Genomic DNA, 40,514 nt, shown 5'->3' with positions numbered 1-40,514 from the left:
GAGTTCCAGGACGCCCGCCAGTACGCCAAGTGGGGCGTGGACTACCTGAAGTACGACTGGTGCTACACCGGCCCGCGCAACCCCGAGGCGGCCTACACCATCATGGCCAAGGCGCTGCGCGAGTCGGGCCGCGACATCGTGCTGTCCATCTGCGAATGGGGCAACAGCCAGCCGGGCCGCTGGGCACCGGCCATCGGCCACCTGTGGCGCACCACCGGCGACATCTGGGACGGCTGGAAGGGCAAGAAAGAATGGTCCCACGGCCTGCTGGACATCATCGACATGAACGCCGAGCTGTGGAGCGAGTCCGCCCCCAACGGCTGGAACGACCCCGACATGCTGGAGGTCGGTAACGGCGGCATGACGGCGACCGAGTACGAGAGCCACTTCTCCATCTGGGCCATGCTTGCCGCGCCGCTGATCGCCGGCAACGACCTGTCCAAGATGGACGCCGACACGAAGCGCATCCTGACCAATGCCGAGGTCATCAAGGTCGACCAGGACCCGCTGGGCCGCCAGGGCCGCCGCGTCTGGCGCGAGGGCGACCTCGAGATCTGGGTGCGCCCGCTGCAGGGCGGTGACCGTGCCGCCGTGCTGTTCAACCGCGGCGACAAGCCCGCCGAAATGGCCGTGAGCTGGGAGCAGCTCCAGCTGCCGCCCAAGCTCAAGGCCGATGTGCTGGACCTCTGGTCGGGCAAGAAGGCCAAGGCCGTCGCCGGCCGCCATGGCGGCACCGTGGCCCCTCACGGCGTGCTGATGTTCCGGGTTTCGCCGGGCGTCCAGTAAGCCGCAGCTCGGGCTTCACAATGCGCCGACAAGCCGGCGCCCGCCGTGCAGCCCGTTCAGAAGACTTCATGCCCGACCAGCCCAAACGCATCGCCCTCCTGGCCCATTTGACGAAGGCGCGATGAGCGGCCAAGGCACGCTCACCCAGTGGGACGACGCCAAGGGCTATGGCTTCATCACGCCCGACGGCGGCGGCCCCAAGCTCTTCGTTCACGTCAAGGCCTTCGGCCTCAGGCCGCAGCGACCCTTCGTGGGCGAGCGAGTCAGCTACCGCGAAGGCCGGGACGCGCAGGGCAAGCGCCGGGCGCTGGGCGTGCGCAGCCTGACGCCGCGCGCCGCGCCGCCGGCTGCGGCGCGTGACGACGGCCGGGTGCTGCTGATCATTCCGGCCTTCGCCGCCTTCGTGCTGGCCTGCCACCTGGCCTGGGGCGTGCCGAACTGGTTCTGGGGCGCGTACTCGGCGATGAGCACGGCGACCTTCATCGTCTTTTGGCTGGACAAGCGTGCCGCCCAAAAGCAAGGCGACGGCGGCGACTGGCGCGTCGCCGAGAACACGCTGCATGCGCTGTCGCTGGCCTGCGGCTGGCCGGGCGCGCTGCTGGCCCGACACCTGCTGCGCCACAAGAGCGTCAAGCAGAAGTTCCGGCGCATCTACTGGTTGACGGTGGTCGTCAACATCGCGGCGTTCATCGTCTTTTTCACGCCGCTGCTGAAAAGCTGAAGTCGCCGAGGCCCTGGATGGACAGTGTCCCGCGGGCCGGTCCGGCAAGGGGATGCAACCCGCCCCAGGCCCCGGTCGTCACGACGGTGCCGGCCGGCAGCGTGCGGTCGTTGCGCGTCGCATGGCGCACCCAGGCTGGCAACACGCCCGCCGGGTCTGCCAGCGAATGCCCGCCGCGCCGCACGACATCCGGCTGGCCGGCCAGGGTCAGGCGCCATTCGAGGCGGCCCCAGTCCAGCGCCCGGTAAGGCTGCCAGGCGCCCAGCAGCAACCCGGCGTTGGACTGGTGGTCGGCCATGCGCAGCAACGCCGGCGCGTCCAGGCCTTCGGCCCAGCGCGAGGCGACCAGCTCGACGCCGATGCACATCGCCTCGGGCGAACCGTCGGCGCCGACGCGCAGCGCCACCTCGGCCTCGACACCCAGCAGCGCGGTGCCCGCGACCGGGTTCACCGGTGAATGGCTGAACGGCCCCTGCGCGCCGGCAGCGCCGGATTTCCATCGGTCGAATTGCCAGCCCAGCGCGGCGGCCACGCCCTCCTGCACGGCGTAGGCATCGGCCTCGTCGCGCACCGCGCCGGCCCAGTCGGCGGCTTGCAGCCGCGTGCCGTTCCGGTGGCAGTTCGCAAGGGCCTGGATCAGAGCTTCGGTCATGGGTGTGAGTGCTGCGGCTCGGGTCGCGGTGTGACCGGACCTTAAGATGAAAGTGCGTCGGGCCGTCGGCCCGCGAGCACTGTAAACACGGCGGCGCGGAGCGCGCGCGACATCATTCTTTCTGGAAGCAGCATGGCACTGAAGTTGGGCTTGGTAGGTATCGGCAAGATCGCTCGCGATCAACACATTCCGGCGCTCGTCGCCGACCCGCGTTTCGAACTCGTGGCCTGCGCCAGCCGTAACGCTCGCGTGGAGGGCGTGGCCAGCTTCGCGAGTGTGGAAGCCATGCTTGCGGAGATGCCGGCGCTGGATGCCATCTCCATCTGCACGCCGCCGAATGCGCACTTCGAGGCGGCCCTTGCCGCGCTGCGCGCCGGCAAGCACGTGATGCTGGAAAAGCCGCCCGCCGCGACGACCCGGCAGATCGCCCTGCTGCAGGCCGAGGCCGCGCGGCACGGCCGCACGCTGTTCCAGACCTGGCATTCGCGCTTCGGCGCGGGCGTGGACGCGGCGCGCGACTGGCTGCGCGGGCGCACGCTCACTGGCGGCACCATCACCTGGAAGGAAGATGTGTATGAATGGCACCCCGGCCAGCAATGGATCTGGGATGCCGGCGGCCTGGGCGTCTTCGACCCGGGCATCAATGCGCTGTCCGTGCTGACCGAGGTGCTCGCCGAGGAGGCCTTCGTGCACAAGGCCGTGCTGGAGTTCCCCGAGAACCAGCAGGCGCCCATCGCCGCCCACCTGGACCTGCGCACCGAGGCCGGCGTCACGGTGAAGGCGGAGTTCGACTTCCGCCAGAAGGGGGAGCAGATCTGGGACGTCGAACTGGTCACGACAACCGGCCGCCTGCGCCTGTCCCAGGGCGGCGGCGTGCTGGAGATCGACGGCCGGCCGGTGGCGGCCGATGCGGCGCTGGCGGGCGAGTACCCGCGCCTGTACGCGCGCTTCGCCGAGTTGTGCGCGGCGGGTCAATCGGAGGTCGACTGGCGGCCGTTCCAGCTCGTGGCGGACGCCTTCCTGATCGGCGAGCGCCGCACCGTGGCGCCGCATCAGGTCTGAGCCCGATCTGGACCGGGCTGAACGAGCGCGTTCAGCCCTGCTTCGCTCTCCGCCTCACGGCTGCTTGACGTAGCCGGGTTGGTCGTCCTTGCCGGCGGCCCACAGGATGCCGCGCGTGACGAGGTCGAGGTAGCGTGCGTCGGCGACGGTGGCCGTGTGGTGGCCGAGGGAGGTGCTGAACACGCGCGTCTTCTTTGGGCCGAACTCGTGGGTCCATACGACGGCCGCCTCGACGGTTTGCGCCTCTTCGGTCATCGTGCCGTCGGGCTGCCGCTTGCTCTGCTTGACGACCTGCTTGCCCGTGGCGAGTACCTTGCCGTCGAGGATCTGGACGTTGTTGTAGAGCTCCTCGTTGACGGTGGTCCAGTCGCCGAGCGTGCGCGTGATCGGGTGGTCCCGGTTCACGAAGCTGATCGCGATGGGCTCATGCGGCCCGTGGCCGGTCGACTGCAGGCCGATGTACTCGTACCAGTGGGCGTTCTCGGCGCCGCGGGCCACCGGCTGCCCGTAGTCGCCGAAGCGGTAGCTGTGCATCGCGCAGTGCAGGTTGACACCGGGGATGCCGTCCAGGTGGGGCTTCAGGACGCCTTGGAACACGGCGGGGTCGCGCAGGTCGCCCACGCATTCGTCGTGGATGACCACGTCGTAGCCCCGCGCGTAGCCAGGGTTGCGGAAGATGGCCAGCGGCGGGCTGCCGGTGGTGTTGGCGGAATGGACCTGGTCCACGACGATGTGTGCCCGCGCCTCGATGCCTGATTTCAGGACGTCCTTCTGCACGCCGTACTCGTGGCAGCACCCGCCGGTGATGAGCAGGGCACGCAGGGGCTTGGGCGTGTCGGCGGCGAACGCGGGGAGGGCGACGAGCGCAACGGTCAATGCAAGCGAGCGACAGGCGTTCATGGGCGATGCGGGGATGAGGAATCGATGCATCGGCCTCATGTCGCAAGTGGGGATCGCTGTTGAGCCGCGCAGGCCGAATCTAGCACCCTGCGGTCAGCCGAACCGGAAGCTCGACGCCGTCACGCCGCCCATGAAATCGGTCTCGTGGTAGTTGCAGCTCGCCGCATCGCCTTCGGCCGCGCCGGCGGCCACCATCAGCGGCAGCAGGTGCTCCTCGCGCGGGTGGGCGATGCGCGCGGCCGGTGCCAGCGCCCAGGCCAGCAGCCGCTCGGCGCGGCCGGCCGGTGAGGGCAGGGCGGACTGCAGCCAGCCGTCGAAGGCCGCCGAGGGCTCGCGCCCCGACAGGCCGTACAGGCGCAGGTTGTGGAAGCTGAAGCCGCTGCCCAGGATCAGCACGCCCTCGTCGCGCAGCGGCGCCAGCGCGCGGCCCAGCGCCAGGTGCTCCGCCGGCTCCAGCCCGCGCTTGAGCGACAGCTGCACGACCGGCACGTCCGCCTGCGGGAACATCGGCGCCAGCGTGCAGAAGGCGCCGTGGTCGAAGCCGCGCTGGCTGTCGCGCGCGGCGGGCAGGCCGGCGGCCTCGATGAGCGCGACGACGCGCTCGGCCAGCGCCGGGTCGCCCGGCGCCGGGTAGACGACTTCATACGTGTGCGGCGGGAAGCCGCCGTAGTCGTAGAGCATGCCCGGCGCGGGCGCGTCCATCACCGTGAAGGCGGTTTCCTCCCAATGCGCGGAGATCATCAGGATGGCCTTGGGCTTCTCCGGCAGCGTGGCCGGCAACGCCCGCAGCGACGCTTCGAGCTTGGCATGCGCCCGGCGGTAGTCGCCGTCCATGAAGGGCCAGGGCCCGCCGCCGTGGGAGAGGAAGAAGGTGGGCAGGCGTGTAGTCATGCCCACAAGACTACGCCCGCAGGCTGCGGGCGCGTTTCAGTCGGCTTGAGCCCGGCATTCGCAAAAGTCGAACGCCGGTGCCAGGCCGGTGCTCAGCTGCGCCGGCGGCGGCCGGCGGCCAGTGCGGCGCCGCCCGCCACGGTCAGCAGCGCCAGGCTGGCCGGCTCGGGCAGGCGGCCCGGGTCGGTGCCGATGGACGTGTCGTTGGCCAGGCGCCAGTTCAGGATGTCGTGGTTCTGCAGGCCTGCGCCCGTCGCCGCGGTGAAGCCCACGTAGGCCTCGTTGACGGTCAGGTTGCTGGCGATGTCGAGGCTGTAGTCGGTGATCAGCTGCAGCAGCGCCAGCCCCTCCTGCTGCACGCTCACGTTGAGCTTCTGTGACGTGCCGTCGTAGTTGATGAAGGCCGTCCAGACCTTGCCGTTGCTCATGCAACCGTCGTTCAGGTAGGAGTTGTCGAACAGATGGCAGTACGACACGCCGTAGGGGCTGCTCACCGGTGAGCTGGCCAGCGAGCCGTTGATGTCCAGCCCGACATGGTTGCTGGCGCCTGTTTCACCGTTGTCGAAAGTGTCGAACTCGATCGCCACGCTGTTGGCCACGCCGTAGTAGCCCATGCCGCCGCCCGAGCCGCCGAGGCCGGTGTTCGTCTTGGCCAGCACAAAGGTGAAGCCGTCGGCGGGGTCGATGCCTGCCGCCTGGCTCATGCGGAACTGGAACGTGGTGCTGAAGGTGGCCCCGGCACCCAGTGCGATGGCCGCGGTGCTGTAGCCGGCACCGGCGCCGCCGCTGGCGGGCGTCACCCGCAGTTCGCCAGCCGCGGTGTCAGCGGCCGAGCCGACGCAGGTCAGCGTCGAGCCGCAGGCGCCGGTGAAGCTGCTGTAGTCGATGACCAGTGCAGCGTGGGCCTGGGGCGCAGCTGCAGCGAGTGCCAGGGCAGCGGCGGCGAGCAAGGAACGGCGTGCCATGTCTTCTCCTCAAGTTGTGGACAACGGCAACGCAACTTCGATGCCACGGCGGCGCCGTATGGGGGCGGCGCGGTGCCGGCCGCGACAAAGGCAAGCTTTTTGTCAAAGCCGTCGACACCCTAGTTCGTCACCCGGCCGGGCGATCCGGGCGGCCGTCGATAATCCGCGCCCCATGTCCGACCCCCGCGCCACCCCCACCTCCAGCCTGGACGACTCGCCACGCTCCCCCGACGAGTTCTTCCGCGACGGCGGCGGGCCGGTGGACTCGCTGCTGTGGTGGCAGCTGGAGCGCCACGAGGCGCTGCTGGCCGCGCAGCGCGCGCTGTTCGGCGGCGAGGCGGCGTGGGTCAGGCTGCGCGTCTGGGTGTTCCTGGAGCTGATGGGGCTGCCGGCCGCCCGCCTGGCCCGCGACGACCTGAACCGGCATTTCCACCATGTGCGCGAGGACGCGCTCGAAACCGCGCTCAAGCGCCTGCGCGACGCCGGCCTGCTGCACTGGGACGCGTCCACGCAGACCTACGCCATCACGCCGCTGGCGCAGTCGGTGGTGGCCATGCTGCAGCCGCTGACGGCCGACGCCGCGGGCCCCGACGACGACCTCGCCGCGCTGCTGGCCGGCGTGGCCGGCGCGCACCAGCTGGGCCTGCTGGAGCCGCAGCAGCTCAACATGCTGCAGGCGCAGCTGCAGCGGCTGCGTGCGGAGTTCGCCGATGCGATGGCCAGCGGCAGCGAGTTCGAGCTGCGCCGCGCCAACGCGCGCTTCGAGCGCTCGATGATGCTGGTGGACAAGGCCAGCGACGCCGTCAAGGCCATCATCGAGCAGGCCCAGGCCAGCGGCCATGCGCGGCTGGAGCGGCTGGCCCGGGAGCTGGCCAGCGCCCAGGCCGGCCTGCTGGTCATGGCCAGCCAGTTCAACCGCGCGCTGCAGCAGGCCGACCGCCAGCGCGTGACGCTGGGCTCCACCGGCGTGACGACGACCGACCTGCGCCAGTGGCTGCAGCGCGTGCCCCAGCTGGAAGCCCTGTTGGGCGACGCGCTGTCCACCGGCGTGCAGCCCGTGGTGGTGGCCGCGCAGGAGCTGGTGGACGGCGCGGAGGCCGAGTTCGAGCGCGATCGCCCCAAGCCCGCCGACGCCGCCGGCCTGCCCGCGGCCCAGACCGCGCCCGACGGCCGCCTGGAGGTGCTGAGCCTGCCGCCCGAACTGGGCGCGCTGCAGGTGCTGCTGGACGGCTGGACGGCCGAGGGCCGCGGCAGCCAGCCCGTGGCGCCGGCCGTGCTGGGCGGCAGCTATGCCTCCGCCGCCTACCGCGCGCAGCTGCTGCCGCTGCTGGGCGACCCGCAGGCGCGCCACCTCAAGGGCGCCACCGGCGACATGGCCCGCCAGCCCTGGCGCGTGCGCTGGAGCGCCGAGCAGGGCGAGATCGATGACCGCTTCGTGGCCTGGATGAGCCGCGGTGACCTTTTGAGCGAACCTGAATGAACGCACTCGACGACGCTGCAAGCCTCTCGGCCCAGCTGCTGGCGCGCCGCTGGCTGCCGCGCACCCATCCCCTGGTCAAGCGCGCGCTGATCGATGCCGACCTGTGGGCCGCCGTCGGCACGCGCCTGGCCGGCGTGGGCCTGCGCCTGGTGGACAACGTCTACGCCGAGCATGTCAGCGTCGCGTTGTTGCGGCCGGCCGAGAGCGCCGTGTTCGGCGAGTCGGGCCTGGCCGCCAACAACAACCTGGAGCTGCCGCGCGACGGCGTGTCGCTGCTCGTGGTGCTGTGGAGCCTGATCATCCTGCCCAAGCGCCAGCGCCAGCTGAACCGCGCCGATGCCGACGGCGACAAGCAGGGCGAGATGTTCGCCGCCGACAAGCCGCTGCCCGCCGCCGCCAGCGTGTCGCCCGCGCTGAGCTACCGCAGCCTGCTGGCCGACTTCGGCGACCAGCTCGGCAAGAAGGTGCGGCTGGACGGCAACCTCAAGCTGCTGGAGCGCCACGGCTTCATCACGCGCCGCGGCGAGGACATCGCCGAAGGCCCGCTGCTGGACCTGCTGCTGGACTACGACCAGCTCGCGCCGCGCATCCTGGACGGCGCGCTGGCCGACGTGCTGGCCCGGGCGACCGATGCCGTGGCCGCGCCGGCGCTGGCCGCCATCCAGGCCGCCCGCCAAGAACAAGACGAACCGCCGAGCGAGGACTGATGTTCCACCTGCAAACCCTGGAACTGCTGCACTGGGACTACTGCCAGCGCGTCACGCTGCCGCTGGACGGCAACATCATCACCATCGCCGGCCCCAACGGCTCGGGCAAGACCACGCTGCTGGACGCGCTGCGCACGCTGCTGGGCCTGGAGTGCTCGGGCGGCCGCACCTTCCGCACCTACGCGCGGCATGCCAACGCCGAGACGGCCTGGCTGCGTGCGCTGGTGGACAACCGCCCGCGCGGCCGGCAGAACAGCAGCCGGCCGTTCGCGTCGTCGCTGATCTACACCGACCAGGTCACGCTGGCCTGCCGCATCGAGCGCCAGGGCGGCGACTGGGTGCGCCGCTACCTCATCGTCGAAGGCGCCGTCGAGATCGAGAAGCTGGCCGAGAAGGGCGAGCGCGAGTGGCTGGGCATCGAGGCCTGGCGAAGGCGGCTTGAGGCGGCTGGCCTGACGCGCGCCATCGGCCGCGTGCTGGCGCTGGAGCAGGGCCAGACCGACCGGCTCTGCGAGCTGAGCCCGAAGGAGCTGCTGCGCCTGGTGTTCGAGGTGTTCGGCGACCAGGAAGTGCTGGACCGCTACGAACAGGCCCGCTCGCACCAGCAGCAGCTGGCCAAGGAGGTGCAGGCGGCCGAAGGCGAGCTGGCCCGCACGCAGGCGCAGCTGAGCGAGCTGGCCAACCGCGTCACCAGCCACCGCCAGTGGCAACTCAAGATCGCCGAGCGCGAGCGCCTGGCGACCGAGGTGCTGCCCGTCATGCAATGGAGCGAGGCCCGCGAGCGGCTGGCGCGCGACGGCCGCGATCTGCACCGTTCGCGGCTGTTCGCGGCGGCCGATGCGCGGGCGCTGTCGGCCAAGCGCGCCGGCCTGCACCAGCTGTTCGCCGAGCATGAGGCGACCAAGGCGCGGCTGGCGGCGCTGGAGGTGGAGCGCCGCGAGGCCCGCGCCGCCTTCGACACCGCCCGCGAGGCCGAGAAGCCGGTCGAGCAGACCGTCAAGCGCGAGGACGAGCTGCGCGCCCTGGCCGACGTCGAGGCCGATGCCGCCGCGCTGGCCGCCCGCACGCAGGCGCTGGCCGCCGACAAGGACCGGCTGCGCGGCGAGTACACGCGCGCCGACGACAAGCTGCGCCATGTGCAGGGGCTGCTGGCCGAGCTGAAGGACAAGCGCCTGCCGCCGCCGCCGCCCGAGGTGGCGCCGCTGCGCCGCGCGCTGGACGAGGCCGGCATCGCCCACCACGTCGTGGCCGACAGCATCGACATCGCCGACGAGCGCTGGCGCGAGGCGGCCGAGGGCGTGCTGCGCGGCTCGCGCTGGGTGGTCGTGCTGAAAAGCAGGAGCGACGAGGCGCGCGCCTTCGGCATCGCGTCGCGCCTGAAGTACCGGCATTACGTCGTCTCCGACGCGGCGCCCGTGCCGCAGGCGCGGCCCGGCTCGCTGCTGGCCGCGCTGAAGGTCAGCGCGCCGCTGCCGACCTGGCTGGCCCGCCAGCTCGACGGCATCCGCTGCGTCGCCAGTACCGAGGAGGGCTCCGGCACCGGCGGCGAATGGATCACGCCCGATGCCTACTACCGCGACGGCCGCGGCGGCCGCAGCGTGGCCATCCCGGCGTCCGACCACCAGTTCGGCGCCAACGCGGTGGCCGGGCGCCGCGCGTCGCTGGAGGGCGAGCTGGCCCGCATCGACGCCGAGCTGACCCGCGTCGCCAAGGCGCAGGCCGAGGTGGACCGCCAGCTCAAGGACGCGCAGCGCGCCGCCCAGGGCCACAAGGCGGCGGTCGAGCTGAGCGAGCGCGCCGACGAGTTTGCGGAATGCCGCGCGCGGCTGCCGGTGTTGAAGCAGGCGCGCGCCGAGGCCGCCACGCGCATGACGACGGTCGAGGCCGAGCACGACCGGCTGCTGAAGGCCTCCGGCGTGCACGAGCAGAACTACGAGCGCGCCCAGAAGGAGCTGGCCGAAGGTGAGGCCCACCAGGCCCGCACCAAGCGCGACCACGCCGAGCGCCGCAAGGCGCTGCACGAAGCCGCCGGCGCCTCGCGCGAGGCGCGCGCCAAGTTCCCGCCGCGCTGGACCACGTCCATCGTGCTGGCCGCGCTGCGCAACGATTTCGAGAATGCACGCCAGGCGCAGCTGCGCGCCGACCAGGTGGACAAGGAACTGGCCAACGGCGTGTGGGAGACCGACGCCACCGTCGTCGACCGCCACACCCGCATGACGCTGCAGGTGCAGGAGCAGGACAGCCAGCTCAGCGACCGCCGCGCCAGCAACGCGATGGCCGCCACGGCGGCGAGCAACGCCCGCGAGCGCTACATCGACGTGCTGCGCGCCACCGTGCGCCGCTACAAGAAGAATGTCGCAGAGCTGGGCGAGCTGGCCGGCGTGGCCGCCGAGGCGCAGCTGCCCCACCTGGACAACGACGACACCGTGCTGGCCCAGGCCGGCCTGCATGTGAAGTTCAACTTCGACGGCAAGGGCGAGGTGGGCCTGAACGACGGCGAGGCCTCGGGCGGCCAGCAGGTGCTCAAGAGCCTGATCCTGCTCGTCGGCCTGATGAAGGACGACGAGACGCCCGGCGGCTTCGTCTTCATCGACGAGCCCTTCGCCCACCTGGACGTGCGCAACATCCAGCTCGTCGGCCACTTCCTGCGCAGCACGCGCGCGCAGTACCTGCTGACGACGCCCATCACGCACAACGTCGAGGTCTTCGAGCCCAGCGAGATCACGCTGGTGACGAGCAAGAAGCCGCGTGGCGAACGCTGGGCACCGCCGATCGCGGTGCTGGCGCGCCGGCCGGAGGTCAGCGAGTACGCCTGATGGACTGGCGCGCTCGCTCGGGGGATCGGTCCAGGCAGGAGCTGGAGGCCGCCGCGCCCACCTGGCCGGGCGCGCTGCCGCGGCTGAAGGACGACGAGCAGCCCTTGCTGCTCGACTGGCTGCGCGGCAGCGCCGCCACGCGCAAGTGGCAGGGCCTGCTGGAAGCGGCGGGGCCGGATCGCATCGAGCTGGCGCACCGGCTGTCCGACCTGGCGCTGAAGGCGGGGCTGTGCACGCGCAAGGAGCGCTTCGAGAAGGGGCGCTGGCGGCCGGTGGAGCTGTGCTGGGTCGAACTGGAGCGCCTGCAGGCGGCGCTGGGCCTGCCCACTCGCAGCGACCGCGATGCCCGCCGTGCGGCGCTGGCGCAGCGCCTGGACGCGCTGATGGCCGACGACCTCGTCGGCGAGGCCGCGCAGGCGCTGGCGGAGTCGCGCATGGCCGTCGGCCCGGCCGAAGCCCGCGCCGCGCTGCTGCAAGCGCTGGTCGGCTGGGTGGGCGAGGGCGCCGAAGGCCTGCGCCGCGATTTCGCGCTGCGGCTGGGCCACACCAAGGCCATCGGCGACGGCGAATGGCAATGGCTGGAGCGCCATTTCGACCTGCCGGCGCTGGGCATCGGTGCGTTCGCGCCGACCTTGACGCTGGCGGGCGACCTGTCCCTCGTCTGGCCCGATACGCGCCGCGCGGACCTTGGCGCACTGGCCTTCGCGACGCTGCCGGTGCCCTCGCTGCTGACGCTGCAGCGCGTGGACACGCCGCCCGCGCGCTGGTGGCTGATCGAGAACCGCGCCAGCTTCGAGAAGCAGGCGGCGCGCCGTGTGCCAGGCGATGCGCTGGTGTGGATTGCCGGCCGCCCGACGCGGGCCTGGGCACAGGCCGTCTCGCACCTGCTGGCGCTGGCGCCCGCGCCGGCAGCGGTCAGCGCGGATGCCGACCCCGCCGGTATCGAGATCGCGCTGGCCGCCGCAGCGCCCCTCGAGGCCTGCGGCCTGCCGTGGGCGGCCACCGCGATGGAGCCCGAGCGGCTGGCCGGCACCGGCCGCCAGCCGCTGGGCCGCTATGACCGGCAGGTGCTGGAGCGGCTTACGGTACGCGAGCTTCCGCCCGCGCTGGCGGCGCTTCGCGATGCGCTCGCCGAAGGCGGGTTCAAGGCCGAACAGGAGGGCTGGCTGTGACGGACTGGGACTACCCATCGCCCTTCACGCTGGCGCTGACGCCCCAACCGAGCGACATCGACGGCCTGGACCACACCAACAATGCCGTCTACGTGCGCTGGTGCGAGCAGGCCGGCTGGGCGCACTCCGAGGCGCTGGGGCTGTCGCTGGCCGACTACCGCCGCCTGGACCGCGCGATGGCCATCCGCGAGGGGCATTACGAGTACCTGCTGCCGTCCTTCGAAGGCGAGGCGCTGGTGCTGGGCACCTGGCTGACGGCCAGCGACGGCAGGCTGACGATGGAGCGGCGCTTTCAGCTGCGCCGCGCGAGCGACGGCGTCACGCTGGTGCGCGGCCGCTGGGCACTGGTCTGCATCGAGATCAGCAGCGGCAAGCCGCGGCGCATGCCGGCGGCGTTCCTCGACATCTACGACAAGGCCGTGGTGACTCTCACGGGGTGATATACGTTTCGTATACGAAGCGTATATAGTCCGCGGCATGGGAATCGTCAAAATCTCCGATCCGATGCACGAGAGCCTGCGCGTTGCGAGCCAGGCCTTGTCGCGCTCCATCAACGCCCAGGCCGAGCACTGGATGCGCATCGGCATGCTCGCCGAACTGCATCCGCAGCTGAGCCACAGCGAGATCTGCCAGCTGCTGATCCGCGCCGAGCACGAGGGCGGGCTGGACCTGGCGCGCCTGGCCGGCTGGGCTCAAGCGCCCAAGGCCAAAGGAGCGCGGGCATGAAGAGCATCAAGCTGCGCACGCCCGCCGAGGTGGCCAAGGCCCGCGAGGCCGGGCACCTGATCGCCGAGGTGCTGGCGATGCTCAAGCCTCACGTCGTGCCGGGCGTGACCACCGAGGAACTGGACGACCTCTGCCGCGACTACATCGTCAACGAGCTGAAGTGCATCCCGTCCAATGTCGGCTACCACGGCTATCCGAAAACGGCCTGCATCTCGCCCAACCACGTCGTCTGCCACGGCATCCCGTCGAAGGACAAGCGGCTGAAGAAGGGCGACATCGTCAACGTGGACGTGACGCTCACGAAGGACGGCTGGTTCGGCGACAGCAGCCGCATGTTCATCGTCGGCGAGGCCAATGTGCTGGCGCGCCGGCTGGTGACGACGACCTACGAGGCGCTGCGCGCCGGCATCCGTGAGGTGCGCCCGGGTGCGACGTTAGGCGACGTGGGCCATGCCATCCAGAAGGTGGCGCATGCGGCCGGCTTCAGCGTCGTGCGCGAGTACGGCGGGCACGGCATCGGCGACATCTACCACGACGAGCCACACGTCAACCACTTCGGCCGCCCGGGCGAGGGCCTGAAGCTGCAGGAGGGCATGATCTTCACCATCGAGCCCATGATCAACGCGGGCGGCGCGGGCATCCGCGAGCTGAACGACGGCTGGACGGTGGTGACGCGCGACCATTCGCTATCGGCGCAGTGGGAACACATGGTGACCGTGACGGCCGACGGCTTCGAGATCCTGACGCCGTGGCCGGACGGCCTGGGCGACTACCCAGCCATCGACTGAAGCCCGATAGCGGTAAGTCCGAGCGCGCGACGCGGTTGCCTCGAGCCTGCTCTAGTTTCGCGCATGAGTCACGCGATAGCCCGCCACGCCGTGCAGCTCATGCAGCCGGTCGGTGAAGCGGCACAGCGTCTGGCCCTTGAAGTTCTGCTTGGCGGTGCAGACGAAGCGCCACTCCTCGTGGTCGCCCTGCTTCTCGATGCTCAGCGAGCCAGGCGCGAAGCGGTAGCCCAGGCCGTCGGCGAACTCGGCCAGCTCGGCCTGCGTGAAGCGCCGGCCCGGTTCGCCGCGCAGCGTCACCGCGATGGCGGGGTGGGAGGGCAGCCGGCTCTCCAGCTTGGCGCCCCACATCATCAGCGTCGCGCACAGCAGCGTCAGCGTGACGGCCGCGAAGTAAAAGCCCATGCCCAGCACGATGCCGACGGCCGAGGCGGCCCACATCGAGGCCGCCGTCGTCAGCCCCGAGATGTTCATGCCCTCGCGCATGATGACGCCGGCGCACAGGAAGCCGATGGCCGTCACCACGCCCTGGATCACGCGTGTGGGGTCGATGAACTGCGGCAGCGAGCCGCCTGCCATGTGGCCGCCGAACCATTGATCGGGGTAGCCGACGAGGATGGTCACGGCGCAGGACGCCATGCAGACCAGCGCGTAGGTGCGCATGCCCGCCGCGCGGCCGTGGTAGGCCCGCTCGTAGCCGAGCAGCAGGCCCAGCACCATGGCGCCCACGAGATGCATCAGCATCAGCACGTTGGCGGCCCATTGGCTGTCGGTCCAGTAGCGCATCAGATGATCGGCATCGAGCATGGGCATGACCGGTGGCGGGGCGACCCTGCCCCGCAGCCACGCTAACCCAGCCGTTCGCGGGCCGCCAGAGGGAAGGCCGCGCGTCGCGAGGCGCGCGAATGAGCGGGCTGGCGCCAGCTTCCCGGCCGGGCTGCGTGTTGCACGATCGTTGCCCAGCGCGGTGCGTGCCGTGGCGTCCAAGCCGGAAACCTGTTCGGCCATCTCCGTCACTGTCGTGCCCGAGCCGGGCACCTGGGCGTGGACTGGTCGGGCTGGGCCTGCGCGCCCGCCGCAGCCGCTGAATCGACACTGGCCTCAGGCCAGCGCCGCCGTCCGCTCCACCAGCACGCAGCGCACCCACTTGCGTGCGGTGATCTGCGCGGTCTGCGCCAGCAGGAATTCCTCGGCCTCGGAGTTGGAGGTCTCGAACTCGAAGCCGCCGAGCTGCACGATCTTGCTCAGCGGCCGACTCCAGACGCGGCGCACCGAAGCGCTGAAGAGCGGCACGCCCTCGTCCTCACCGAGCAGCAGGCGCAGCTCGTAGTGCTGGGCGTCCAGCGGCGGCTCGGCCGCCATGAGGATCTGCAAACCGTCCTCGCTGAGGTTGACGACGACGCCGCCACGCGACTCGGACAGGCTCTCGGGCTTGATGACCCAGACGGGCAGTTGCTCGTGCTCGGCCGGCACGAGGAAGAACTCGACGCGGGGGGAACGGCGTTGGTCGATCGACATGGTGTGAGCTGCTGCGTGAGGAGGCCGGATCACAGCATCCGCGAATGACAGGCGCTTGTCAGCAACAGCCCCGTCGCCTGAATTGGCTTCGGGTTTGACAGCAAGCTGTCGATGGCCCAGCTAGCCCGCGGCGTCGGTGCCAGGCGGCACCGGCTTGGCCATCAGGCCGGGGTCCAGGCTGGCATCGGCCGGGTAGGCGCCGAAGCCCACCATCACCCGTTGCGGCGCGTCATCGCGGCGCGCATCCAGGGTCTCGCGCTCGACGACGAGCCGGTTGAGGCGGTTCATCAGCTGGGCGCCCTCGCGCTGGGCGGTCGAGCAGATCAGCTGCGCTGATTCCTCGCTGAGGTGGTGGCCGTAGACGACATGAAAGCCGAAGCCCGGCACAGGCCGCTCTTGCACGTAGACGCGCTCGAAGCCGTTCAACAAGTCAGAGACCATCTCGCCGAGCAGCAGCCCGGTGCCCGTGGCGCCCTCGACCACGCCCGTGGAGCGGCGCTGCACGGGCCGCACGCGGTCCTGTTCGTCCAGCACGACAAAGCCCTTGCGCAGCCATTCGTCCAGCAGCGAGCGGGCACGGATGTCCTTGTTGACGCGCTCCACCAGCGCCTCGAACGAGCGCGTGCCGCCCTGGCGCTGGGTGCGTGGCAGCGGCAGCATGTTGCCGTCGGCGTCCATGAAGTCCAGCGACGACGACCAGGCGTCCAGCACCAGCCGTTCGATGTTCGGCCTCGGATTGGGGGGCGTGTCGGCGCTCTCGCGCAGCGCCCGCACGTCGCGGCGCGGCAGGCCGGTCAGCAGCGTGATGCGGCTGTCCGAATTGGGCTTGCCCTTGACGGGCTCGAACTCCGAGGCGACGTCGAAGTACACCGAGCGCACCAACTTGCAGAAGGCCTGGTAGGTGATGCCGCTGCCGATGGCGATGCGCACCAGGCGGCGGAGCAGGTAGCGGAGCAGCGGGGAAAAGTCGAAGTTCATGAGGCGGCAAGCGGAGGCTGGCGCGGGACCGGCCAGCCTCCATTCTCGGGCCGCGTCGGCCCGCCGCTTGCCGTGTCCCGGCGTCAGAGCTCGTGGCGAACGCTCAGGGACAACATCCGCCCTGCTGGTGAGTACCAGTAGCGGTTGCCAAGGGGAAGGGTCGGCGTGAACGGCATGCCGGCATTGGTTGCGTTGAGCAACGTGCTGCGCAGCGTCCAGGCCTTGCTGGGCCTGTAGGCCAGGGTCAGGTCCAACGTGTCGTAGCTGCCGACGTCGCAGACGCCGAGGAAGCGCGCGCCGGTGCAGGCCTGGTTCGCCACCGTGGCCCGGTAGCCGGAGAGGTGGCGGAACGTCGCGCCCAGGTCCCAGGGGCCCGGCGACCAGCCGAAACCGGTCGTGCTGCGCAGGCGGGGCATGCCCAGGTTGCCCGTGTTGACGACCCAAGGCTGGTCGTCGGTGTCGACGCCACGCCAGCGGTCCAGGTAGGTGGCTTCCACGGTGACACGCAGGGGCGCGGTGCCTGGCAGTGGGAGCGAGCCGCGCAGCGACACGTCGACGCCGCGCACTTGGGTGCGGCCCTGGTTCAGGTAGGCCTGGTCGACGGTCGTGATGCGGCCGGGAATGGACTGGCCCGGGATGCTCACGGTGTCTGCCGGGCTGCGATGCACACGTCCGGCATACAGCGGGCTGGTGTCGTCCTCATGGTCGACGACGGTCTGCGGATCGACGAAGACGATCTCGTTGCGACGGCGAACGTCCCAGTAGTCGACGGTCATCGAGAACTCGCTCACCGGCTCGTAGACGAAGCCCAGGCCGTAGCTCGCAGAGCGCTCCGGCTTCAGGTCGCGGCTGGCCTTGATGGCGCCGCTGTTGCGGTAGCCGTCGCAGTCGATCTTGAAGTCGCCGCAGCGCTTGGGATCGAAGTTGACGTAGGAGAACAGCGGCACGTCGGACTTGCCGGATTCGCTCAGGGACGGCGCGCGGAAGCCCTGCGACAGGCTGGCCCGCGCCTTGAAGGTCGGCACCGGGGCCCAGGCGACACCCAGCTTGGGCGTGACCGAGGAGCCATAGTCGGAGTAGTGGTCGCCGCGCAGGGCGACCTGGGCCTGCAATGACTTCAGCAGCGGCAGCTCGACCTCACCGAACGTCGACATGACGTTGCGGCTGCCGCGGGTGCGGCCGGCGACCTGCAGGTACACCTGGCCGCCGAAGATGCGGTCGTCGGGGTTGTAGACCCGCTCCTCGTGACGCACTTCGGCGCCCGCAGCCACGTTGATCGGGCCTCCGGGCAATGCGCCGACCTGGCCGCTGACCTTGGCGTCGACCATGGTGAATGCGGTGCGGCCGTGGTCGACTGGGTTGATGCGCAACTGGTCGGCCGTGACCGAACCGGCCTTGGGGTTCTCGAAGTTGTAGGTGCCGTTCTGCACCGCATCGCGCAGCACCGGCAGGCTCACACGGTTCACGTACGACACGTCGGCGGTGTCGCGGGCGTGCATCACGCCGGTTTCCCAGTCCCAATCCTTGTAGGTGCCGCGCAGGCCGACCAGCAATCGGGCCGTGTTGTTCGTGACGTGGATGCCTTGCTTGCCGACATCGGAGAACAGGTAGGTGATGCCGGCCGGCTGTCCGGTGAAGGGGTTGTTCGGATGGCCTTCGGGCAGGAACTGCGGGACGTAGGACACGCCGCCGTCACGCCCGTTGGGCGTGGCGCCATTGCCGCTGCCGAAGGGGACGGGCCAGTCGCTCTGCTTGTTGGTCAGCCGGGTGAGCGACAGCTCGCCGAACAGCGAGGCGCTTTCGCCCAGCGTCATCTCCCCGTGGGTGAACAGCGTCCCGCGCTGGGTGGGCGATACGTACTGGATGTCTTTCCACGAGCTGTAGCCGCAGAGGTTCAGCGCCGGCGTGAAGGTGCTGTTGAACGCCCAGCGGTTGTCGCTGGGGCAGTTGGCCGAGGCCCGGCCGGTGCGGGTGGCGGCGTTGGATGCGCCCGTTGCCGGGTCGATGCTCACGCCGCCGTAGTAGTTGGGCGTGGGCGTGTACCGGCTGTTGAAGGGTTGGGCCGTGTAGTAGAAGCTGTTGTCGTGGTGGCGCGCATCGACGACGCGGTCCACGACGTCGGCCAACATGACTTCGTCGCGGTGGTTGACGTCGACGGTGGCCACCCAGTTCCAGCCGTCACGGCGCAGGTTGCCGCGGCCGGTCGTCAGGGCTGCCCACTGGTTGCCGAAGCCGCCCTTCACGCTGGAGCGCAACTGGGCTTCGACCTCCGTGCTCTCGTAGTCGTCGCGCAGGATGATGTTGACGACACCCGCCATGGCGTCCGAACCGTAGATGGCGGAGGCGCCGTCCTTGAGCACTTCGATGCGCTTGATCGCCGTGCGCGGGATGGCGTCCACGTTCACGAAGTTCGTCAGGCCGTTGTTGATGTCCGGCACGCTGTAGGGCGCCAGCCGGCGGCCGTTGATCAGGATCAGCGTCGCCGTTGGGCCCAGGCTGCGCAGCGAAACGCCCGAGGCCCCGTACGCGAAGCTGCCGAACGAGGCCGTGTCGGTCATGCCGCCGGCGCCGTTGGCGGTCAGCGACTGCAGGACCTCGGTCACCGACATGTTGCCGCTGCGACGGATCTCCTCGGCCGTGATCACCTGCACCGGCAGCGCGCTTTCCAGGTCGACACGGCGGATGTGTGAGCCGGTGACGTTGATCCGCTCCAGCTGGGTTGGCTCAGGCGTGTTGCTCTGAGCGGTTTGAGCCTGCGCCTGAGCCTGAGCCGCGGCGCAGCAAAGGGTGGCCGCCAGGGCCAAGCCGTGCCGGCGGTGCCGGTGCCAAGAGTTCTGATTCATGCAACCTCCGCGCCGACGGCGCTTGGGGTGGAAGCCCGGTCGCTACCCCAGAGACCGTTTTGTGAAACAAGCTTTCCACTTGGTGATTAAGTGTGAGACAAGATGTCCACATGAGTGAGGCGTTGAAAACCCTTGGGTGACGCAGGCTTCGTGCAGGGCGGGCTTTTCGGCGAGGGCTTTCGGCCGGCGGCGGATGCCCGGATAGAGGCTTCGGCGCGGGAAGTCATGACCGGGCCTGGTCTCAGGTGTGATGGATTTCACATTTGCGGTCGCGGCTCATTTCATGTCGGCGCGGCCGCAGCGAAAGGCCAGATCGCAACCTCTTCGTGTGATACGAAATGTCCACGTTGTAGATTTGCGACCCGCTCATCAGGCAGGCCACGGAGGGCCTGCGCGCGTTGGTTACGTGGAATGAGCTGGCTGCGCAGAGCCTGCCCTCGCAGCTCCCAGGCACGAGCGACCCGTGTGTCCGCGACGGTCATGGCTCGCATGCCGGCGTTGGTGAACAGGTCGCCGATGCCGGCGGGCTGCCCCGAGAAGGGGTTGGTCGGCCGGCTCAGCGAGCGCTCATCGAACGCCGTGATGCCGCTGCCGGTCGCGATCACGCCGCGGCTGAACAGGAAGGTTCGCCGAGTGGGCGACAGCTGCTGGATGCGGCGGGTTGAAGGTGCTGTTGAACGCCCAGCGGTCGTCGCTCGGGCAGTGGGGCGAGGACTGGCCGCTGCGCAGGCTGGCATTGGACGCGCCCGTCTGCGCGTCGAAGGACAGTCGTCGTGGTTGGGCGCGGGAGTGAACCGGTTGTTGCCCTCCCGGCGCTGTAGTTTGGTGGTGACTTTGCTGCCGTGGCTGCGCGCCACGGCCGGCTCATGCCACGCGAGCGTGCGTCAGACCGCCAGCAGTTCGACCTCGAACAGCAGCGTCGCGTTCGGCGGGATGACCCCGCCCGCGCCGTGGGCGCCATACCCCAACTCGGGCGGCAGCACCAGCATGCGCGTGCCGCCGACCTTCATGCCCTGCACGCCCTCGTCCCAGCCCTGGATCACTTCGCCGCCGCCCAGGCGGAACTTGAACGGCTGGCCGCGGTCCTTGCTGGAGTCGAATTTCTTGCCGCGCATGCCGTCCTTGTAGAGCCAGCCGGTGTAGTGCACCGACACGCGCTGGCCCTTGGCGGCCTCGGCACCTTCGCCGACGACGCGGTCCTCGAACTGCAGGCCACTGGAGGTGGTGTGCAGGTTGAGGTCGACCTCCTCGGGGCCGCCGGCCAGGCCGAGCAGCTCGACCTCGAAGCACAGCGTTGCGTTCGGCGGGATGACGCCGCCCGCGCCGCGCGCGCCGTAGCCGAGGTTGGCCGGGATGATCAGCGTGCGCTTGCCGCCGATCTTCATGCCCTGCACGCCCTCGTCCCAGCCCTTGATGACCATGCCGGCGCCCAGCTCGAACTCGAACGGATCGCCGCGGTCCAGGCTGGAATCGAACTTGGTCGTCCTGGCGCCATCGACCCAGAGCCAGCCGGTGTAGTGGACGGTGACGTCATGGCCTGCCTGGGCCTGCTTGCCGTCGCCTTCGACGCTGTCATCGAACTGCAGGCCGCTGGGCGTGGTATTCATGGGGAATCCTTGAGTTGCGCAAAGACGGAATTGTCGCCGCTCGGGGCATTGCCCTGCCCGCGTGGTGCCGATGGACGCCTATCAACGCAGCGCGGTCAGCGCAGTCCATTGCAACAGGATGGCGGCCAGCACCTCCCGAGTGGTCGATGCGCTGGCTTGCGGCGTTAGCCCCAATCGCCCGGCGGCCTCCTGCAACCGCGCCACCGGGTGGTCCAGGTCGAGCGCCGCCGCCCCGTTCTGCTTGGACAGCTTGTGCCCGTCCGCCGCCAGCACCAGCGGCGTGTGCAGGTAGCGCGGCGTCGGCAGGCCCAGCGCCCGCTGCAGCGCGATCTGGCGCGGCGTGTTGTCGGCGAGGTCTTCGCCGCGGACGACGTCGGTGATGCCTTGCTCGGCGTCGTCGACGACCACGGCCAGCTGATAGGCCCACAGGCCGTCGGCGCGTTTCAGCACGAAGTCGCCAACCTCGGTGGCGAGGTCCTGCGATTGCGGGCCCAGGCGCCGGTCCTGCCAGGCTATGCGGCCTTCGGCGCGAAAGCGCCAGGCGCGGATGGGGCGGCCATTCGTGCCGTTGCGGCAGGTGCCGGGGTAGACCAGTTCACCGTGCCTGGGCCGCGGGCCGGCCGCCGCGGCAATCTCGGCGCGGGTGCAGGCGCAGCCATAGGCGCGGCCCGACGCGATGAGGCGGTCGAGCGCGGCCTGGTAGCGGTCGTCGCGGCGCGATTGCCAGACGGGTGGTTCATCGGGCAGCAGGCCCAGCGCCGCGAGCTGGCCGAGGATCACTTCATCCGTCCCCGGCGGGCAGCGCGGGCCGTCGACGTCCTCGATGCGCACCAGCCATTGCCCGCCGTGGGCGCGGGCGTCCAGCCAGCTTGCCAGCGCGGCGACCAGCGAGCCGGCGTGCAGCGGGCCGGTGGGGGAGGGGGCGAATCGGCCGCGGTACCCAGCCATCAGAGCAGCAGCCCTTCGTGCTGTTCCAGCAGCGCCTTGCGCGTCGTCTCGCTGCGCAGCCGGTCGAGCCACCAGGCCAGTGCTTTGCCCGGCGCATGCCCGGTGTCCCGCCAGGCGTAGTTCATCTTGCCGGCACGGCGGCCCTCGTAGGTGGCCTTGCGCACGAGGCGGCCCGCGTCGACATGGCGCCTGACCATCGGAGCCGGCACCGAGCCGCAGCCCAGCCCGCGCAGCAGGGCCTCGACCTTGGTGGCGAGCGTCGGCACGGTCAGCACGTCCTGGCCCGGCAGGACACCCACCGTCATGGGCGCAAGCAGCCGGGCGCTGTCGGCCACGGCGACGATGCGGTGCTCGGCGATCTGGCCGGCGCTGAGCGGCTCGGGCAGGTCGGCCAGCGGGTGGTGCGGGGCCACGCAGAAGGCGAACTCCAGTTCACCGGCGGCTTCGCAATGGATGCTGCTGCTGGGCAGCTGCTGCGCCGGCACGCCGATGGCCAGGTCGGCCTGGCCATGCAGCAGGGCCTCCCAGGTGCCGGCCAGCACCTCCACGCGCAGCTTCAGGCGGGTCGGCGGCGGGCCGCCCCCGTCGATGCGCTCGGCGTAAAAGGCTTCCATCAGGTCGAAGAGGGCGCGGCGGGCAATGGCGTCGTCGATGACCAGCGTCAACTCGCTCTCCCAGCCGGTGGCGATGCGGCGCACGCGGTTGGCCACCGCGTCCAACTCCTGCAACAGGCGCCGGCCTTCGACCAGCAGTTCCTGGCCGGCCGCGGTCAGCACGGCCTGGCGCGAGCTGCGGTCGAAGAGCAGCACGTCGAGCGCATCTTCGAGCTGGCGCACGGAGTAGGTCAGCGCCGAGGGCACGCGGCCGATCTCGCGCGCCGCCGCGGCGAAGCTGCCGGTGCGGGCGATGGTGTCCATCATGGACAGGGCTTCGGGGGTCAGCGCGCGGCGCTTGTCCTGGGCATGGCTCATGCGTTCAGTCTATTTGAATGGTGTCCTCAGAGCCCCTTGTCGATGGCGATCAGCCCGGCTCCTACATTGACTCCATAGCAACCCAGGAGCCCAGCATGCAAACGCAACTGATCAAGTCCAGCGACCGCGGCTATGCCGATCACGGCTGGCTGAAGTCCTTCCACAGCTTTTCGTTCGCCGACTATTACGACCCGGCGCGCATGGGCTTCGGTGCGCTGCGCGTCATCAACGAGGACAAGGTGGCGCCGGGCAAGGGCTTCGGCACGCACGGCCATCGCGACATGGAGATCATCAGCTACGTGCTCTCCGGCGAGCTGGCGCACAAGGACAGCATGGGCAACGGCGAGGCCGGCGGGGCGAATGCCGGCGTCATCCGCCCGGGTGACGTGCAGCGCATGAGCGCGGGGACGGGCGTCATGCACAGCGAGTTCAACCATGCGAAGGACCGGACGACGCACTTCCTGCAGATCTGGATCCAGCCCGACCACCGCGGCATCGCGCCGAGCTACGAGCAAAAGCACTTCGACGCCGCTTCCAAGCGCGGCAAGCTGCGCCTGGTGGCCGCCAACGACGGCGCGGACGGCGCGGTGACCATCCATGCCGATGCGCGGCTGTATGCCGGCCTGTTCGACGGCGAGGAAGCGGCCGAGCTGGCACTGGCCCCCGGCCGCCTGGCCTACGTGCATGTCGTGCGCGGCGCGCTGAGCGTGAACGGGCAAGACCTGACGGCGGGTGATGCCTTGCAAGTTCGTGAAGCATCGCGCCTTGCGTTGAACGCCGGCCATGATGCCGAAGTCCTCGTCTTTGACCTCGCAGCTTGAATCTCCAACCCTCCCACCAAGGAAACCACATGAGCAAGATCGTCGTTATTTACCACTCCGGCTACGGCCACACCAAGAAGGTCGCCGAGGCGGTGGCCGGCAGCGCCGGCGCGCAGCTGATGCCCATCGATGCCGAAGGCAACATCTCGGAAGCCGACTGGGCCACGCTGGCCGCGGCCGACGCCATCATCTTCGGCACGCCGACCTACATGGGCGGACCGAGCTGGCAGTTCAAGAAGTTTGCCGACGCCAGCAGCAAGCCCTGGTACGCGCAGGTCTGGAAGGACAAGATCGCCGCCGGCTTCACCAACTCCGCCACGCTCAATGGCGACAAGCAGGGCACCATCCTGTACCTGCAAACGCTGAGCCAGCAGCACGGCATGATCTGGGTCGGCATGGGCCTGAAGGCGCCCAACCACAAGGCTGCCACGCGCGACGACGTCAACAACCTGGGCGGTTACGCCGGGCTGATCACGCAGACGCCCAGCGACGCCTCGGCCGAGGAGATGGTGCCGGGCGACATCGCCACCGCCAAGCACTTCGGCGAGCGCGTGAAGGCGGTGGTGGACCGCTGGGCGAAGTCGGCCTAAATCAAACCTGCATCGCGCGCGCTGGCTCCCGGGAAGACGGCGGCCAGCTGCGCGTCGTTCAGGCCGTACATGCGCCTGAACAGGCCACCGAGCAGCGAGCGGTATTCGTTGAGCACCGGATAGTCTCGGTTTTGGAACAGCGTGGCGGCCTTGACCTCCACCTGCTCGCCAGCCACGCGGCCGCCCTTCACGCCGCCGCCCAGCACCCAGTAGGCGCTGCCGTGGCCGTGGTCAGTGCCGCGGTTGCCGTTCTCGCGGAACGTGCGGCCGAACTCGCTGACCACCACCACCACGGTGTTCTGCCACTGCGGCCCCATCTCGTCGGCGAACAGCGCCAGGCCGCGGCCCAGCTCGCCGAGCTTGGTGGCCAGCTGGCCGGTGGCGCCGCCTTCGCCCACGTGGGTGTCCCAGCCGCCCACATCGATGAAGCCCAGCGTCACGCGCTCGCGCATCAGCCGCGCGACGCGGCGCGCCTCCAGTGCGAAGCCCTTGGTCGCGATGGCGCCGCGGCTGGCGGCCTCCATCTCGCCGGCCATCTCGCGCGAGACCTCCTCGCGCACCTCGAAGCCGCCACTCACCACGCCGTGCAGCCGCGTGTTGGCGTACATGCCGGCAATGACCTGGGCCTGGGCTGCATTGATGCCCGGCTTGCCGAGTTCACGCAGCGCCTGGTTGGCCACGGGCAGGTCGCCGCGCAGGATCAGCGGCACCTGGTCGGTGAAGGCCATCGCCTCCAGCCTTGAACCGGTGACCGTGCCCGCGCCGAGCACGCCGGCCAGGCGGTTCATGAAGCCGCTGCGGAAGTCGCGTGAGCCTTCGTCAGGCTGACCCAGCTCGATATGGTCCTGCGTCTCGAAATGGCTGCGCGAGGTGTCGTTGCTGCCGGCGAACGGCACGAAGGCCGCCTGGCCCTTGAGCCACAGCGGGTGGATGCTGTCCGCGACGGCCGGCGCCAGGCCCCAGTGGGCGTCCAGCGGCAACGCGGCCGCCTTGCCGATGGCGATGTTGGGGCGCGCCTCGTAGTAGAACGACGATGAGGTCGGCACCAGCAGGTTGGCCGCGTCGTAGGCGCCGCGCAGGAAGACGACGAGCAGGCGCGGCGCGTCGGGCGCGGCGGCCCAGAGCTGCGGCGGCAGCATGCTGCCGAGGCCTAGCTGGAGCAGGTTGCGGCGTTTCATCGGTTCACCTGTACATGAAGTCTGGCGAGGCCAGCAGGTAGGTGTTCCATTCCTGCGGCGAGGTGGCTGCGCTGAGCGCCTGCTGCGTGGCCGCGGTCAGGCGCGGCGCAATGCCCTGGTAGTACAGCGGCTGCGCCAGCTGCGGGAAGGCCGGCCGGTCCTTGGGCTCGCCTTCCACCTTGAACAGCCCGGCGCTGCCGCTGCCAATTGCACGGGCGATTTCGAAGCGCGTCGTCATCTGGCCCGGGCCGGCCCAGGCGCTTTCGTCAAGCGGGTAGCCGTCGGGCGTCTGGCGGTTGTAGGGCGCCTGGCCCAGGCGGTACAGCCAGCCGATCATCGGGCCGGTGTTGAGCACCACCTTGTCGGCATAGGCCAGTCGCACGGCGGAGACGACGTAGTGCGTCGGGTCCTTGAACTTGCGGCCCAGCGACGCCTCGAACTCCGGCGAACCGACCATTGCGCGCAGCACCTCGGCGATGCGGCCGCCGCTCTGCCGCCAGCGCTCGGCCATGCGCTCGACGAGCGCGGGCGGCGGCTCGTCGGCGACGAAATACCGGGCCAGCTTGCGCGAGACGAAGCGCGCGGTGCTGGGGTGCGTGGCCAGCAGGTCCAGCACCTGGTCCAGCTCGGCTTCGCCCTGGCCTTTGACGGTGATGCCGAGCAAGGTCTTGTCGCCGAAGTCGTGCCGGGCCGGGTTGAACTCCATCAGGCCGGCCCGGTGGTACTGGGCCTCGTGCGCGGGTTTGAGCTTGGGCTTGATGTCGGTCAGGTTCACGCCCAGGCCGGTCAGCACGCGCGCCAGTTCCTGCACGTCGCGCTGGCTGTAGCCGCCGCCCACGCCCAGCGTGTGCAGCTCCAGCAGCTCGCGCGCGTAGTTCTCGTTGATGCGGTTGGCGGCGTTCTGCTCGTTGTCGAGATAGCGCAGCATGGCCGGGTGGTGCGCCGTGTAGCCGAGCAGGTCACGGAAAGTGCCGAGCGAGCGCTCGCGCAGCCCCTGCTCGTAGTCGCCCACCATGACGCGCAGGTTGCCCTTGAACTGGTGGACGTTGAAATGGTTGAACCAGAACCAGGTCATCTGCTCCTGGACCTGATTGGGCGTGTAGAGGGCGTTCAGCAGCGCGCGGGCCGAGGCTTCGCGGGCGAGTTTGGTGAGCGCCTGCTGATAGGCCTTCTGCGCCTCTGCCTTGGCCATGTCGTCGGTCAGCGCATCGGCGGCCTTGCGCTGGGCTTCCATCTGCTGCACGAGAGGCAGCAGCGGCTGCTGGGCGATGGAGAGGGCGTCCATCTGCGCCTGTGCGGGAGCTGGCAATGCCGCTGGGCCGGCGGGTTTGAGCTGGGCCTCCAGCCAGGCCTCGCGGCCCCTGCTGCGGACGGCGTCGAGGTCGGCGCTGCTGGCGCCCCATGTGAGACGGTCCAGCCAGAGGGCATCCTGTGCCGGCGTGTGCGAAGGTGCCCTGGCGCTGGGTGCGGCGGCGCAGCCTATGAGGCCGAGGACGAAGGCGGTGCAGAGGGCGAAATGACGCATGGCGGCCTCATGATGAGGCCGCCGGATGCCCGCTGTCGAGATGCCAGCGGCCAGCGCAACAAGACTTCACATGCTGTCGTGGCTGTCGTGCCTTCGTCGGGCCGAGCGCCGGGCCGCCCCAAGCCGGCCCGTCTGGCGATGTGCTTGCGGCTCGACGCCGCAAGCATCGCTGTCCCCACGGGGGACCGACCAAGGTATTCGCTTGGACGAGGGGTTACTACTTCGCGCCGGGCGCGTAGATCTGGTCGAACACGCCGCCGTCGTCGAAATGCGTCTTCTGCGCTTGACGCCAGGTGCCGAACAACTCGTCGATGGTGAACAGCTTCACCGGCGCGAACTGCTTGGCGTACTTGGCGGCCACCTTGGGGTCACGCGGGCGGTAGTAGTTCCTTGCCGCGATCTCCTGGCCTTCGGGCGTGTAGAGATATTCCAGATAGGCCTGCGCGGCCTTGCGCGTGCCGCGCTTGTCGACCACCTTGTCGACGACCGCCACCGGGGGCTCGGCCAGGATGGAGACGCTCGGCGTGACGATCTCGAACTTCTCCGGGCCGAGTTCCTTGACGGCGAGGTAGGCCTCGTTCTCCCACGCGATCAGCACGTCGCCGATGCCGCGCTCCACGAAGGTCGTCGTGGAGCCGCGCGCGCCGGAGTCCAGCACCTTGGTGTTCGCATAGATGCGCTTGACGAAGTCCTTGGCCGACGCCGGCGTGCCGCCGTTCTTCAGCGCATAGCCCCAGGCGGCGAGGTAGTTCCAGCGTGCACCGCCGCTGGTCTTGGGGTTGGGCGTGATGACCTCGACGCCCGAGCGTGCCAGGTCCGGCCAGTTGGCGATGCGCTTGGGGTTGCCCTTGCGCACCAGGAACACGATGGTCGACGTGTAGGGGCTGGCGTTGTGCGGCAGGCGCTTCTGCCAGTCCTGCGGCAGCAGGCCCTTGTCCGCCAGCGCGTCCACGTCGTAGCCCAGCGCCAAGGTGACGACGTCGGCCTCCAGGCCGTCGATGACCGAGCGCGCCTGCTTGCCCGAGCCGCCGTGCGAGGCCTTGACGCTGACGGCTTCGCCGGTCTTGGCCTTCCACTGTGCCGTGAAGGCCTTGTTGAAGTCCTGATAGAGCTCGCGCGTGGGGTCGTACGAGACGTTGAGCAGGGAGGTCTGGGCCAGCGCGCCGCTGGCGGCGATGGCGAGGGTGAGTGCGGTGAGAAGTTGGCGCATGAGGTTCGAGTTAGGGGGTGAGGCGGCTCACTCTAGGGAGGCGGTGGCGTGCGGGCAAAGAAGAAGTGCGAGCAAGCTCATGCGGCTTTCGACCAGGCGAGCACCGGCTCGCGGGCCGCATCCTGCACCGCGGCCGGCTCGTGGCGCGCCGCGTCGACGACCTCGCGCTTGAGCGGCGAGGCAAAGGTCTGGATGAACTCGTAGACGTAGTCGCGCAGGTAGGCGCTGCGCCGCACGGCCAGGCGCGTCATGTTGTCGGCGAACAGCTGACGCGCATCGATGGCGCGCAGGTGGCGGTCGCGCTCCTCGTCGAACGCGATGGCTGCGACGATGCCGACGCCCAGGCCCAGCTCCACGTAGGTCTTGATGACGTCGGCGTCCATCGCACTCAGCACGATGTGCGGCTGCAGCTGCGCGTTCGCAAAGGCCTCGTCGATGTGCGAGCGGCCGGTGTAGCCGGGCTCGTAGGTGATGATGGGGAACTGCGCCAGCCGGGCCAGCGTGAGCGGGCCGTCCAGCAGCGGATGCTCGGGCGGCACGACGACGGAATGCGTCCAGCGGTAGCAGGGCAGGGCGACCAGCTCCGGGTACTGCGCCAGGGCTTCGGTGGCGATGCCGACATCCGCCTCGCCGTCGAGCAGCAGGCGTGCGATCTGCTGCGGCGAGCCCTGCTGCAGGTGCAGGCTCACGTCGGGGTGATGGGCGCGGAAGTCGCGCACGGCGGGTGGCAGTGCATAGCGCGCCTGGCTGTGCGTGGCGGCGATGCGCAGGCGGCCGCTGCCGGCCTGGGCGAAGTCGTCGGCCGCGCGCTTCAGATTCTCGGCCTCCTGCAGCAGGCGCTCCACGACCGGCAGCACCTGCTCGCCCGGCTCCGTCAGACCGGTGAGGCGCTTGCCGACACGCACGAAGAGCTCGATGCCTAGCTCCTCTTCCAGCTCACGGATCTGCCGGCTCACGCCGGGCTGTGAGGTGTGCAGGGCCTGCGCGACTTCGGTCAGGTTGAAGCCGCGGCGCTGGGCCTCGCGGACGGAGCGTAGTTGCTGGAAATTCATGCGGCGCGATTCTGCGAACTGCGCGTGCATCTGTCGTCGAACGATTCGCCATATCGTTATGCACTTCCTTGGCGTGCCCGGCGCGGCGGTCGCGTCTAAAGTCGGCCATCCCTCCAAGGAGCATGTGCATGAAGCAGCCCATTCCGCCCCAGGCCTGGCCGTTGTTCGACCGCTATGTGCATGGCGACCTCAGCCGCCGCGGCTTCCTGGAGCAGGCGGCCGCCTTCGCTGGTGGCCCGGCCGGTGCGGCGGCGCTGCTCGCCGCGCTGAGCCCGGACTTCGCCGCGGCCCAGCAGGTCAAGCCCGACGACCCGCGCCTGCTCACGCGCCGCCAGGCTTTCGAATCGCCCCAGGGCAACGGCCAGGTGCAGGGTTACCTTGCCAAGCCGGTGGACGCCGCCGGCAAGCTGCCGGCCGTGCTCGTCGTGCACGAGAACCGTGGGTTGAACCCGCACATCGAGGACATCACGCGCCGCGTCGCGCTGGCCGGCTACGTGGCCTATGCGCCCGACGCACTGGCGCCGCTGGGCGGCTACCCCGGCGACGAGGACAAGGCGCGCGAGCTGTTCGGCAAGCTCGACCCTGCCAAGGCGCGCGCCGACATCGTGGCCGCCGCGCGTGGCCTGCTGGCGGCGCCGGACGGCAACGGCAAGCTGGGTGTCGTCGGCTTTTGCTGGGGCGGCACGCTGGCCAACCATGTCGCCACGCAAGTCCCCCAGCTGGCCGTGGCCGTGCCGTTCTACGGCGGCGCGCCGGCGGCGGAGGACGTGCCGCGCATCAAGGCGCGGCTGCTGTTGCACCACGCGGGCAATGACGAGCGCGTCAACGCGAGCTGGCCGGGCTACGAGGCCGCGCTGAAGGCGGCCGGCGTGCGCTACGAGCAGTTCACCTATGCCGGCACTCAGCACGGCTTCAACAACGACACGACGCCGCGCTACGACCCGGTCTCGGCCCAGCTGGCCTGGGACCGGACGCTGGCGGTGTTCAAAGCGACGTTGACTTAGCGCCGGTTCACTGCGTCGCGCGGAAGCGAGCGTGCCGAGACCGCTGAATGCGGCTAGGACGAAATAGCGAACTGACGGCGGAAGCCGCCCGGTGTGCATCCTTCAATGCCGCGAAAGAACTTGGTGAAGTTGGTCGCCTCGTCAAAGCCGAGCCGCTGCGCGATGGCGGAAATCGGCATCTCGGTGTGCACGAGCAGGCGCTTGGCTTCCAGCGCAAGGCGGGAGGCGATAAAGGCCTTCGCACCAACGCCAACCGCCGCACTGCAGATGCGAGTGAGCGTCTTCTCGGAACATCCCATGGCCTGTGCGTAGCGCGAAACGTGATGCCACTGATGCACCTTCTCGTCCAGAAGCCGTTTGAAAAGGCGGAAGCGGTCCGGCGCGTCGGACGATGTTCCGGCGGACGGCTGTTGCACCGCGTTGAAGATGTGCAGCCGCGTCACGAGCGTTGCCAGTTCGCTCTGGAGCAGCCAGTTCAGCAGCGGTTGCCGGGCGTCGAGCGCGCACTCGCCCTCCAGCCGCGCGAGCGTGTCGGCCAGGAACCGGCCCGTCGACCGGTCCAGACGCAGATGGCCGGGAAGCGCGTCGATCAGCTCAGGCATCTGCAGGCGTTCCTCGTCTTGCGAAGCCCGCAGAAGCTGGGGTCGGAACAGCAGGATATCGGCGTCCCAACGGCTTCCCGGGCCGAAGCGGTGAACCTGTCCCGGTCGAATGGTCAGCAGCGATCCGGCGCCACACTCGATGTGACTGAAGTCCACCACGGCGCGGCATTTGCCGCGCCTGACGTGCACGAACATGTGAAAGTCGTAGCGGTGGTGGCGCTCTAGGTGGGCTCGGGACACCCTGCGTCTGAGATCCGACATCGAGAAGACCTCGAGATCCCGCGTGCTTCCGGACGAGGGCTGGTATTTGACCTCCTCGATATCGATGGGGCTCGTACCGTGCGGCATCGATTCACTGTCCGATATTCACCATTTGGAAACCGACCTTGATCGTGTTGAACGCGCCGGCAACTCGAACAATACGGGAACGCGGGCACCGGGCGCCACCATGCCCCTGCGCCCATCCCGACAGGCAGTCCGAGGTGACCGATGCAAAGCACAAACCGACAGTTCATGGCCCGCTTCGTGGAATTCATCAACACCGCGGCCCCACAGCTCGCCACGGAGTTGGTTTCTCCTGACGCCGTGTTCCACGTGCCAGGGCGCGCCGAGCCCGTGCACGGGCCGCAGGGCTATCTGGAGATCATCGGGATGATGCGCGGCGGATTCCCCGACATCCAGTGGACGCTTGAGGAAACCGTCATCGAGGGTGATGTCATCGCGGCGCGATTCACGATGCGCGGGACGCACCGCGGGGCCTTCTTCGGCGTGCCTCCCACCGGCAAGGCGATTGCTGTGCAAGCGCTGAACATCTATCGGCTCTCGGCCGGGAAGATCATCTCCGAAGTGGGGCAACCTGACCTGCTTGGGCTGATGCAGCAGATCGGCGGGTTGCCGCGTTCCTGAACACTCGCGAGGCGCTCGCGTGTGATGTGTCACTCCTCCAAGGCGACCACCATCACGGCCTTGGCAGGCACCTTGATCGACAGCTTGCCGCCCGCGGCACGTGCGCTGAACGCCGCCGGCTTGATGACCTGCGGGTTCTGGAACGTGTTGTGCGCGTCCATCGCGGCCGAGGTCAGCACCTTGCCGGCTGCACCGTTGACCTTCGTGCCGCTGACGTTGACGGCGACATCGACCGCCTTGTGCGGGTCGGTGTTGACCAGCGACAGGTAGACCTTGCCGTCCTTGGCGCGGGCCGCAGAAGCGCTCACGCCAGGAATGGTCGTGGTGCCGAGCGTGTAGCTGGTGTTGTCGGCGATGGCCAGCGGCAGCGACTTGGCATCCTGGAACGGCGCATACATCTGGAACGTGTAGTACGTCGGGGTCAGGACCATCTTCTCCTTGTCCGTCAGGATCATCGCCTGCAGGACGTTGACCATCTGCGCGATGGTGGTCAGCGTGACCCGCTCGGCGTGCTCATGGAAGATGTGGAAGTTCAGCGCCGCCACGAGCGCGTCGCGCAGGGAGTTCTGCTGGAACAGCGCGCTTCTGGCGCCCGCTTCGTCATACCAGGTGCCCCACTCGTCGACCATCAGTCCGATCTTCTTCTCGGGGTCGCTCTTGTCCAGCACGGCCACGTGGTCCTTGATCAGCTGATCCATCTTCAAGGTGTTGGCCAGCGTCGAGATCCACTCGCCTTCCTTGAAGCCGAGGTCCTTGCCCTTGACTTCCCAGTTGCCGGTCGGGACGGTGTACTGGTGGACGGTGATGCCGATCGTGCGGCCCTTCAGTTCCTTGCTCAGGACCTGGGTCCACGCCGTGTCGAAGCCGCTGCCGCCGCTGGCGATCATCTTCGGCCGGGACTTCTCAGGCGCCCACAGGAAGTGCTCGTAGTTGCTGTACAGGTTCGCGTAGTAGTCGGGCTTCATGTTGCCGCCGCAGCCCCACAACTCATTGCCGATGCCGAAGTAGGCGACCTTCCACGGTTTCTCGCGCCCGTTCAGAGCGCGCAGCCTGGCCAGCGGCGAGCCACCTTCCGCAGTCATGTACTGGACCCAGTCGGCCATCTCCTGCACGCTGCCGGTACCGACGTTGCCGTTGACGTAGGCGTCGGCGCCGATCATCTCGATCAGGTCGAAGAACTCGTGGGTGCCGACGGCGTTGATCTCTTCGATGTGGCTGCCGTAGATGTTGCTCGGGCGCTTGTCCTGCGGGCCGATGCCGTCGCGCCAGTGGTAGGTGTCGGCGAAGCAGCCGCCCGGCCAGCGCACCAGCGGCACATGGAGTTCCTTGAGTGCGCCGACGACGTCATTGCGCCAGCCCCGGGTGTTGGGGATGCTGGACTTCGTGCCGACCCACATGCCTTCGTAGACGCCGGTGCCGAGGTGTTCGGCGAACTGGCCGTACACGTACTTGCTGATGACCGGGCCGGGTTTGCCGGCATCGATGTTGATGCTGACCGGGGTGGCGGCAAAAGCCGGTGCCGTGATCAGGCCGAGGACGGCGAGGGTGTGTTTGATGGTGTTCACTGGGGTCGTCTATTCAAGCGCGGTGCAGGTGGAGGAAGGCGGCATGCGGTCGCGCCTTGTCAGCGCGGGTCTTCCGTGCCTTGCCCGACTCGGTAGTAATCGAAGTCGACACGGCCGCCAGCGGTCTGTGTCGAGTAATAGAAGAGGCCGAAGCGGTAGCCCATGAAGTGCGGGAAGGTGTACTTCAAGCTAGAGGGACGACCGATCGGGGTCCAGGTCTTGCCGTCGAGGCTGTAGGAGAACCGGGCGACTTCGGGCGCGGGCTCGAATTCGCAGTCGACCTTGAGGTGCACGGTCTTGCCAGCGAGGGGGATGGACGCGATCTCTTCGGGCTTGTCGGTTTCGGCGCTCACCTTGACGAGCGACCTCGCACCGTCGTTCATCTTCACGCCCACGAAACCGTACTGCCGCTGGAAAGCGGCCAGGCCGGCCCAGTCGCCGTCCTTCATGCCGCTCACGTCGATGCGGGTGGTGGCCGAACTGCGCGGGCCGAAGGTGCGCTGGGTGAGGGTGTTGCGGGCCTCGAGCAGTGTGGGAACGGTCCGGCTGGTGGTGAGGCTCAGGTGGCCCGGGCGCTTGGTGAGCGACCAGTCACGTGGCTCGGGGTTGTGATTCCATTGCCAGGCCAGGGGCAGGTCGGGGTCGCCGGGCCGGCGGTCGAATTCGTCGGAGGCGACGATGCCGGAGGCGCCCGAGACACCTTGTGCACCGGCGGGGATGTCCAGTGTCATGGGGACTTTGCCGTCTTTGCCGAGCACGGGCCAGCCGTCCTTCCACGTCACGGGCACGAGGTAGGGGATGCGGCCGACGGCGGCGTTGTCCTTGAAGAGATAGGCGTACCACTTGCCTTCTGGCGTGTCGATGAGGCCGCCCTGAGCGATGCCGCGGTCATCGAGCGCGATGCGGCCCTCGTAGGGGCCGTCGATGGTGTCGGCGCGGTGGATGGTCACGGTGCGCGCCCAGCGGCTACCCGGCGAGGCGATGTTGAAGAGGTAGTAGCGACCGTGGGCCTTGAAAAGCTGCGAGCCCTCGCCCTTGAGCCCGCCCTGATCGGCGCCGAAAAGGGCGTTGACGTTTTCGACGATGACCTTGTTCACGCCGCCGGGCTTGAGGCCGGAGAGATCGGGCTTCATCTCGGTGAGCATGATGCGACCGCCCCCGTAAACCATGTAGACGCGACCGTCGTCGTCGAAGAACAGGCTGTGGTCTCCCAGCAGCGGCTCGAAGCTCGTCTCCTTCCACGGGCCCCGTTCCGGATCGCGCGTGGTGTAGATGTGGGTGCGCCCCGTATTCGCGGCGAACGTCGAGGCATGGAACACGCCATCGTGGTAGCGCAGGCTGCTGGCCCAGGAGCCTTCACCGTAGGCGTTCTTGCCGTTGTCGAGGCGGAGGGCGTCGTTGTCGGCAAGGGTCTGGTAGGCGTAGGAGGCCATGCGCCAGTTCACCAGGTCCGTCGACTTCATGATCGGCAGGCCCGGGCTCATGTGCATCGTCGTGCTGCTCATGTAGTAGGTCTTGCCGACACGGATGATGGCGATGTCCGGGACGTCGGCCCAGATGAGGGGGTTGTGGGCAGGAGCGGCCTGCGCTGCCTCTGCTGCCGGAGCGGCCTGAGACGCGGCCGAGAGCACGACGGCTATCAGGAAGCAGGAAAGCGGGCGGTTCATGAGACCGCCTGAGGGGCGGCGCAGGCTGCCAGTGTGTTTGTCCATGTTTTGTCTCTGGAGTAGTTATGCGAGGCACGGCGGCGCCGGCCAAGCCTGACGGCCGGCGGCCGTCTCAGCCCGCTCAGCGCGCGTAGAGCGCGTAGAGCGCGAACGCGAAGTCGGCGGGGCGGCCGCTCTCCCGGTCCTTCAGCGGACGGTCATCGAGGCTGGCCTCGCCGTCGGCATAGACGTCGCTGCGGCTGGCGCGCAGGTTGATCGTGAGCGCGTCTTTCTCGCCCTGCAGCGCCAGCGCGTAGCGGCGACCGGACTTCAGCACGACCGGCGGATGGGCGCCGAAATCAAAGCTCAGCAGCCCGGCGCCTTGCGGCCGGTAGGCGATGGCCAGGCCCTGGCCTTCACCGAGCAGTTCGGTGCCGGCCTCCACGTCACGCAGCGACAGCCGCAGCGAGCGCGTGGCGTCCGTGCCGTGGCCGTCGCCGGCGTACAGGCTGAGCCGGCCCAGCGGGATGTCGGCGCGCGGCACGAAGGTCTGCACCAGCCGGCTGGCGCCGCCGCCGTCGCGGTGGAAGCCCACGGGTTCAGGGGTCTGCTCGAAGGGCCGGGTGACCGAGGCCAGCGCCGGGCTGCCGGGCCAGGTTTCGGGATAGCCCTGGGCGAACTGCTGCACCGCCACACGTGGGTCGGAGCGGCCCGGGTCCGGCAGCGCGGGCACCTTGCCGACGGGCGGCTGCGCGGGCGTGCTGACACCCGCCTCGGTCTGCGTGACGGGCCACATGCGACCGTCGGCGTCGTAGTGGAGGTACTCCATCGTGACGGAGCGGCGGTTGCCGTTGCCGGTCTGGCCGTCGGTCAGCGTCACCGAACCGTTGTGATAGAAAAGGTAGGACTGGCCCTTGAAGTCGTCCAGGATGCCGGCGTGAATGGTGAAGCTGTTCTTCGTCGGGCCGGTCAGCACGCCCTGGTAGGTCCAAGGGCCGCGCGGGCTGGGCGCGGTGGCGTAGGACAGGTGCTCCCAGACGTTCTGGTGTGCCATGGACGCATACGTCATGTAGTACGTGCCCTTGCGCTTGGACAGCCACGGCCCCTCGGTGTAGTTGGGCAGCGCGATCTTCTCGATGGGCCCGTCCAGCTCGGTCATGTTGGCCGTGAGCTTGGCCAGGTAGAGCACCGGGTTGCCCCAGGCCAGCCAGGCGGTGCCGTCGTCGTCGATGAGGACGGTCGGGTCGATGTCGTTCCAGTTGTAGGGGCCCGGCGTCATGGCGTCGGTCACCAGTGCCGAGCCGCGCGCATCCTTGAACGGGCCCAGCGGGTTGTCGGCCACCGCCACGGCGATGGCCTTGCCGGGGTGGGTGTTGTCGTGCTGCACGGTGGCGTAGAAGTAGAAGCGGCCGTTGCGCTGCACCACCTGCGCGGCCCAGGCATCGCCCACCGCCCACTTGAAGTCGGTGGGCTTCATGAAGGCGCCGTGCGAAGTCCAGGTGCGCAGGTCCTTGGACGAATAAGCCAGCCATTCCTTCATGAGGAAGAAGTCGTCGCCCTTGGCTTCGTCGCGGCCGACATAGAGGTAGACCGTGTCGCCCACGCGCAGCGGCGCGGGGTCGGCGGTGAAGCGGTCGCGCAGCACCGGATTGGCGCCAGGCGCCGGCTCGGCAGCCGACACGGCTGTGCAAGCGAGGACGGCCCAGCAAAGGGTGACGCGGTGCAGCAGGGGGGCGAGGCGCATGACTGGCTGTGAACCTTCGATAGGTTGTTGGTGGCACCCGGTGTGGTCCAGGCAACCCACTGCAAACGACGGGGAGCCGCGGGACCACGTGGTTATCAACGCGGGCGGTCTGACCAGTTTACTTGCGTCAGTGAGGTATGACTTCAGGTGGTCCTACCAATTCCAATCGGCAACCGACTGCTGCATGCTGGCTGGGCGTCAGCTGAAAACAAGTCCATTTGAAAGGTCGATCGTCATGCGGCATGGGTCCAAATCCACCGGAGTTGCCTTGTCCGGGCTGGGGTTGTGCATGGTTGCGGCGCTGATCGCGCACATTGCGCCGGCCTCTGCGATGAACCGGGACGGTGCGGCGGGTAGCGCGCCCAAGGGCCTGTCGACCGCCACCTGGACGCCCGACAACGGCAACGGCACCTTCACCAACCCGTTGTTCTATGACGAGTTCTCCGATCCGGACCTGATCCGCGTCGACGACTGGTTCTACCTGACCGGCACGACCATGCACACCATGCCGGGCGTGCCGATCCTGCGTTCCAAGGACCTGATCAACTGGGAGTTCGTTGCCTACGCGATGGACAAGCTCGACCTCGGCCCGGCCTTCCGGCTGGAGGGCGGCAACCACATCTATGGCCAGGGCATCTGGGCGCCGTCCTTCCGCTATCACAGGGGCAAGTTCTACATCTTCACCAACGTCAACGGCCAGGCGACCCAGATGTTCACGGCCACCGATCCGAAGGGGCCGTGGACACGCACGCCGATGAAGCGCAGCTTCCACGACCTGTCTGTCCTGTTCGATGACGATGGCAAGGCGTATGTGGTCTGGGATCACCAAGAGATGCGCCTGGCCCAGCTGACGGAGGACTTGACCGACATCGTGCCGGGCACCGAGCGCGTCCTGTTCGCCAAGGACGCCGGCATGGGCGAGGGCGCGCACTTCTACAAGATCGACGGCAAGTACTACATCATCAGCGCCAACTACGCGGGCGGCTTCCGCATGCCGGCGGCGCGGGCGGATCATGTGCTGGGGCCCTACGAGGTCCACCAGGCGATCAGCTTGCACGAGGACTTCGGCATGGCGTCCAGCAAGCGCCTGGGCACGCCCAAGCCGCCATTCGAGACCTGGGGGCCCGACCCCGCCGCCAAGCACAGCCTGGCGTTGCACCAGGGCGGCATCGTCCAGACACCTGCGGGCGAGTGGTGGGGCTTTTCAATGATGGACTTCAATGCCGTCGGCCGCCTGCTCAGCCTGTCCCCGATCACCTGGAAGGATGGCTGGCCCTACTTCGGACTGCCGGGCAACCTGACGCGCACGCCGCGAACCTGGGTGAAGCCCAAGACCGCCACACCGCAGCCGGTGCGCGTGCCGTTTCAGCGCAGTGACGATTTCTCGGCGCCGCGCCTGCAGCCGCTGTGGCAGTGGAACCACGTCCCGGTCGACGGCAAGTGGTCGTTGTCGGAACGCCCGGGTTTCCTGCGGCTGCACGCGCTGCCGGCGACCTCGTTCTACGACGCTCGCAACACGCTGACGCAACGGGCCATCGGGCCGACGTCCACGCCGACCGTGCTGCTGGACGCGTCGCACCTGAAGCCCGGCGACACGGCCGGCCTGGGGCTGCTCAATCTGCCGTATGCGACCGTGGGCGTCGAAAGAAACGCCGACGGACTCAACGTCGTCTTTCATGACCAGCGCCTGGACCAGCGGGTGCGGGTGAAGATCAACGGCACGCGCATCTGGCTTCGGGCCGACTGCGACTTCCTCACCGAGCGGGCGCGCTTCAGCCATTCGTCCGACGGCGCCACCTTCACGCCCATCGGCAACGAGGTCGAGCTGCTCTACCAGACCTTCACCTTCCAGGGCGTTCGCTACGGCTTGTTCAACTACAGCACGACCGGCGCCGAGGGCGGGTTTGCCGATTTCGACAGCATCGACGTGCATCAGCCGCATCCGCGCGGCCTGATGCGGCCCATTCCCTATGGCCGATCAATCCAGCTGGCGTCGTTTCGCGCGACGACCGGTTTGGCGGCCGGCGGCGGGCGCCTGGCTTCGGGCGTGCCGACGCGGTTCGAGGTCGTTGACCGCCGGTTGGGCCGCGTCGCCCTGCGATCGGGCGGCCGCTATGTCACGGTCGACCAGGACGGCGATGTGACGCTTGGGGCCGGCCGGCCCGGCACGGCGCAAACCTTCCAATGGATCGAAACCCCGACGGGCGAACTGGTGCTGATGTCATTGGCCAACCACCGCTTCCTGCGCATCGATCCGCAGACCAAGGAGATCAAGGTCGACAGCCCCGGCCCCATGCCGGACGACAGCGACGGTGCGCGCTTCATCTGGTCGCAGTGAAGGGGCGCGCCGGGCGATGCAGTTGGCACAGCCGGCACTCAAACGGCGAATGCCCATTCGCTGAACTCGGCATGGCGCGGCCGCTGTTCGGCGGCCGCGCGTGCGCGCGCTGCCTCGACCCAGCTCTTGGCCACCGGCAGCGGCCCGAAGCCGGCCTCGGCGTTGATGTGGCCCACGGCGCCGAGGTTGCTGTAGCTGGCGCCCCAGCGGTGCGCCCATCGCGCGGCGCTGGCGGCGCTCATCCAGGGGTCGTTGCTGCTGGCGATCAGGCGCGAGCGCCGCGGCAGGCGGTGGTGGGGCAGGGACTCGGCAATGCCGAACTTGTCGGGCTCGGCGGGTGCCACGAAGAGAGCCTCGCGGATCGGCGAGTCGGGATGGTCGTCCAGGTGACGGGCCAGCGCCAGGCAACCAAAGCTGTGGGCCACCGCCAGCCATTCACCCTTGCCGGCCACTTCCAGGGTGCGCTGGATGCGCTCGGCCCAGCGTTCCAGTGCAGGCTTGCTCGGGTCTCGCTGGGTCACGCGTCGGGCGTCGCGGTACTGGCCCTGCAGCCAGCTCTGCCAATGCGCCGGGCCGCTGTCGTGCAGGCCCGGGATGATGAGGATGCGCGGGGCCTTGTAGCTCATTGGTGCACCCTCCGCTTCGCGGGCCCCTCCGGGAGGGACGCGAGCGCCTCTTCGGGCGGCCGTGCGATCGCGCTCATGGCGTCGTCACAGCGTCGCAATCGACACCTCGGTCGACTTGACCAGCGCCACGACCTCGCGGCCGACCTCCAGGCCCAGGTCCTTGACCGAGCGCGTCGTGATGACGGACGTGACGATGTCGCCGTTGCGGGTGATGACGTCGACTTCGGACACGACCGAGCCTTCGATGATTTCCTTGATGGTGCCGCGGAACTGGTTGCGCACGTTGATGGCGGTGATGCTCATGGAGACTCCTGGATGGGGAGCCCTCAGTGTGCGCAACGCCGTGACGTCAGGGAACGAATGCTTGCGCAGCAGCGCATGCGCAAAGCGTCTATCAGATTCCCGCGCCAGCCTCGAACAGACTCAGCTTGGCCGCACTCAGCTTCACCCGCTGCCCACCCCGCAACTGCAGCGCCTCCGCCTGGTCTCGCGTCAGCTCCGCTTCGAGCGGCTGCCCATCCGGCCCGATCAGCTCGACCCGTGCGCTGGCGCCGAACGACAGCACCCGTTCCACAGTTGCGGCCAAGCCGGGCGCCGACTCGTCCGTCTCGATCTGCAGCTCATGCGGCCGCGCATAGGCCTGGAATTCACCCTCGCCGTGCGCGCCCGGCAGCTGGTGCTCGCCCATGTGCAGCACGCCGCCGCGCGCATGGCCCACGAAGCGGTTGACCGCACCCAGGAAGCCGTAGACGAACGGCGTCGCCGGGCGCTCGTAGACCTCCTGCGGTGTGCCGACCTGCTCCACGCGGCCATGGTCCATCAGCACGATGCGGTCTGCCACCTCCAGCGCCTCGTCCTGGTCGTGCGTGACGAAGATGCTGGTGATGTGCAGCTCGTCGTGCAGGCGGCGCAGCCAGCGGCGCAGCTCCTTGCGCACCTTGGCGTCCAGCGCGCCGAAGGGCTCGTCCAGCAGCAGCACGCGCGGCTCGACGGCCAGCGCGCGGGCGAGCGCGATGCGCTGGCGCTGGCCGCCCGAAAGCTGCGGCGGGAAGCGGTCGCCCAGCCAATCGAGCTGTACCAGCTTGAGCAGCTCGGTGACGCGCTTCTTGATGTCGGCCTCGCTGGGCCTTTGCTTGCGCGGCTTCACGCGCAGGCCGAAGGCGACGTTGTCGAACACGG

The 40,514-nt window shown here is 69.1% G+C and carries 37 protein-coding genes and 2 pseudogenes (1 of these 39 running past the window's edge); 15 read left to right on the top strand and 24 right to left on the bottom strand.

The window, feature by feature from the left end; all coding sequences use genetic code 11:
- Both ASD35_RS27845 and ASD35_RS22220 read left to right on the top strand, forming a co-directional pair.
- A pseudogene (locus ASD35_RS27845) lies at positions 1-786 on the top strand (glycoside hydrolase family 27 protein); the annotation flags it as partial.
- 121 nt (positions 787-907) lie between these two features.
- Positions 908-1,507: a cold shock and DUF1294 domain-containing protein gene (locus ASD35_RS22220; RefSeq protein WP_056877095.1), complete on the top strand. Its 600-nt coding sequence runs from the start codon at positions 908-910 to the stop codon at positions 1,505-1,507.
- Here the strand turns inward: ASD35_RS22220 and ASD35_RS22215 are convergent.
- Positions 1,485-2,159, bottom strand: a complete 675-nt coding sequence (locus ASD35_RS22215; protein WP_056877094.1) for a hypothetical protein — start codon at positions 2,157-2,159, stop codon at positions 1,485-1,487. The two genes, ASD35_RS22220 and ASD35_RS22215, sit on opposite strands and share 23 nt — an antisense overlap.
- Before the next feature lie 132 nt (positions 2,160-2,291).
- Here ASD35_RS22215 and ASD35_RS22210 point away from each other — a divergent pair, with 132 nt between their 5' ends.
- The gene (locus tag ASD35_RS22210; RefSeq protein ID WP_056877093.1) at positions 2,292-3,221 is read left to right on the top strand and encodes a Gfo/Idh/MocA family protein; all 930 of its coding nucleotides are present in this window, start codon (positions 2,292-2,294) and stop codon (positions 3,219-3,221) included.
- A 54-nt stretch (positions 3,222-3,275) separates the two neighbouring features.
- On the opposite strand, the gene ASD35_RS22205 is transcribed toward ASD35_RS22210, so the two are convergent.
- The 3 genes from ASD35_RS22205 to ASD35_RS22195 form a co-directional block, all read right to left on the bottom strand.
- Entirely contained in the window at positions 3,276-4,121 is an 846-nt protein-coding gene (locus ASD35_RS22205; RefSeq protein WP_157275708.1) for a ThuA domain-containing protein, read from the bottom strand.
- Between the two features lie 93 nt (positions 4,122-4,214).
- Positions 4,215-5,012 carry a class III extradiol ring-cleavage dioxygenase gene (locus ASD35_RS22200; protein ID WP_056877091.1) on the bottom strand — a complete coding sequence of 266 codons (798 nt, stop codon included), beginning with the start codon at positions 5,010-5,012 and terminating at the stop codon, positions 4,215-4,217.
- 92 nt (positions 5,013-5,104) lie between these two features.
- Entirely contained in the window at positions 5,105-5,977 is an 873-nt protein-coding gene (locus tag ASD35_RS22195) for an L-type lectin-domain containing protein (protein WP_056877090.1), read from the bottom strand.
- Between the two features lie 172 nt (positions 5,978-6,149).
- Between ASD35_RS22195 and ASD35_RS22190 the strand changes: the two genes are divergently transcribed.
- The 7 genes from ASD35_RS22190 to map are packed head-to-tail and all read left to right on the top strand — an operon-like array spanning position 6,150 to position 13,666.
- Positions 6,150-7,457 carry a hypothetical protein gene (locus ASD35_RS22190; protein ID WP_056877089.1) on the top strand — a complete coding sequence of 436 codons (1,308 nt, stop codon included), beginning with the start codon at positions 6,150-6,152 and terminating at the stop codon, positions 7,455-7,457.
- A complete protein-coding gene (locus ASD35_RS22185; RefSeq protein WP_056877088.1) occupies positions 7,454-8,164 on the top strand; it encodes a hypothetical protein in 711 nt (236 codons plus the stop codon). Before ASD35_RS22190 ends, ASD35_RS22185 begins: the two co-directional genes overlap by 4 nt.
- Positions 8,164-10,980: an AAA family ATPase gene (locus ASD35_RS22180; RefSeq protein ID WP_056877087.1), complete on the top strand. Its 2,817-nt coding sequence runs from the start codon at positions 8,164-8,166 to the stop codon at positions 10,978-10,980. Before ASD35_RS22185 ends, ASD35_RS22180 begins: the two co-directional genes overlap by 1 nt.
- On the top strand, positions 10,980-12,152 hold the full coding sequence (locus ASD35_RS22175) for a DUF2399 domain-containing protein (protein ID WP_056877086.1): 1,173 nt from the start codon (positions 10,980-10,982) through the stop codon (positions 12,150-12,152). The genes ASD35_RS22180 and ASD35_RS22175 overlap by 1 nt, the downstream gene beginning before the upstream one ends.
- A complete protein-coding gene (locus ASD35_RS22170) occupies positions 12,149-12,592 on the top strand; it encodes a thioesterase family protein (RefSeq protein ID WP_200956082.1) in 444 nt (147 codons plus the stop codon). The genes ASD35_RS22175 and ASD35_RS22170 overlap by 4 nt, the downstream gene beginning before the upstream one ends.
- A 37-nt stretch (positions 12,593-12,629) precedes the next feature.
- Positions 12,630-12,878, top strand: a complete 249-nt coding sequence (locus tag ASD35_RS22165; RefSeq protein WP_056877084.1) for a ParD-like family protein — start codon at positions 12,630-12,632, stop codon at positions 12,876-12,878.
- Positions 12,875-13,666, top strand: coding sequence for a type I methionyl aminopeptidase (gene map, locus ASD35_RS22160; RefSeq protein WP_056877083.1), 792 nt, complete (start codon positions 12,875-12,877; stop codon positions 13,664-13,666). Before ASD35_RS22165 ends, map begins: the two co-directional genes overlap by 4 nt.
- 51 nt (positions 13,667-13,717) lie before the next feature.
- On the opposite strand, the gene ASD35_RS22155 is transcribed toward map, so the two are convergent.
- From ASD35_RS22155 to ASD35_RS22120, 9 genes and pseudogenes are all read right to left on the bottom strand, one after another.
- The gene (locus tag ASD35_RS22155) at positions 13,718-14,470 is read right to left on the bottom strand and encodes an MgtC/SapB family protein (RefSeq protein ID WP_157275743.1); all 753 of its coding nucleotides are present in this window, start codon (positions 14,468-14,470) and stop codon (positions 13,718-13,720) included.
- A 294-nt stretch (positions 14,471-14,764) separates the two neighbouring features.
- Positions 14,765-15,181 (bottom strand): PilZ domain-containing protein, encoded by a 417-nt coding sequence (locus ASD35_RS22150; RefSeq protein WP_056877081.1) that lies wholly within the window; start codon positions 15,179-15,181, stop codon positions 14,765-14,767.
- A 120-nt stretch (positions 15,182-15,301) separates the two neighbouring features.
- Complete coding sequence (locus ASD35_RS22145) at positions 15,302-16,159, bottom strand: DUF6502 family protein (RefSeq protein WP_056877080.1); 858 nt, start codon at positions 16,157-16,159, stop codon at positions 15,302-15,304.
- 83 nt (positions 16,160-16,242) lie between these two features.
- Positions 16,243-19,002, bottom strand: a complete 2,760-nt coding sequence (locus tag ASD35_RS22140) for a TonB-dependent siderophore receptor (RefSeq protein ID WP_082580351.1) — start codon at positions 19,000-19,002, stop codon at positions 16,243-16,245.
- A gap of 281 nt (positions 19,003-19,283) precedes the next feature.
- Entirely contained in the window at positions 19,284-19,607 is a 324-nt protein-coding gene (locus ASD35_RS22135) for a hypothetical protein (protein ID WP_056877078.1), read from the bottom strand.
- 279 nt (positions 19,608-19,886) lie between these two features.
- Positions 19,887-20,234: an FKBP-type peptidyl-prolyl cis-trans isomerase gene (locus ASD35_RS28215; RefSeq protein ID WP_235538443.1), complete on the bottom strand. Its 348-nt coding sequence runs from the start codon at positions 20,232-20,234 to the stop codon at positions 19,887-19,889.
- A 30-nt stretch (positions 20,235-20,264) separates the two neighbouring features.
- Positions 20,265-20,609: pseudogene (locus ASD35_RS28210) on the bottom strand (FKBP-type peptidyl-prolyl cis-trans isomerase); the annotation flags it as partial.
- 81 nt (positions 20,610-20,690) lie between these two features.
- Positions 20,691-21,557, bottom strand: coding sequence for a tRNA glutamyl-Q(34) synthetase GluQRS (gluQRS, locus tag ASD35_RS22125; RefSeq protein WP_056877076.1), 867 nt, complete (start codon positions 21,555-21,557; stop codon positions 20,691-20,693).
- Positions 21,557-22,528: a LysR family transcriptional regulator gene (locus ASD35_RS22120; RefSeq protein ID WP_056877075.1), complete on the bottom strand. Its 972-nt coding sequence runs from the start codon at positions 22,526-22,528 to the stop codon at positions 21,557-21,559. Before ASD35_RS22120 ends, gluQRS begins: the two co-directional genes overlap by 1 nt.
- 95 nt (positions 22,529-22,623) lie before the next feature.
- Here ASD35_RS22120 and ASD35_RS22115 point away from each other — a divergent pair, with 95 nt between their 5' ends.
- Both ASD35_RS22115 and ASD35_RS22110 read left to right on the top strand, forming a co-directional pair.
- Positions 22,624-23,349 carry a pirin family protein gene (locus tag ASD35_RS22115; RefSeq protein ID WP_056877074.1) on the top strand — a complete coding sequence of 242 codons (726 nt, stop codon included), beginning with the start codon at positions 22,624-22,626 and terminating at the stop codon, positions 23,347-23,349.
- 29 nt (positions 23,350-23,378) lie between these two features.
- Positions 23,379-23,939, top strand: coding sequence for a flavodoxin family protein (locus ASD35_RS22110; protein WP_056877073.1), 561 nt, complete (start codon positions 23,379-23,381; stop codon positions 23,937-23,939).
- On the opposite strand, the gene ASD35_RS22105 is transcribed toward ASD35_RS22110, so the two are convergent.
- From ASD35_RS22105 to ASD35_RS22090, 4 genes are all read right to left on the bottom strand, one after another.
- Positions 23,936-25,117: a DUF1501 domain-containing protein gene (locus ASD35_RS22105; protein WP_056877072.1), complete on the bottom strand. Its 1,182-nt coding sequence runs from the start codon at positions 25,115-25,117 to the stop codon at positions 23,936-23,938. The two genes, ASD35_RS22110 and ASD35_RS22105, sit on opposite strands and share 4 nt — an antisense overlap.
- Before the next feature lie 4 nt (positions 25,118-25,121).
- Positions 25,122-26,642 (bottom strand): DUF1800 domain-containing protein, encoded by a 1,521-nt coding sequence (locus ASD35_RS22100; RefSeq protein WP_056877071.1) that lies wholly within the window; start codon positions 26,640-26,642, stop codon positions 25,122-25,124.
- A gap of 217 nt (positions 26,643-26,859) precedes the next feature.
- Positions 26,860-27,852 carry a sulfate ABC transporter substrate-binding protein gene (locus ASD35_RS22095; protein ID WP_056877070.1) on the bottom strand — a complete coding sequence of 331 codons (993 nt, stop codon included), beginning with the start codon at positions 27,850-27,852 and terminating at the stop codon, positions 26,860-26,862.
- Between the two features lie 77 nt (positions 27,853-27,929).
- A complete protein-coding gene (locus ASD35_RS22090) occupies positions 27,930-28,904 on the bottom strand; it encodes a CysB family HTH-type transcriptional regulator (protein WP_056877486.1) in 975 nt (324 codons plus the stop codon).
- Between the two features lie 128 nt (positions 28,905-29,032).
- Here ASD35_RS22090 and ASD35_RS22085 point away from each other — a divergent pair, with 128 nt between their 5' ends.
- A complete protein-coding gene (locus ASD35_RS22085) occupies positions 29,033-29,908 on the top strand; it encodes a dienelactone hydrolase family protein (RefSeq protein ID WP_235538425.1) in 876 nt (291 codons plus the stop codon).
- 53 nt (positions 29,909-29,961) lie between these two features.
- Here ASD35_RS22085 and ASD35_RS22080 read toward each other — a convergent pair whose 3' ends face one another.
- The gene (locus ASD35_RS22080; protein ID WP_056877068.1) at positions 29,962-30,858 is read right to left on the bottom strand and encodes a helix-turn-helix transcriptional regulator; all 897 of its coding nucleotides are present in this window, start codon (positions 30,856-30,858) and stop codon (positions 29,962-29,964) included.
- A gap of 165 nt (positions 30,859-31,023) precedes the next feature.
- Between ASD35_RS22080 and ASD35_RS22075 the strand changes: the two genes are divergently transcribed.
- On the top strand, positions 31,024-31,416 hold the full coding sequence (locus tag ASD35_RS22075; RefSeq protein ID WP_235538423.1) for an ester cyclase: 393 nt from the start codon (positions 31,024-31,026) through the stop codon (positions 31,414-31,416).
- Between the two features lie 29 nt (positions 31,417-31,445).
- Here the strand turns inward: ASD35_RS22075 and ASD35_RS22070 are convergent, their stop codons facing one another.
- The 3 genes from ASD35_RS22070 to ASD35_RS26805 all read right to left on the bottom strand — a co-directional run bounded on the left by ASD35_RS22070 (position 31,446) and on the right by ASD35_RS26805 (position 36,371).
- Positions 31,446-32,981, bottom strand: coding sequence for an alpha-N-arabinofuranosidase (locus ASD35_RS22070; RefSeq protein ID WP_056877066.1), 1,536 nt, complete (start codon positions 32,979-32,981; stop codon positions 31,446-31,448).
- 59 nt (positions 32,982-33,040) lie between these two features.
- Positions 33,041-34,648, bottom strand: coding sequence for a glycoside hydrolase 43 family protein (locus ASD35_RS22065; RefSeq protein ID WP_056877065.1), 1,608 nt, complete (start codon positions 34,646-34,648; stop codon positions 33,041-33,043).
- 121 nt (positions 34,649-34,769) lie between these two features.
- Positions 34,770-36,371 carry a glycoside hydrolase family 43 protein gene (locus ASD35_RS26805; RefSeq protein ID WP_082580350.1) on the bottom strand — a complete coding sequence of 534 codons (1,602 nt, stop codon included), beginning with the start codon at positions 36,369-36,371 and terminating at the stop codon, positions 34,770-34,772.
- Between the two features lie 289 nt (positions 36,372-36,660).
- Here ASD35_RS26805 and ASD35_RS22055 point away from each other — a divergent pair, with 289 nt between their 5' ends.
- Positions 36,661-38,709, top strand: coding sequence for a family 43 glycosylhydrolase (locus ASD35_RS22055; protein WP_200956081.1), 2,049 nt, complete (start codon positions 36,661-36,663; stop codon positions 38,707-38,709).
- 38 nt (positions 38,710-38,747) lie between these two features.
- Here the strand turns inward: ASD35_RS22055 and ASD35_RS22050 are convergent, their stop codons facing one another.
- The 3 genes from ASD35_RS22050 to ASD35_RS22040 all read right to left on the bottom strand — a co-directional run.
- Positions 38,748-39,335, bottom strand: a complete 588-nt coding sequence (locus tag ASD35_RS22050) for an alpha/beta hydrolase (protein WP_056877063.1) — start codon at positions 39,333-39,335, stop codon at positions 38,748-38,750.
- A gap of 84 nt (positions 39,336-39,419) precedes the next feature.
- Positions 39,420-39,638: a molybdopterin-binding protein gene (locus ASD35_RS22045; RefSeq protein ID WP_056877062.1), complete on the bottom strand. Its 219-nt coding sequence runs from the start codon at positions 39,636-39,638 to the stop codon at positions 39,420-39,422.
- A gap of 91 nt (positions 39,639-39,729) precedes the next feature.
- A protein-coding gene (locus tag ASD35_RS22040) for a sulfate/molybdate ABC transporter ATP-binding protein (RefSeq protein ID WP_056877061.1) crosses the window boundary here: on the bottom strand, positions 39,730-40,514 show its 3' portion. It continues 268 nt past the right edge of the window; the window shows 785 of its 1,053 coding nt (coding positions 269-1,053); its start codon lies beyond the right edge, outside the window; it ends in the stop codon at positions 39,730-39,732.

This window comes from Pelomonas sp. Root1444 (assembly GCF_001426885.1).
Taxonomy (GTDB): Bacteria; Pseudomonadota; Gammaproteobacteria; order Burkholderiales; family Burkholderiaceae_C; genus Pelomonas.
The sequence above is the reverse complement of the archived record's forward strand: the minus strand, read 5'-3'. Positions and strand labels throughout refer to the sequence as shown.

Coding starts and splice junctions, on each gene's coding strand:
- ASD35_RS22055 (WP_200956081.1), top strand. CDS start 36,661: ATGGTTGCGGCGCTGATCGCGCACATTGCGCCGGCCTCTGCGATGAAC.
- ASD35_RS22145 (WP_056877080.1), bottom strand. CDS start 16,159: ATGAACTTCGACTTTTCCCCGCTGCTCCGCTACCTGCTCCGCCGCCTG.
- ASD35_RS22150 (WP_056877081.1), bottom strand. CDS start 15,181: ATGTCGATCGACCAACGCCGTTCCCCCCGCGTCGAGTTCTTCCTCGTG.
- map (WP_056877083.1), top strand. CDS start 12,875: ATGAAGAGCATCAAGCTGCGCACGCCCGCCGAGGTGGCCAAGGCCCGC.
- ASD35_RS22085 (WP_235538425.1), top strand. CDS start 29,033: ATGAAGCAGCCCATTCCGCCCCAGGCCTGGCCGTTGTTCGACCGCTAT.
- ASD35_RS22190 (WP_056877089.1), top strand. CDS start 6,150: ATGTCCGACCCCCGCGCCACCCCCACCTCCAGCCTGGACGACTCGCCA.
- ASD35_RS22180 (WP_056877087.1), top strand. CDS start 8,164: ATGTTCCACCTGCAAACCCTGGAACTGCTGCACTGGGACTACTGCCAG.
- ASD35_RS22065 (WP_056877065.1), bottom strand. CDS start 34,648: ATGAACCGCCCGCTTTCCTGCTTCCTGATAGCCGTCGTGCTCTCGGCC.
- ASD35_RS26805 (WP_082580350.1), bottom strand. CDS start 36,371: ATGCGCCTCGCCCCCCTGCTGCACCGCGTCACCCTTTGCTGGGCCGTC.
- ASD35_RS22200 (WP_056877091.1), bottom strand. CDS start 5,012: ATGACTACACGCCTGCCCACCTTCTTCCTCTCCCACGGCGGCGGGCCC.
- ASD35_RS22045 (WP_056877062.1), bottom strand. CDS start 39,638: ATGAGCATCACCGCCATCAACGTGCGCAACCAGTTCCGCGGCACCATC.
- ASD35_RS22165 (WP_056877084.1), top strand. CDS start 12,630: ATGGGAATCGTCAAAATCTCCGATCCGATGCACGAGAGCCTGCGCGTT.
- ASD35_RS22090 (WP_056877486.1), bottom strand. CDS start 28,904: ATGAATTTCCAGCAACTACGCTCCGTCCGCGAGGCCCAGCGCCGCGGC.
- ASD35_RS22175 (WP_056877086.1), top strand. CDS start 10,980: ATGGACTGGCGCGCTCGCTCGGGGGATCGGTCCAGGCAGGAGCTGGAG.
- ASD35_RS22050 (WP_056877063.1), bottom strand. CDS start 39,335: ATGAGCTACAAGGCCCCGCGCATCCTCATCATCCCGGGCCTGCACGAC.
- ASD35_RS22115 (WP_056877074.1), top strand. CDS start 22,624: ATGCAAACGCAACTGATCAAGTCCAGCGACCGCGGCTATGCCGATCAC.
- ASD35_RS22205 (WP_157275708.1), bottom strand. CDS start 4,121: ATGAACGCCTGTCGCTCGCTTGCATTGACCGTTGCGCTCGTCGCCCTC.
- ASD35_RS22220 (WP_056877095.1), top strand. CDS start 908: ATGAGCGGCCAAGGCACGCTCACCCAGTGGGACGACGCCAAGGGCTAT.
- ASD35_RS22080 (WP_056877068.1), bottom strand. CDS start 30,858: ATGCCGCACGGTACGAGCCCCATCGATATCGAGGAGGTCAAATACCAG.
- ASD35_RS22095 (WP_056877070.1), bottom strand. CDS start 27,852: ATGCGCCAACTTCTCACCGCACTCACCCTCGCCATCGCCGCCAGCGGC.
- ASD35_RS22155 (WP_157275743.1), bottom strand. CDS start 14,470: ATGCTCGATGCCGATCATCTGATGCGCTACTGGACCGACAGCCAATGG.
- ASD35_RS22120 (WP_056877075.1), bottom strand. CDS start 22,528: ATGAGCCATGCCCAGGACAAGCGCCGCGCGCTGACCCCCGAAGCCCTG.
- ASD35_RS22110 (WP_056877073.1), top strand. CDS start 23,379: ATGAGCAAGATCGTCGTTATTTACCACTCCGGCTACGGCCACACCAAG.
- ASD35_RS22140 (WP_082580351.1), bottom strand. CDS start 19,002: ATGAATCAGAACTCTTGGCACCGGCACCGCCGGCACGGCTTGGCCCTG.
- ASD35_RS22215 (WP_056877094.1), bottom strand. CDS start 2,159: ATGACCGAAGCTCTGATCCAGGCCCTTGCGAACTGCCACCGGAACGGC.
- ASD35_RS22185 (WP_056877088.1), top strand. CDS start 7,454: ATGAACGCACTCGACGACGCTGCAAGCCTCTCGGCCCAGCTGCTGGCG.
- ASD35_RS22195 (WP_056877090.1), bottom strand. CDS start 5,977: ATGGCACGCCGTTCCTTGCTCGCCGCCGCTGCCCTGGCACTCGCTGCA.
- ASD35_RS22075 (WP_235538423.1), top strand. CDS start 31,024: ATGGCCCGCTTCGTGGAATTCATCAACACCGCGGCCCCACAGCTCGCC.
- ASD35_RS22100 (WP_056877071.1), bottom strand. CDS start 26,642: ATGCGTCATTTCGCCCTCTGCACCGCCTTCGTCCTCGGCCTCATAGGC.
- ASD35_RS22210 (WP_056877093.1), top strand. CDS start 2,292: ATGGCACTGAAGTTGGGCTTGGTAGGTATCGGCAAGATCGCTCGCGAT.
- ASD35_RS22105 (WP_056877072.1), bottom strand. CDS start 25,117: ATGAAACGCCGCAACCTGCTCCAGCTAGGCCTCGGCAGCATGCTGCCG.
- gluQRS (WP_056877076.1), bottom strand. CDS start 21,557: ATGGCTGGGTACCGCGGCCGATTCGCCCCCTCCCCCACCGGCCCGCTG.